Source organism: Stenotrophomonas sp. PS02297 (genome assembly GCF_029959705.1).
Taxonomy (GTDB): domain Bacteria; phylum Pseudomonadota; class Gammaproteobacteria; order Xanthomonadales; family Xanthomonadaceae; genus Stenotrophomonas; species Stenotrophomonas nitritireducens.
Window position 1 is genome coordinate 55,050 of the sequence record NZ_JASCOS010000001.1, and the last position, 55,772, is coordinate 110,821.

Annotated in this window: 55 protein-coding genes (2 of these 55 cut by a window edge); 25 read left to right on the forward strand and 30 right to left on the reverse strand. The window is 68.9% G+C overall.

Annotated elements, in window-relative coordinates; genetic code table 11:
• Positions 1-1,402, forward strand: partial view of a thiol reductant ABC exporter subunit CydC gene (gene cydC, locus QMX80_RS00280; RefSeq protein WP_282274511.1) — the 3' portion only. It extends 305 nt beyond the left edge of the window; only the last 1,402 of its 1,707 coding nucleotides appear in the window; its start codon lies off the left edge, out of view; its stop codon occupies positions 1,400-1,402.
• Positions 1,403-1,576: 174 nt separating this feature from the next.
• Here the strand turns inward: cydC and QMX80_RS00285 are convergent, their stop codons facing one another.
• The 18 genes from QMX80_RS00285 to ccmA form a co-directional block, all read right to left on the reverse strand.
• Positions 1,577-1,993, reverse strand: a complete 417-nt coding sequence (locus QMX80_RS00285; protein WP_282274512.1) for a hypothetical protein — start codon at positions 1,991-1,993, stop codon at positions 1,577-1,579.
• Positions 1,994-2,084: 91 nt separating this feature from the next.
• On the reverse strand, positions 2,085-2,924 hold the full coding sequence (locus tag QMX80_RS00290; RefSeq protein ID WP_282274513.1) for a DNA ligase: 840 nt from the start codon (positions 2,922-2,924) through the stop codon (positions 2,085-2,087).
• Positions 2,925-3,032: 108 nt separating this feature from the next.
• Positions 3,033-4,154 carry a homoserine O-acetyltransferase gene (locus tag QMX80_RS00295; protein WP_282274514.1) on the reverse strand — a complete coding sequence of 374 codons (1,122 nt, stop codon included), beginning with the start codon at positions 4,152-4,154 and terminating at the stop codon, positions 3,033-3,035.
• A gap of 123 nt (positions 4,155-4,277) precedes the next feature.
• Positions 4,278-4,490: a hypothetical protein gene (locus QMX80_RS00300; RefSeq protein WP_282274516.1), complete on the reverse strand. Its 213-nt coding sequence runs from the start codon at positions 4,488-4,490 to the stop codon at positions 4,278-4,280.
• Positions 4,491-4,630: 140 nt separating this feature from the next.
• Positions 4,631-5,656 (reverse strand): tetratricopeptide repeat protein, encoded by a 1,026-nt coding sequence (locus QMX80_RS00305; RefSeq protein ID WP_282274518.1) that lies wholly within the window; start codon positions 5,654-5,656, stop codon positions 4,631-4,633.
• Positions 5,650-6,102, reverse strand: a complete 453-nt coding sequence (locus tag QMX80_RS00310; protein ID WP_055769470.1) for a cytochrome c-type biogenesis protein — start codon at positions 6,100-6,102, stop codon at positions 5,650-5,652. The genes QMX80_RS00305 and QMX80_RS00310 overlap by 7 nt, the downstream gene beginning before the upstream one ends.
• Entirely contained in the window at positions 6,099-6,704 is a 606-nt protein-coding gene (locus QMX80_RS00315; protein ID WP_055769468.1) for a DsbE family thiol:disulfide interchange protein, read from the reverse strand. The genes QMX80_RS00310 and QMX80_RS00315 overlap by 4 nt, the downstream gene beginning before the upstream one ends.
• Positions 6,704-8,632, reverse strand: a complete 1,929-nt coding sequence (locus tag QMX80_RS00320) for a heme lyase CcmF/NrfE family subunit (RefSeq protein WP_273083927.1) — start codon at positions 8,630-8,632, stop codon at positions 6,704-6,706. The genes QMX80_RS00315 and QMX80_RS00320 overlap by 1 nt, the downstream gene beginning before the upstream one ends.
• Positions 8,633-9,100, reverse strand: a complete 468-nt coding sequence (gene ccmE / locus QMX80_RS00325; protein WP_055769465.1) for a cytochrome c maturation protein CcmE — start codon at positions 9,098-9,100, stop codon at positions 8,633-8,635.
• Positions 9,097-9,276, reverse strand: coding sequence for a heme exporter protein CcmD (gene ccmD / locus QMX80_RS00330; protein ID WP_282274519.1), 180 nt, complete (start codon positions 9,274-9,276; stop codon positions 9,097-9,099). Before ccmD ends, ccmE begins: the two co-directional genes overlap by 4 nt.
• Positions 9,273-10,013 (reverse strand): heme ABC transporter permease CcmC, encoded by a 741-nt coding sequence (gene ccmC, locus QMX80_RS00335; protein WP_235504300.1) that lies wholly within the window; start codon positions 10,011-10,013, stop codon positions 9,273-9,275. Before ccmC ends, ccmD begins: the two co-directional genes overlap by 4 nt.
• A gap of 149 nt (positions 10,014-10,162) precedes the next feature.
• Complete coding sequence (gene azu, locus QMX80_RS00340) at positions 10,163-10,618, reverse strand: azurin (protein WP_055770333.1); 456 nt, start codon at positions 10,616-10,618, stop codon at positions 10,163-10,165.
• A 127-nt stretch (positions 10,619-10,745) separates the two neighbouring features.
• Entirely contained in the window at positions 10,746-11,501 is a 756-nt protein-coding gene (locus QMX80_RS00345) for a c-type cytochrome (RefSeq protein ID WP_282274520.1), read from the reverse strand.
• A complete protein-coding gene (locus tag QMX80_RS00350; protein WP_282274521.1) occupies positions 11,498-14,023 on the reverse strand; it encodes an MtrB/PioB family outer membrane beta-barrel protein in 2,526 nt (841 codons plus the stop codon). Before QMX80_RS00350 ends, QMX80_RS00345 begins: the two co-directional genes overlap by 4 nt.
• 18 nt (positions 14,024-14,041) lie before the next feature.
• Entirely contained in the window at positions 14,042-15,085 is a 1,044-nt protein-coding gene (locus QMX80_RS00355; protein WP_282274522.1) for a DmsE family decaheme c-type cytochrome, read from the reverse strand.
• Positions 15,086-15,201: 116 nt separating this feature from the next.
• Positions 15,202-15,873, reverse strand: a complete 672-nt coding sequence (locus QMX80_RS00360; RefSeq protein WP_282274524.1) for a TetR/AcrR family transcriptional regulator — start codon at positions 15,871-15,873, stop codon at positions 15,202-15,204.
• Positions 15,874-15,919: 46 nt separating this feature from the next.
• Entirely contained in the window at positions 15,920-16,615 is a 696-nt protein-coding gene (gene ccmB, locus QMX80_RS00365; protein WP_055769452.1) for a heme exporter protein CcmB, read from the reverse strand.
• A complete protein-coding gene (gene ccmA, locus QMX80_RS00370; protein ID WP_055769451.1) occupies positions 16,612-17,265 on the reverse strand; it encodes a heme ABC exporter ATP-binding protein CcmA in 654 nt (217 codons plus the stop codon). Before ccmA ends, ccmB begins: the two co-directional genes overlap by 4 nt.
• Positions 17,266-17,435: 170 nt before the next feature.
• Here ccmA and QMX80_RS00375 point away from each other — a divergent pair, with 170 nt between their 5' ends.
• The 3 genes from QMX80_RS00375 (at position 17,436) to QMX80_RS00385 (ending at position 20,032) form a co-directional block, all read left to right on the forward strand.
• Positions 17,436-18,584, forward strand: coding sequence for a pyridoxal phosphate-dependent aminotransferase (locus QMX80_RS00375; RefSeq protein ID WP_282274527.1), 1,149 nt, complete (start codon positions 17,436-17,438; stop codon positions 18,582-18,584).
• 110 nt (positions 18,585-18,694) lie between these two features.
• A complete protein-coding gene (locus tag QMX80_RS00380) occupies positions 18,695-19,492 on the forward strand; it encodes an amidohydrolase (protein ID WP_282274528.1) in 798 nt (265 codons plus the stop codon).
• Between the two features lie 108 nt (positions 19,493-19,600).
• Entirely contained in the window at positions 19,601-20,032 is a 432-nt protein-coding gene (locus QMX80_RS00385) for a hypothetical protein (RefSeq protein WP_273083911.1), read from the forward strand.
• A gap of 41 nt (positions 20,033-20,073) precedes the next feature.
• Here the strand turns inward: QMX80_RS00385 and QMX80_RS00390 are convergent, their stop codons facing one another.
• From QMX80_RS00390 to QMX80_RS00410, 5 genes are all read right to left on the reverse strand, one after another.
• Positions 20,074-20,706 carry a hypothetical protein gene (locus QMX80_RS00390; RefSeq protein ID WP_282274529.1) on the reverse strand — a complete coding sequence of 211 codons (633 nt, stop codon included), beginning with the start codon at positions 20,704-20,706 and terminating at the stop codon, positions 20,074-20,076.
• 3 nt (positions 20,707-20,709) lie between these two features.
• Positions 20,710-21,051 (reverse strand): type II toxin-antitoxin system prevent-host-death family antitoxin, encoded by a 342-nt coding sequence (locus QMX80_RS00395; RefSeq protein ID WP_282274530.1) that lies wholly within the window; start codon positions 21,049-21,051, stop codon positions 20,710-20,712.
• Positions 21,052-21,227: 176 nt separating this feature from the next.
• On the reverse strand, positions 21,228-22,856 hold the full coding sequence (locus QMX80_RS00400) for a pseudouridine synthase (RefSeq protein WP_282274531.1): 1,629 nt from the start codon (positions 22,854-22,856) through the stop codon (positions 21,228-21,230).
• Complete coding sequence (gene scpB, locus QMX80_RS00405; protein ID WP_273083905.1) at positions 22,853-23,701, reverse strand: SMC-Scp complex subunit ScpB; 849 nt, start codon at positions 23,699-23,701, stop codon at positions 22,853-22,855. The genes QMX80_RS00400 and scpB overlap by 4 nt, the downstream gene beginning before the upstream one ends.
• A 16-nt stretch (positions 23,702-23,717) precedes the next feature.
• Positions 23,718-24,665, reverse strand: a complete 948-nt coding sequence (locus QMX80_RS00410) for a ScpA family protein (protein ID WP_055769435.1) — start codon at positions 24,663-24,665, stop codon at positions 23,718-23,720.
• Positions 24,666-25,012: 347 nt separating this feature from the next.
• Between QMX80_RS00410 and QMX80_RS00415 the strand changes: the two genes are divergently transcribed.
• From QMX80_RS00415 to QMX80_RS00455, 9 genes are all read left to right on the forward strand, one after another.
• Complete coding sequence (locus QMX80_RS00415; RefSeq protein ID WP_055769433.1) at positions 25,013-25,312, forward strand: YciI family protein; 300 nt, start codon at positions 25,013-25,015, stop codon at positions 25,310-25,312.
• Positions 25,309-25,581 carry a BolA family protein gene (locus tag QMX80_RS00420; RefSeq protein ID WP_055769431.1) on the forward strand — a complete coding sequence of 91 codons (273 nt, stop codon included), beginning with the start codon at positions 25,309-25,311 and terminating at the stop codon, positions 25,579-25,581. The genes QMX80_RS00415 and QMX80_RS00420 overlap by 4 nt, the downstream gene beginning before the upstream one ends.
• Before the next feature lie 170 nt (positions 25,582-25,751).
• Positions 25,752-26,771 (forward strand): LacI family DNA-binding transcriptional regulator, encoded by a 1,020-nt coding sequence (locus tag QMX80_RS00425; protein ID WP_282274534.1) that lies wholly within the window; start codon positions 25,752-25,754, stop codon positions 26,769-26,771.
• An 85-nt stretch (positions 26,772-26,856) separates the two neighbouring features.
• Positions 26,857-29,826 (forward strand): TonB-dependent receptor, encoded by a 2,970-nt coding sequence (locus QMX80_RS00430; RefSeq protein ID WP_282274535.1) that lies wholly within the window; start codon positions 26,857-26,859, stop codon positions 29,824-29,826.
• Positions 29,827-29,970: 144 nt separating this feature from the next.
• Complete coding sequence (locus tag QMX80_RS00435; RefSeq protein ID WP_235504312.1) at positions 29,971-31,533, forward strand: glucoamylase family protein; 1,563 nt, start codon at positions 29,971-29,973, stop codon at positions 31,531-31,533.
• 9 nt (positions 31,534-31,542) lie between these two features.
• Complete coding sequence (locus tag QMX80_RS00440) at positions 31,543-32,814, forward strand: sugar ABC transporter substrate-binding protein (protein WP_282274536.1); 1,272 nt, start codon at positions 31,543-31,545, stop codon at positions 32,812-32,814.
• Complete coding sequence (locus QMX80_RS00445; RefSeq protein WP_055769426.1) at positions 32,811-33,692, forward strand: sugar ABC transporter permease; 882 nt, start codon at positions 32,811-32,813, stop codon at positions 33,690-33,692. Before QMX80_RS00440 ends, QMX80_RS00445 begins: the two co-directional genes overlap by 4 nt.
• Positions 33,689-34,525, forward strand: coding sequence for a carbohydrate ABC transporter permease (locus QMX80_RS00450; protein ID WP_282274539.1), 837 nt, complete (start codon positions 33,689-33,691; stop codon positions 34,523-34,525). Before QMX80_RS00445 ends, QMX80_RS00450 begins: the two co-directional genes overlap by 4 nt.
• A gap of 127 nt (positions 34,526-34,652) precedes the next feature.
• The gene (locus QMX80_RS00455) at positions 34,653-37,820 is read left to right on the forward strand and encodes a discoidin domain-containing protein (protein ID WP_282274540.1); all 3,168 of its coding nucleotides are present in this window, start codon (positions 34,653-34,655) and stop codon (positions 37,818-37,820) included.
• A gap of 198 nt (positions 37,821-38,018) precedes the next feature.
• On the opposite strand, the gene QMX80_RS00460 is transcribed toward QMX80_RS00455, so the two are convergent.
• Complete coding sequence (locus QMX80_RS00460; RefSeq protein ID WP_282274541.1) at positions 38,019-40,031, reverse strand: winged helix-turn-helix domain-containing protein; 2,013 nt, start codon at positions 40,029-40,031, stop codon at positions 38,019-38,021.
• A 178-nt stretch (positions 40,032-40,209) separates the two neighbouring features.
• Between QMX80_RS00460 and QMX80_RS00465 the strand changes: the two genes are divergently transcribed.
• The 3 genes from QMX80_RS00465 (at position 40,210) to QMX80_RS00475 (ending at position 41,944) form a co-directional block, all read left to right on the forward strand.
• A complete protein-coding gene (locus QMX80_RS00465) occupies positions 40,210-41,079 on the forward strand; it encodes a DUF2306 domain-containing protein (RefSeq protein ID WP_282274542.1) in 870 nt (289 codons plus the stop codon).
• Positions 41,080-41,183: 104 nt separating this feature from the next.
• Positions 41,184-41,450: a DUF1778 domain-containing protein gene (locus tag QMX80_RS00470; RefSeq protein WP_055769418.1), complete on the forward strand. Its 267-nt coding sequence runs from the start codon at positions 41,184-41,186 to the stop codon at positions 41,448-41,450.
• The gene (locus tag QMX80_RS00475) at positions 41,450-41,944 is read left to right on the forward strand and encodes a GNAT family N-acetyltransferase (protein ID WP_282274543.1); all 495 of its coding nucleotides are present in this window, start codon (positions 41,450-41,452) and stop codon (positions 41,942-41,944) included. Before QMX80_RS00470 ends, QMX80_RS00475 begins: the two co-directional genes overlap by 1 nt.
• A gap of 85 nt (positions 41,945-42,029) precedes the next feature.
• Here the strand turns inward: QMX80_RS00475 and eda are convergent, their stop codons facing one another.
• The 5 genes from eda to zwf all read right to left on the reverse strand — a co-directional run bounded on the left by eda (position 42,030) and on the right by zwf (position 47,900).
• Positions 42,030-42,689, reverse strand: a complete 660-nt coding sequence (gene eda, locus QMX80_RS00480; RefSeq protein ID WP_055769412.1) for a bifunctional 4-hydroxy-2-oxoglutarate aldolase/2-dehydro-3-deoxy-phosphogluconate aldolase — start codon at positions 42,687-42,689, stop codon at positions 42,030-42,032.
• A gap of 43 nt (positions 42,690-42,732) precedes the next feature.
• Entirely contained in the window at positions 42,733-44,649 is a 1,917-nt protein-coding gene (gene edd / locus QMX80_RS00485; protein ID WP_055769410.1) for a phosphogluconate dehydratase, read from the reverse strand.
• Between the two features lie 94 nt (positions 44,650-44,743).
• On the reverse strand, positions 44,744-45,460 hold the full coding sequence (pgl, locus tag QMX80_RS00490; protein WP_055769408.1) for a 6-phosphogluconolactonase: 717 nt from the start codon (positions 45,458-45,460) through the stop codon (positions 44,744-44,746).
• Entirely contained in the window at positions 45,457-46,464 is a 1,008-nt protein-coding gene (gene glk / locus QMX80_RS00495; protein ID WP_282274550.1) for a glucokinase, read from the reverse strand. The genes pgl and glk overlap by 4 nt, the downstream gene beginning before the upstream one ends.
• Positions 46,461-47,900: a glucose-6-phosphate dehydrogenase gene (gene zwf, locus QMX80_RS00500; RefSeq protein ID WP_055769403.1), complete on the reverse strand. Its 1,440-nt coding sequence runs from the start codon at positions 47,898-47,900 to the stop codon at positions 46,461-46,463. The genes glk and zwf overlap by 4 nt, the downstream gene beginning before the upstream one ends.
• A 347-nt stretch (positions 47,901-48,247) precedes the next feature.
• Between zwf and ugpC the strand changes: the two genes are divergently transcribed.
• On the forward strand, positions 48,248-49,342 hold the full coding sequence (gene ugpC / locus QMX80_RS00505; RefSeq protein ID WP_282274553.1) for a sn-glycerol-3-phosphate ABC transporter ATP-binding protein UgpC: 1,095 nt from the start codon (positions 48,248-48,250) through the stop codon (positions 49,340-49,342).
• A gap of 64 nt (positions 49,343-49,406) precedes the next feature.
• Here the strand turns inward: ugpC and QMX80_RS00510 are convergent, their stop codons facing one another.
• On the reverse strand, positions 49,407-50,267 hold the full coding sequence (locus tag QMX80_RS00510) for a folate-binding protein (RefSeq protein ID WP_282274555.1): 861 nt from the start codon (positions 50,265-50,267) through the stop codon (positions 49,407-49,409).
• A gap of 39 nt (positions 50,268-50,306) precedes the next feature.
• Here QMX80_RS00510 and QMX80_RS00515 point away from each other — a divergent pair, with 39 nt between their 5' ends.
• The 8 genes from QMX80_RS00515 to QMX80_RS00550 all read left to right on the forward strand — a co-directional run.
• Positions 50,307-50,480: a DUF1674 domain-containing protein gene (locus tag QMX80_RS00515; RefSeq protein WP_082443607.1), complete on the forward strand. Its 174-nt coding sequence runs from the start codon at positions 50,307-50,309 to the stop codon at positions 50,478-50,480.
• 53 nt (positions 50,481-50,533) lie between these two features.
• Complete coding sequence (gene sdhC, locus QMX80_RS00520; protein ID WP_273083870.1) at positions 50,534-50,929, forward strand: succinate dehydrogenase, cytochrome b556 subunit; 396 nt, start codon at positions 50,534-50,536, stop codon at positions 50,927-50,929.
• On the forward strand, positions 50,926-51,309 hold the full coding sequence (sdhD, locus tag QMX80_RS00525; RefSeq protein WP_055769397.1) for a succinate dehydrogenase, hydrophobic membrane anchor protein: 384 nt from the start codon (positions 50,926-50,928) through the stop codon (positions 51,307-51,309). Before sdhC ends, sdhD begins: the two co-directional genes overlap by 4 nt.
• A gap of 3 nt (positions 51,310-51,312) precedes the next feature.
• A complete protein-coding gene (gene sdhA / locus QMX80_RS00530) occupies positions 51,313-53,103 on the forward strand; it encodes a succinate dehydrogenase flavoprotein subunit (RefSeq protein WP_055769396.1) in 1,791 nt (596 codons plus the stop codon).
• A gap of 18 nt (positions 53,104-53,121) precedes the next feature.
• Positions 53,122-53,907 carry a succinate dehydrogenase iron-sulfur subunit gene (locus QMX80_RS00535; protein ID WP_055769393.1) on the forward strand — a complete coding sequence of 262 codons (786 nt, stop codon included), beginning with the start codon at positions 53,122-53,124 and terminating at the stop codon, positions 53,905-53,907.
• A 112-nt stretch (positions 53,908-54,019) separates the two neighbouring features.
• Positions 54,020-54,274 (forward strand): succinate dehydrogenase assembly factor 2, encoded by a 255-nt coding sequence (locus QMX80_RS00540; protein ID WP_055769391.1) that lies wholly within the window; start codon positions 54,020-54,022, stop codon positions 54,272-54,274.
• Entirely contained in the window at positions 54,225-54,653 is a 429-nt protein-coding gene (locus tag QMX80_RS00545; RefSeq protein WP_282274562.1) for a hypothetical protein, read from the forward strand. The genes QMX80_RS00540 and QMX80_RS00545 overlap by 50 nt, the downstream gene beginning before the upstream one ends.
• 44 nt (positions 54,654-54,697) lie before the next feature.
• A protein-coding gene (locus tag QMX80_RS00550; RefSeq protein WP_055769387.1) for a lipoprotein-releasing ABC transporter permease subunit crosses the window boundary here: on the forward strand, positions 54,698-55,772 show its 5' portion. 167 nt of this gene lie beyond the right edge of the window; 1,075 of the gene's 1,242 nt are visible here — the first part of the coding sequence; it begins with the start codon at positions 54,698-54,700; its stop codon lies beyond the right edge, outside the window.

Consider the following 55,772-nt stretch of genomic DNA (forward strand, 5'->3'; position numbering starts at 1 on the left):
GCGCGCACTGCCGCTGGCGCCGGCGCGTCTGGGCGGCACGCGCACCGGCGAGCTGCTGGCGCGGCTGATGTCCGACATCGGCGAGGTCGACGGCCTGCTGGTGCGCGCGGTGGGGCCACTGCTGGCGCTGGCCGGCAGCGCGCTGGCGACGATCGCGGTTGCCGCCTGCATCCATTGGCCGGCGGCGGCGCTGCTGCTCCTGCTGTCGCTGCTGGTCGGCATCGGCGTGCCGGTGCTGGCCGTGCGCCATGGCGATGCCGGCGAAGCCGCGCGCGCGCTGCATCGCACGCGGCTGCGCACGCTGGCCTATGAAGGGCTGGAAGGCGCCGCGGACCTTGCCGCGCTGGGCGCGCTCGACGACTGGCGCGCGCGTGTCGAGGGTGCGGCGCGCCAGCTCGCGGGCGACGACCATCGCCGTCGCGGTCGCCTGATCGCAGGCAACGTACTGCATTCGGCCTGCGCCGGGCTGGGCCTGCTGGCGATGCTGTGGCTGGCGCTTTCCGCCTTCCAGGACGGCAGGATCGAGGCGCCGCTGGCCGCCACGCTGGTATTCCTGACCGTGGCATTGCTGGAAGTCGCCGCCGGCTGCGGCCTGGCCTGGCAGGCGCTGCAGTCGGCGCGCATATCCGCGGCGCGGCTGCGGGCCATCGTCGAACAGCCGCCGTCGGTGGTCGATCCCGCGTCTCCGCATTCCTTGCCGGAACCGCCGGCCACGCTCTCGTTCGAGCAGGTGGTGTTCGCCTGGCCCGGCGAAACCCGGCGGTTGCTCGATGGCATCGATCTGCAGCTGCGGCCGGGCGAGCGCATCGCGATCCGCGGCGACAGCGGTTGCGGCAAGACCACCCTGTCGGCCCTGCTGCTGCGGCTGTGGGATCCGCAGCAGGGCAGCGTGCGCTGGGGCGGCGTGGACCTGCGCGAGGTCGCGCAGGACGACTGGCATCGGCGTGTCGCCTGGTTGCCGCAGGGCGCGCCGGTATTCGCGGGCAGCATCGCCGACAACCTGCGCCTGGGCGACCCGCAGGCCGACGAGGCGCGACTGTGGGCGGTACTGGAACAGGTGCGGCTCGGGGAGTGGGCGCGCCACCAGGGCGGGTTGTCGGCGTGGGTCGGCGAGAACGGTGCCACGATGTCCGCGGGGCAGGCGCGCCGCCTGGCGATGGCGCGCGCCCTGCTGCGCGATGCACCGTTGATGGTGCTGGACGAGCCGACCGAAGGCCTGGACGTGGATACCGCCGACGCGTTGCTCGTCGATCTGGCGCAGGCTCTGGGTCCGCGCAGCCTGCTGATGATCACCCACGGCCACCTGCCCGAAGGCGTGGTGCATCGCCAGTACAGGCTGCAGAGCGGGCGCTTGATGCCTGAAACCGGCGAAGTGCGGAGCCAGGTCATAGGGCCATCGTGATCGAAGCCCCGCACCCGGAGGCTGTCGGGGCGCTGCCTGCCGGTCCGCTGGCTGCCCAGGGGCCGCGCGGTCCGCTGGGACCAGTCCACCTGCCTTCGTATTGCGGCAGCTGCTGACGCCTGAAGCCTGTGTCCTCCAGAGGCCGGACATATCGGGTCTTGATGCCGCGGGGCCTCACAGCGGGACAAGAAAACAGTAGGTGCCGTCGACCTTTCCGTAGGGATAGGCGGTCGATTTCTCCGGATTGGGTTCGCCGTTCCTGTCGTACCTGTCGAAGTACAGGCGAAGCAGGCCCTCCGGTGCGGCCGCGAACTCTTCCCCAGGCAGCGCAGCGGGCGTGTTCTCGAAGATGGCGGACATGATCCTGGTGCCGGCGTCCCGGGCGAACAGCCATCGAAACACCGCAAGCACCTCCGGTTCGGCTTCGTCCTCGCACAACAACTGCTGCGCCGCGGCCGCGTCGTTTCGCGAATTGGCCTCCAGCAGACTCTGTCGAAGCGCCTCCGGCGAATCCGGGGGAGCGGCCATCGCGCCGGAACATGCCAGGAGCAGCCACGTGCCGGCAGCAATGCGATGGGGGCGTTTCTTCATGGCAGGGTTCCACGCCGGCGTCCTGGGCACTATAGCCACCGATGCCGACCAGGGAGCGTCGGGTTGCTTCTGCCAGTAGAGCGCATCCGGATCACGGGCTGTCGTCATCGCGTACGCGCAGGAAGCGCGCGAACCGCGGCAGGCCGTTCGTGGTCAATCCGTTGTAGCGGTAGGTGACCAGGCTGCCGACCGGCGGCGGCGCCATGCGTTGCGCGTCCTTCAAGCCACTGCCGATACGGAAACGTGCGCCGTCGGCACGCTCCACCAGCAGCGCACCGAGCAGGCCCGCATATTTGCCCTTGCCCGGCAGATGCGCGATCACCCGCGCCTCGGCATCGTCCCAGGGCTTGAGCTTGAGCAGGCCGTCGCTGCGGCCCGCAGCGTAGTAATTGTCCTGATGGTGCAGCATCAGTCCTTCGCCGCCGGCCGCAACCGTGGCTGTCAGATGGCGATGCAGCGCCGCGGTATCGGCGATGCGCCGTTGCGGGATGAGCTCGAGGCTGGGAGCGGCGGCGCGTGCGAGCAGTACGCGCAGGGCTGCCAGGCGCTGGTCGAAGGTGCCCGCGTGCCCGGGCAGGTCGAAGACCATCAGGCGCAGGCCTCGCCAGCCGGCTTCGTCGGGCGGATGCATGCGCACGATGGCGCTGGCGTGTTCGAAGCGGCCGCGGCCGCCCCACAGCTCGCCATCCAGCGGCTGCGCGGGCCAGTTACGGGTGAATCCGGGCGGGGGCTCGATGCGATGGCCGCCACGCGTCCACAACGCCTGTCCGTCCCAACGCGCGCGCACGCCGTCGAGCTTCTCGCTTACCCAGTAGCGGGACACGTCCGGTCCGTCGCGCCATTGGCCGGCCAGCATCAACGGAGGCGCGGCCGCCGTGGCGGCCAGCGGCAACAGCAACAGGTACAGCAGCAGTGTCGGCAGGCGTCGCATGATTCCCCCGCAGGAATGGGTGCAGGGACAGCATGCGTGCACGGCAAACGCCGTTGGATCAGGCGTGGAGGGAAGTGTGCGTAGGCACCTGCACCACCACGCTGTCGGTCAACGGCCGGGCAGCGTGTCGAGGAAGCCGCGTACCGCCGGGCCGTAGCGGTCGTAATCGACCAGGAAGGCATCGTGGCCCTGCGGCGAATCCATGCCGATGAACTGCGTGTCGGCGCCGCCGGCACGCAGGCCGTCGGCGACCTGCTGCTGTTGTTCGACCGGGAACAGGATGTCGGTGTTGGCGCCGATGGCCAGCGCCCGCTGCACGCGGATCTTCGCCAGGCCGGCCATTACATCGCCCTGGCCGTATTCGGCCAGGTCGAACCAGTCCATCGCGCGGCCCAGGTACAGATAGCAGTTGGGGTCGAAGCGGCGCACGAAGCGGCGCGCATGGCCTTCCAGATAGCTTTCGACCTGGAATTCGAGGCCGAACGGGTCGTCGTCGCCCTGTTCCGAATCCAGCCTTACGCGGCCGAAACGGCCGTCCCATTCCAGTGCCGAGCGATAGGTGATGACACCCAGCTTGCGCGCCATGCGCATGCCCGACTCGGGGTAATGGGCCTCGTCGTAATCGCCGCCGTTCCATGCCGGGTCCAGGCGGATGGCCTCGCGCTGCAGCGAACGGATGGCGATGGAGAACGGCAGGGCCTGCGCACTGCCGGAAATGTTGATGTGGGTGCGCGCGATGCCGGGATGCTGGAGCAGCAGCGCCAGCGCGGTCATGCCGCCCATCGAGTTGCCGATCAGGCAGGCCAGTTGCCCGATGCCGAGCGCACGCACCACCTCGGCCGCGGCGTTGGCGATGTCCTCCACCGACAGTTCGGGGAACGACAGCCGGTAGGGCTTGCCGATGGCCGGGTCGAGGGAGGCGGGGCCGGTCGAGCCCTTGCAGCTGCCCAGCGAATTGACGCAGACCACGAACCAGCGGTCGGTGTCGATCGGCTTGCCGGGGCCGAGCATCGGCTCCCACCAGCCGGGAGCGGTGTTGTCCGGGTGGCTGGCGGCGTGGGCGTCGGGCGAGAGGCCGGTGACGATGAGGATGGCGTTGCCGGCATCGGCGGCCAGCGTGCCCCAGGTCTCGTAGGCGATGCGCGCGCCCTGAAGCTGGCCGCCGCGCTTCATCGGGAAGGGCGAGGCGAGCGCGTGGAAGCGGCTGGCTTCGGGGATGAACTCGGTCATCGGCCGATTCTACCGGCGCCATGCGGCGCTGTGCTCGCCGCCTCATGTCGTGGAGGCATCACCTCATGCCGCCCGTCCAGGGGCGGCGCATGCCTCCTTGGCATGGACAGGCGTGCGTCAGCCTCAGCGTTCCCAGGGTGGTGCCCCCCGGAGCGAGCGATGCCACGCCGATGAGCGTGAGATGGCGGATCGCCCGTGGAACGGAGCGGCTGGCGAACCGGCGAAGCCGAGCAGGAAGGTGGCCGCGCGCGACGGTACGAGCAACGCCATGGTGCCAAGGACGACCAGGTAGATGCCGGTCAGCACGACGGCGCTGCGGGCTGCCACTTCGATCACTGAAGGTCTCCACGAGTCGCACGCCTGGCGCGGGCGAAGGAAACGGCGCCGGTCTCTGCCGCGCCCCGCCGTGAGGCCTGCCTTAAGGCGGGCACGCATGGGCCTGTCGAAATGCGCGGGGCTGCCCCCGCGACACCTGCTTACGGAGAGTCGAGGACGATCTCCAGCGTTCCCTTCGTCGGCAGGGATACCTTCACCGGCGTCGACTCGACATCGCCCTCCTGGCGCATCGCGTTGCCGCTGGCCGAGAGGCGCGCGAACACTTCCACCTCGCCCAGCGCGGAGAGTTTCTGCGTCGGCATCGGGCTGTCGGCGTCGTCGAGCGTGACCGTGAGCGGTCCAGCCTGCGCCGGGTGCCGCTCGACCGCGACCGGCATCGGCGGGCCGCCGGGAACGCGGGCGATGACGAACAGGGTGTCCTTGCTGGCGGCGACGCGGGCCTGCAGCGCGGGCGCCAGCGTGACCCGCACGGTGATGGCGTGGCCGTCCGCACTGCCTGCAGCGGCAGGCGTGGCCGCGGCGGGTGTCGACGGGGGCAGGCCGGCATCGGCGCGGGCGGCATCGATCTGTTCGCGCAGCGCGGTGGCGGCATTGGGTTCCAGGCGTGGCAGCAGGTCTTCCCAGGTGCGCACGGCAGCTTCGTCCTGGCCGCGCTGGCGCTGCACGATGCCGACCAGCCAGGTGGCGCGCTGGTTGTCCGGCGCCACCTGACGTGCGTGCTGCAGCCATTGCAGGCCGGTGTCGTCGAACAGCATCTTCGGGTGCGCACGGGCGCGCGCCTGCGCCGCTTCGACCAGCAGTTCGGGCTGGTCCGGCTCGAGCTTCAGTGCGCGCTCGAACGATCCGGCGGCATCGGCCATGCGCCCAAGCTCGAGCTGCGAGCGGGCCAGCAGGACCCAGCCCTCGGCGCGCTCGGGATGCTCGTCCAGCACGGCGCGCAGTTGTTCGACCGCCTGCTCCAGGCTTTGCGGCGCCTCGGCGTCGCGCGGCTGCAGCGCCGCCGGCGTCCCCAGCCACAGGTACAGGCCCACGGTGGCCACGACCATCGACGCGACCAGGGTGCCCCAGATCGCGCGCTTGCCCGCGCGCAGCAGCGGCCACAGCATGATGCCGCCAGCGGTGGCGGCCAGCAGCGCGGCCAGCGACAGGAATACCGCCTTCACCATTCGCGTTCGTCCTGGTTGGCGTCTTCGGCGGCGGGGGCGGGCAGGACGCGTCCCCGCCGGCTCACGTGCACGTACAGAAGCGCCGCGCCGGCCAGCAGCAGGGCGCCCGGCCCCAGCCACAGCAGCAGGGTGCTGCCTTCCATGCGCGGGCGGTAGAGCACGAACTCACCATAGCGTTCGACCAGGAACTGCTTGATCTGCGCATCGCTGCGGCCTTCGCGCATGAGGTTGAGGACTTCGCGGCGCAGGTCGTGGGCGATCTGCGCGTTGGAGTCGGCCAGCGACTGGTTCTGGCACTGCACGCAGCGCAGTTCGGCGGCCAGCGCATGGAAGCGCGCCTCCTCGGCGCGGTCGCGGTACTGCAGCGGGGCGGGGTCGCCCATCGGCTGCGCCATCGCCAGCCATGGCAGGCACAGCCCCAGCAGGAGGGCGGCCAGCCGCTTCATCGGCGCGCCTTGCCGGTGGACGCGGCCTCGATCTTTTCCAGCGCCGGGATCAGCTGCCGGTCGAGCACGTCCTGGGTGATGGCGCCGCTGTACTTCCAGCGCACGATGCCGCTGCCGTCGACCAGGAAGGTTTCCGGCGCGGCGGCGATGCCCCAGTCCAGCGCGGTGCGGCCTTCCTCGTCGGCGATCACCACCATGTAGGGATTGCCCAGCTGCTCCAGCCAGCGCAGTGCGTCCTCGCGCTCGTCCTTCCAGTTGTAGCCGATCACGCGCACGCGCTTGGTTTCGGCGAAACGGGTGAGGATGGGGTGTTCGTCGCGGCAGGTCGGGCACCAGCTGCCCCACACGTTGAGCAGGTAGGGCGCGCCGAGCAGGTCGCTGCTTTTGACCTTGACGGTGGGGTCGTGCAGCACCGGCAGGGTGAACGCCGGTGCCGGTTTTCCAATCAGCGCCGACGGCAGGCTGTCGCGGTCGGGCCGGTCCGAACGGCTGACGCCATAGAGCATCAGCCCGACCAGGCCGAGGAAGAACAGCGCGCCGATGATGAGCGCGACCGGCGGCAGGCGATGGGATGGATTCTGGGCGGGAGGCGTGTCGGACATCAGGATTTCTCGGGCAGCCGGCGGAAGCGGCGGTCGACGGCGGTGACGAAGCCACCCAGGGCCATCAGCAGCGCGCCCAGCCAGATCCAGCGGACGAAGGGTTTGACCTGCACGCGGACCGCCCAGGCACCATCGCCCAGCGATTCGCCGAGCGCAACATACACATCGCCGCCCAGCGCCGGATGGATGCCGGCCTCGGTCATGGGCATGCCGCCGCTGGCGTACATGCGCTTTTCCGGATGCAGCAGGGCGACCTCGCGGTCGCCGCGGAACACGCGCACGTGGCCGCGGTCGGAGTGGTAATTGGGGCCGTCGGTGGCATCCACGCCCTCGAATTCCAGGCGGTAGCCGCCGGCTTCGACCGCCTTGCCCGGCGCCAGCGCCACTTCATGCTGGATGCTGAGCGCTTCCACCAGCAGGGCGCCGACCAGGAACACGGCGATGCCGGCGTGGGCGATCAGCATGCCCCAGGTCTCGGCGTTCGGGCGTCCACCACTACGCAGGCGCTGCCACAGCACGTACAGCGTGCCGGCACCCACCCACACCGCGGCGGCGATGCCGATGGCGGTCTTCAACTTGCCCTGCGGGGCCATGAACCAGCCGATGATGCCCAGCGCCACGGCCAGCGCCGCCCAAGGTGCCAGCAGGGCGAGCGTGCGCCGCCCCTGTTCGCGCTGCCAGCGGGTCAGCGGGCCGAACGGCAGCAGCAGCACCAGCGGCGTCATCAGCAGCAGGAACAACGTGCCGAAGTAGGGCGGTCCGACCGATACTTTGCCCAGGTCCAGCGCATCGGCCAGCAGCGGGTAGAGCGTGCCCAGCAGCACCATCGCGCAGGCGCAGGCGAGCAGCAGGTTGTTGGCCAGCAGCAGGCCCTCGCGCGAATTGAGCGCGTAGGCGCGGCGCGGGTCGGCCTGGGCGCCCATCGCCGGCGCGCGCAGCGCGTAGAGCAGCAGCGAGCCGCCGATCACCAGCGCCAGGAAGACCAGGATGAACAGGCCGCGGGCCGGATCGGCGGCGAAGGAGTGCACGCTGGTCAGCACGCCCGAGCGCACCAGGAAGGTGCCCAGCAGCGACAGCGCGAATGCGGTGATGGCCAGCAGCAGGGTCCAGCCGACGAACACGCCGCGCTTTTCCGTGGCGGCCTGCGAATGCAGCAGCGCGGCGCCGGCCAGCCATGGCATGAAGCTGGCGTTCTCCACCGGGTCCCAGAACCACCAGCCGCCCCAGCCCAGCTCGTAATAGGCCCACCAGCTGCCCAGCGCGATGCCGAGGGTGAGGAAGGCCCAGGCCACGTTGGTCCACGGGCGGGTCCAGCGCAGCCAGCGCACGTCGATGCGGCCGTCGAGCAGGGCGGCGATGGCGAAGGCGAACGGCACCGAGAAGCCGACGTAGCCCAGGTACAGCATCGGCGGGTGGATGATCAGCCCGGGGTCCTGCAGCAGCGGGTTGAGGTCGCGGCCTTCGACCGGCGCCGGCAGCAGGCGTTCGAACGGATTGGAGGTGAACAGCAGGAAAGCCAGGAAGCCGACGCTGATCAGGCCCATCACCGCCAGCACGCGCGCCACCACCACCGGCGGCAGGCGCCGCGAGAATTCGGCCACCGCCGCGGACCACAGCGCCAGCACCAGAGTCCACAGCAGCAGCGAGCCCTCGTGCGCGCCCCAGACCGCCGAATAGCGGTAGATCATCGGCAGCAGCGAGTTGGAGTTCTCGGCCACGTAGCGCAGCGAGAAGTCCTGGCGCACGAAGGCCACGGTCAGCACCACGAACGCGCCCAGCACCATGGTCAGCTGCAGCAGCGCGGCCGGGCGGGCGATGGCCACGAACGGAGCGATGCCGCGCTGCGCGCCGAGCAGCGGCAGCACGCTCTGCAGCAGCGCCGCCAGCAGGGCCAGGATCAGCAGGATCTGTCCGACTTCGGCGAGCACTCAGCGCGACTCCGCCGGCGCGGCCGCGGCCGGGACCTGGTGCTTGCCATGGGCCACGCCCATCTTGTCGGCCAGCTCCTTGGGCATGTAGGTCTCGTCGTGCTTGGCCAATACCTCCTCGGCCACGAACACGCCGCCGGCCATGCGCCCGGTGGCGACCACCGCCTGTCCCTCGCGGAACAGGTCGGGCAGGATCTTGTCGTAGGTCACCGGCAGCTGCGCGTCGCCGTCGGTCACTTCGAAGCGCGCCAGCAGCGCGCCGGGCGCACGCTGGAACGAGCCCTTGGCGACCATGCCGCCGAGGCGGAAGCGCGCGTCGGGCGCGACCTTGCCGGCCTTCACTTCGGCCGGCGTGTACAGATAGGCGATGTTGCGCTGCAGGGCGGTGGCCACCAGTACGGCGGCGATGCCGGCCACGGCGACCACCAGCAGCACGAGCAGCAGGCGGCGGCGTTGGGTGGGGCTCATCGGCTCAATTCCTCGTCGCTGGGCACGGCGCCCGCGACGTTGCGGCTGGCGCGCGCCAGCCGGTTGCGTACCTCGCGCAGCTGCCGGCGCACCTGCAGGCGCGGGACGGCGAAGTCCCAGGCCAGCACCACGAAGAACACGGCGTAGGCCAGGGCGACGTACTGGAAATAGGTCATGTCAGTTTCTCCACGCGCTCGCGCACCCAGGCCTTGCCGGCTTCGCGGCGCAGGTTGTCGGCGCGGGCGCGGGCCAGCAGCGAGCCGGCGAACCAGAACTTGGTGGCCAGCACCATCAGCCACAGCGGCAGGACCATGCTGCCGTCCATGCTCGACTCGCCGAACATGCGGATGGTCTGGCCCTGGTGCAGCGAATTCCACCACACCACCGAATAGCGGATGACCGGCAGCAGCACCACGCCGACGATGGACAGCAGGCCGGCGGCGCGCGCGGCGGCGCGGCGGTCGTCGATGGCGCCGTACAGGCCCATCACGCCCAGGTACAGGAACAGCAGGATCAGTTCGGTGGTCAGGCGCGGGTCCCAGTCCCACCAGGTCCCCCACATCGGCTTGCCCCAGAGGCTGCCGGTGAGCAGGGTGACCAGGGTGAAGGCGGCGCCGATCGGCGCGCAGGCCATGGCCAGGATCTCGCACAGCTTGATCCGCCAGATCAGCGCGATGGCGCTGTAGAAGGCCATCAGCCCGAACACGAACAGGCTCATCCAGGCCGAGGGCACGTGGATGTAAAGGATGCGGAAGCTGTCGCCCTGCTGGTAGTCGGCCGGCACCACCGCCAGCGCCTGCCACAGGCCGAAGGCGAACAGGGGAAGCGAGGCGATGTAGCACCAGGGCGACCAGCGGGCGGCGAAGGCATCGAAATAGGCGGGGGAACCCAGCCGGTGGAACCAACCTGCCAAACCTTTGAACATCCGCTTGCTCGCTAGGAAGAACGATGATGGGCTGGTCCCCAGCCATCCCGTCGCCGGGCACCGCGGCGGTCGCCTGCGGGTCCGTGAAGATTAGCCGAAGACGGCGCGGTTGGCACGGCCAGCCCGCGCCGCGGCGGTCACTTCAGGGTGAGGGTGCCCTTCATCAGCGCCGAGTGGCCGGGGAAGCTGCAGAAGAACGACAGCGGCGCGCCGGCGGCGGTGAGCTTGGCCACCGGGACGCTGAGGGTGGTGCTCTCGCCGCCGCCGACCACCTTGCTGTGGGCGATGACGCGCGCGTCGCCGGCCTTGATGTAGTCGGCGGCCAGCCCGGCCTTGATGCCGTCGGCGTCGATGCCGGACATGTCGGCGGTCTTGGCGACCACCACGTTGTGGCCCATCACGTTCTTGGCCATCTTGCCGGTGTGCTTGAGGTTGATGGTGAAGGTGGCGCAGCTCTTGGGGACGTCGATGTTGGCCATGTTGTAGCGCATGGCGTCGTTGCCCTCCAGGTTCGCCGAGCAGGTGTCGGCGGCATGGGCGGCACCGGCGGCGCCGAGGGCCAGGGTGGATGCGACGATCAGTTTGCGGAACATCTTCAAAGCTCCTGTCTGCGGGGAGGGGGCGCCGCTGCGGGCGGCTGGCCGGCCATGCTGTCGCCGGCGGGGTGGGATGGCAAGCGACGCAATGTCGCAGGGCAAGCATGCGCCGGCATCTGCATGCTCAGTCTTCACGCAGGCTGGAAAGCCAGGCCGACACGGCCTGGATGCTGTCCTCGTCCAGCCGCTTGCCGACGCCGCTCATGATGAAATCGCTGGTGGAATCCTGCAGGTCGCCATCGCGGTATTCGGCAAGCTTGTTCTGCAGGTAGGTGGCCTGCTGGCCGCGCAGTACCGGGAAGGTCGCATACGGCGTGCGCCCGTTCCGGTCGGCGACGTCGGCATCGCGCATGCCGCGGGCATCGGGGCCGTGGCAGCCCTGGCAGGGCGGGATGCCCTTGGCGCCATCGCCATGCAGGTAGAGGTCGCGGCCGCGTTCGAGCAGGGCGGCATCGACCGGTTCGGCGGGCGTGTCGCCGGCGTCGGCCCTCGCCGGGTGCAGCGGCAGGCTGGCGTAGTAGGCCGCCAGGTCGCGCATGTCCTGGTCGTCGAGCGTGCTGACCAGCGGGGTCATCGGCGAGGGATGGCGTCCCCGTTTCAGTTCGACCAGCTGCCAGTAGAAGAAGTCCGCGCGCTGGCCGCCGAGGTTGGGGAAGGGCGGTGCGGTGCCGCCGCCGTCCTCGCCGTGGCAGGCGCTGCAGACCAGGGATTTCTCCTTGCCGGCGGCGGCGTTGCCGGCGATGCGCGGGGCCGCGCGCAGGTCGAGGTAGCGGGGATGCAGCGCGGGAGCGGGCGTCTCGTCGTCCGCGCCGCTGGCGGCATGGGCGAGGCCGAGCAGGCTGCCGGCCAGGACGAGCAGGAGCAGGGTGGAACCTTTCATAGCGCCACCTCGAGCATCATCCCCAGCAGGTTGACGCGGTAGTTGGACGGGCCGCCATCGGTATAGACGCGGTGGTCGTAGACCAGCGTGTCCTCGAAGCCGAAGTAGTGCCAGTCCGAGAGGTTGCCGCGCTCCCAGGTGTCGAACACGCGCAGCCGCGTGCGCCGGCCCAGCGGCATCGACAGCCCGGCGGTGAGCGTATTGACCCGGTAGACCATCAGCGGATAGCTGCCGCTGGCCAGCGGCGCGTTGGCCGGCACGGTGAGTGCGTCGGGCGAATTCATGCGGTAGCCGGTGCGGCCGCGCGAGGACGTCCAGTTCCAGGCCAGGTCCAGGGTGGCGCGGCCGAGCCGGCGGCTGAGGTTGAGGCCGGCGTAGTGGTTGCGCTGGGTATCGTCCATCCACCAGCGGCTGGCCTCGGGATAGGTCGGGCCGCCGAGTTCCGGATCGCTGCCGACGGCGTCGTTGACGTTGGCGAACACCAGCTCGGAGCGGTCGTGGCCATACCAGGCGCTGGCGGTGGTGTCCGGGTTGGGCTGCCATTCCCACTGCACGCTGGTGGCGTAGCTGTCCAGCTTCCGCCGCCCGATCTGCGCGTCGTAATGGTTGCGGTCGCCGCGCGCGGAAACGTACACGGTCATGTCGCGGGGCAGGACGAAGGTCGCCATCAGGTCGAGCTTCTGCTGGGTGCGCGAGGCGATGTCGTACTTGCGCAGCGCCGCGACCGTATGCGGGCTCAGGCCGCCGGCCGGTTCGACGAAACCGGGCAGCGAGCTGGAGAAGGTGAACTCGTAGGGGTCGTAGTAGTAGGCGCTGCCGCCACGGTCCAGCCAGGTGTAGTTGGCGCGGAAGCTCAGCCAGTCGGCGGTGCGGTTGTTCCAGCTCAGCTTCACCGCGTTGTCGCGGGTGGTGGCGACCTCGCGGTGGGCGCGCTCGATCCAGGTGAAGGTGTAGGTGGCGCCGAGCGTGTTGCGGGTGGAGGGGCGCCAGTCCATGCCGGTGGAGATCTCGCGGGTCTCCTTGTCCAGCGGCAGGTTGCGGATGCGGGTGAGCACCGAACTGTTGGCGCCGCCGTCCCATACGCCCATTTCGCCGGGCACCACCGAGCCCTGCGAGCCGTTCTCGGCGATATAGCCCCATTGGTCGGTCAGCGGGTTGTAGGACCAGTAGGTGCCGGCGTAGTCCTCGCGCAGGTAGCGCGCGGTGCTGCGCCAGGTCAGCCCGTCCATGGGCTGCAGCACCAGGCGGGCGTCGAACTTCTGGTTGTTGATCGCCATGTCGGCGCGGTCGCGCGACAGCGCGGCGGTGGTATTCCAGTTGGCGCAGTTGGCGATGAATGGCGGCGCCAGGTTCTGGCCGAACTGCCCCTGGCAGTCCATCGGCGGCAGCAGGCGGTCGTTCTGGCGCATGGTGGTCAGCGCTGCGGCGAGGGTGAAATCGCCCTTCCATGCCGGCAGCCTGCGGCTGAAACTGGCGCCGATGCGGTGGTAGTCGTTGTCCGGCTCATAAGCGAACGAGCCCTGGTACAGCGGCGGCGAACTGGCGCCGGCCACCGAAGTCACCGCGAACGGCACTTCGTAGCTGTAGCCGCGGCTGGCATGGCGGAAGAACGAGCCGGTGTAGCTGAAGTCGCTGCGCCACAGGTTGCCGACGAAGCGGAAGCCGCCGGTGAAGTTGAGCGTGCTGTCGTCGATCGGGCGCGGGATCTCGTAGATGCCGCCATTGTTGGCGAAGGGGTAGTTGAAGAAGAACGGGCCGCCGAACGGGCGCGCGCCCTTGCGTTCTTCGTGGGTGAGGCTGGCGTAGGTGGTCCAGCGCGGGTTGAGCAGGTAATTGATGCTCACGCCCTGTTTGTCGCGCACCACCGACAGCGTGGTCAGCGGCAGCGCGGCGGAAATGGCCGCGACCTGCGCGGAGCTGCTGCCGGCTGCGGCCAGGCCCGGCTTGAGGGTGAGATGGTCGCTGCCCACACCGTCCCAGATCGAGCGCGCGTTGCCGCTGAGCACATTGGGCGAACTGCGCGCGAAGGCCTGCACCTTGTAACGCCCGGCCTGGCCGAGCACCGCGCGGTAGTACTGGTTGTCGCGCTGCAGCCGGCTCAGGCGCACGTCGGCATAGCTGCCGTCGGCGGCGCGGCGCAGGCTGAAATCGGCCTGCAGGACGAGGCCGTCGTCCGGGTCGCGGAAGCGCCGCCAGTTGGTGTTGGCGGTGTCGCCGCTGACATGCAGGTAGCCCAGCGCGACGTCGCCCGCCCACTGCCAGGCGCCGTCGCCGGCCGGCTTCAGTGCCGGCATCTGCGGATTGCAGCCATAGAGGAAGCCGGTGGGCGTGCGCTTGGGCGCCGCGGTCAGCCAGCTGGTGCCGTCCGGATCGCAGCCGCGCCAGCCGACGCGGCCGGATGGGTCAAGCCAGTTGCCGAACTGCAGGTCGATCCCGGCGCCGCTGTCCTGCGCCTGGGCCAGGCCGGCCAGCAGGGCGAGGGGCAGCAGCGACCAGCGGCAGGCGTGGGGGCGTTTCCACATGTGCATGGCGTCCTCCCGTTACTTGTGCAGGCGTGGGCCGGAGGGGTGGTTGGAGCCGTGGACCTGCGCATGGCAGGTGATGCAGCCGCGGCCCATCAGGCGTTCGTCCGGCGTCATGCCGTTGCCGAGCGACAACTCCGTCTGCAGGTCGTTGGGGTGGCGTGTATGCGAGTGGCACTGCTGGCACAGCATCGGGACCGGCGCGACCAGCAGGGCATGCTGGTTGGAGCCGTGCACCTGGTGGCAGTTGAGGCAGCTTTCGCGCACGGGGGCGTGTTCGAACAGGAACGGCCCGCGTTTCTCGGCATGGCACTGGTAGCAGGTCTCGTTGACCGTGTCGGTCTTGAGCAGGGTGGCGTTGAGCGTGCCGTGCGGATTGTGGCAGTCCACGCAGCTGATCTGGCCTTCCGGCAGCGGCATGTGCGAGCGGCGGTTGAACTGCTGGCGGATGTCCTTGTGGCAGGTGGCGCAGGTTTCGCTCACCGACTGCTTGGCGGTCAGGCCTTCGGCGGAGAACTTCTGCATCGGGTTGTGGCAGTCGCTGCACGACAGGTCGTTGCGCTGGTGGATCGAGCCCAGCCACACATCGCGCGGGCCGCCGGAGTGGCAGCCAAGGCAGCTTTCGGTCTGGTTGGCCACCGGCGTGCCGCCCTCGTGGGTGAAGGCGATGATCGAGCCCTTGGCGGTCGGGTTGGCCGCATGTATCGAACCCGGGCCGTGGCAGGCCTCGCAGGTGGCGGTGGCAGGATTGGCGGCCAGCGCCACCTGCATGCCCAGCGCGTGCGCGGTGTGGGCGAAGTTGTCGTTTTCCTTGGCGTGGCAGGCGGTGCAGACCTGCTCGCCGACCGCCTTGGCTTCCGGATGCGCCTGGTTGCGCGCGGGGACGGCATCGGCGAAGCCGGGCGGAGCGTCGAAGCCATGCCCGGAAACGGTGGAGGCGAACCGGGTCTCGGGCAGCTTGACCGCCTGCGCCGAGGCGTCGGCCTTGACCGGGGCGAGCCAGGCCGCCGAAACCAGCACCGCGGTGGCGAGCAGCATCACGAAGGCGAGATAGAACCGCACGTGCCTCTCCTTTGTCGTCCCTGCCGATGGGTGGGTGACAACAACGTAATTGCGATTACGGTGCGATTTTGGGAAAGCCTGCGTTCAGGTCAAGCTGCAGCGCAGCAGGCTGGCGTTCAGGAACGGGGGAGGGCGCCCTGCAGGAACATCCGTACCGCCGAGCGGGCGCGGGCCTGGATCTGTGGCAACTGGGTGCCGTCGACCCAGCCATTGATGGAGCGGATGATCAGCCCGCCGAACACCAGCATGTAGAAATGATCGGCGGCCAGGTCCGGGTCCTCGATGCGTAGGCGTCCGGCGCGGGTCTCGCGCGCGAAGTATTCGCTCAGCAGCCGCTCCGCCGGCTGGATGCCGTGGGCGCGGAACCAGTCGCGCAGGGCCGGCTGGCTGTTGCCTTCGGCGGTGATGATGCGGTGGCAGGCGATGCGCGCCGGGCTGAGAATCTCCTCGACCATGTGGCAGGCCGCCTCTTCCAGCGCCTGTGCCGGCGGCAGCGGCGAATCCAGCAGCTCCTCCACCTCCTTGCCGAAGTCGCGGATGCTGCGCTCCATCAGCGCATGCACCAGCCCTTCCTTGTCGCCGAAGGCGCGGTACAGGGTAGCCAGCGAACCGCCGGCGCGCTTGACGATGTCCGACAGCCGCGCGCCCTGGTAGCCCTTCTCGTTGAATACCTCGATGGCGACGTCGAGGAAGCGCTCCACGCGCAGTTCGCCACGACGCTGCAGTTCCACCGCCGGGCGCGGCGGCAGCGTGGGCTTTTCCGTGGCAGGGTGCGGTGGTCTGCGCATGCGCGGTCGCGGGGAAATCGGGCGCCAAGGATAGCGCCGGCGTCCCTCAGGAGTTTGCGATGCGGATCGCAGCGGCAGCGGTCAACGGCGCCAGCAGCAGGCTGACCACCAGGCCGGCGGCGAGCAGCAGCAGCGCGCCGCTGGCGTCGAAGCCCTGGGCCGACGCGGCCACCGCGCCGGCGCCGAATACCAGCACCGGCACGTACAGCGGCAGCACCAGCAGCGCCAGCAGGATGCCCGAGCGGCGCATGCCCACGGTCAGCGCGGCGACCACCGCGCCGAGCAGGCTGAGCAGCGGGGTGCCCAGCGCCAGCGAGGCGACCAGCACCGGCAGCTGTCCGCGCGGCAGCTGCATCAGTTCGGCCAGCAGCGGGCTGACCAGCACCAGCGGGAAGGCGGTGGTCAGCCAGTGCGAGAACACCCGCACCGCGACCAGCCATGGCAGCGGCACCGGCGAGAGCAGCCACTGTTCCAGCGAGCCGTCCTCGGCATCGCCGCGGAACAGCGTATCCAGCGACAGCAGGCCGGCCAGCAGCACCGACAGCCACAGCACGGCCGAGGCCACGCGCTGCAGCAGCTGCGGATTGCCGCCGAGGGCCAGCGCGAACAGCGCCACCACCAGCAGCGCGAACAGGATCGGCTGCGCGGCATCGCCGCGGCGGCGCCACAGCAGTTTCAGGTCGCGCGCGAGCAAGGCCTTGGCGGCGTCGATCAGGGTGGGCTGCGGACCGGGCAGGCTCATGCGGCGGCCTCCGTAGCGGCGCCGAGCGTCAGCGTGCGGTTGCGCACCGGCGGCGCCGCATAGGCGCCGTGGGTGGTGACCAGGGTGCCGCCACCGCCACGCAGGTGCGCGGAAATCATGCGGTTGACCAGGTTGATGCCGTCCAGGTCGAGGTTGGCGTAGGGCTCGTCCAGCAGCCATACCGGTGCCGGCGACAACCACAGCCGGGCCAGCGACAGGCGTTTCTTCTGCCCGGCCGACAGTTGCCGCACCAGTGTGTCCTCGTAGCCGGCCAGGCCGACGATGGCCAGCGCGTTGCCGGGCATCTGCCGCACGCGCCGGCCCTGCAGGCCGCACAGCACGTGCAGGTTCTCCAGCGTGCCCAGGTCCTGCTTGAGCGCCGGCAGGTGGCCCAGGTAGGCGATGTAGCGCGAGCGGTCGCCGCTGCCGGCGGGGCGGCCGTCGATGCGGATCGTGCCTTCGTCGGCGCGCAGCAGGCCGGCGAGCACGCGCAGCAGGGTGGTCTTGCCGGCGCCGTTGCCGCCCTGCACCAGCAGGGCTTCGCCGGCGTCCACATGCAGGTCGAGCGGGCCGAACACCGGGTCGTCGTTGCGGGTGAAGCGCAGCCCGCGCGCATCGAGCAGCGGCGGAGTGTTCATGGTCGCGGTCATCGGATCGGGCGCTTCCGTCCTTGGGTGGGAGCGCAGGCAGGCTGGCGCATCGGGCGCGACATTATAGGCATTGCCGCCGCTGCTGCCGCAGCGCGCGGGCCGGAGAGGGCGGCCGTTGCCGCCGGCATTGCGTAAACTCGGCGCTTCCCTTCCCCGACGCCGACGCATCGATGCAACCGCAGACCAAGTTGCCCAAGGTGGGCACCACCATCTTCACCGTGATGTCGCAGCTGGCCGCCGAACACGGCGCCGTCAACCTGGGCCAGGGCTTCCCGGATTTCGCCGCGCCGCAGCGCCTGATCGACGAGACCGCCAAGGCCATGCGCGAGGGCCTGAACCAGTACGCGCCGATGACCGGCGTGGCGCCGCTGCGCCAGGCCATCGCGCAGAAGGCGCTGGACTGCTACGGCGCGCAGGTGGACCCGGAAACGGAGATCACCGTCACTTCCGGCGGCACCGAGGCGATCTTCAACGCCATCCACGCGGTGGTGCGCTCCGGCGATGAAGTCATCGTGCTGGATCCGGCCTACGACTGCTACGAGCCGGCCATCGACCTGGCCGGCGCGCGCGCGGTGCATGTCGCGCTCGATCCGCAGACCTTTGCCGTGGACTGGGACAAGGTGCGCGCGGCGATCACGCCGAAAACGCGCATGCTGATGGTCAACACCCCGCACAACCCCTCCGGCGCGATGCTCTCGGCGGCGGACATGCAGGCGCTGGCCGACGTGCTGCGCGGCACCGGCATCTACCTGGTCTCCGACGAGGTGTACGAACACATCGTCTACGACGGCGCCCGCCACGAATCGGCACTGCGCTACCCGGAACTGCGCGAGCGCGCTTTCGTCATCTCCAGCTTCGGCAAGACCTACCACTGCACCGGCTGGAAGATCGGCTACGCCATCGCGCCGCCGGCGCTGAGCGCCGAGTTCCGCAAGGTGCACCAGTACAACACCTTCACCACCTACGGCCCGGCCCAGCATGGCTTTGCGGCGATGATCCGCGACGAGCCGGAGCACCACCTGGAGCTGGGCGCGTTCTACCAGGCCAAGCGCGACCGTTTCCGCGAGCAGCTGCTCACCACCCGGCTGAAGCCGCTGCCGGTGCCGGGCGGCTATTTCCAGCTGGTGGACTACTCGGCCATCAGCGACCTGCCGGACCACGAGTTCGTGAAGTGGCTGACCATCGAGAAGGGCGTCACCGCCATCCCGCTGTCGCCGTTCTACGAAACCCCGCCGGCCGGGCAGCGCCTGGTGCGGCTGTGCTTCGCCAAGAACGACGCCACGCTGGATGCGGCGATCGAACGCCTGCAGAAGCTCTGAGTGCGCTGAAACCCCACAGGAGCGGTTTCAACCGCGAACGGGCTTTCCCGGCGAAGGCTCCATCGCGGCCGGCGCCGCTCCTGCGGGAAGACATGTATCCGGGAGACATCATGCAAGACCTCCGCATTTCGCTCGTACAGGGCGACACCCGCTGGCACGACCCGGCCGGCAACCGCGAACACTACGCCGCGCTGCTGGCGCCGCTGGCCGGCGCGACCGACCTGGTGATCCTGCCGGAAACCTTCACCAGCGGTTTCTCCAATGACGCCATTTTCAAGGCTGAAGGCATGGACGGCCCGACCGTGGCCTGGATGCGCGAACAGGCGCGCCTGCTGGGTGCGGTGGTCACCGGCAGCGTGCAGCTGCGCGTGGGCGAGGATGTGTTCAACCGCCTGCTGTGGGCCACGCCCGACGGCGGGCTGCCGCACTACGACAAGCGCCACCTGTTCCGTTACGGCGGCGAGCACGAGCGCTACGCAGCCGGGCGCGAACGCCTGTGCGTGGAGTTGAAGGGTTGGCGGATCAACCCGCAGATCTGCTACGACCTGCGCTTCCCGGTGTTCTGCCGCAACCGCTTCGACGTGGAACGCGCCGGGCAGATGGATTTCGACCTGCAGATCTTCGTCGCCAACTGGCCCTCTGCGCGCGCGCACGCCTGGCGGACGCTGGCGCGCGCGCGGGCGATCGAGAACCTGTGCTACGTGGCCGTGGTCAACCGCGTCGGCGTGGACGGCAACGGCCTGCATTATTCCGGCGACAGCGCGGTGATCGACTTCCTCGGCCAGCCGCAGGTGGAAATCCGCGAGCGCGAGCAGGTGGTGACCACCACCGTCTCGGCGCAGGCGCTGGCGGCCCACCGCGAACGTTTCCCGGCGATGCTGGATGCCGACGCCTTCACCCTGGGGTGACCCGGGAAACGACGCTGAACGCCGGCCGGATGATGTCGCCGGCCGCCACCTGCCGGATGCGTCGACGCTGCTAGGCTCGGCCCGTCACCTTGTTATGGAGAGCAAACCATGAAGATCCTGGCGGGAGCCCTGCTGCTGGCGGCTGTCGTTTTTGCGCCGTCCGCGCATGCGGCCGGCAACATCGACTGCGAGCTGCGTTTCAACCTGTCCGGCTGGTCGATCTTCTACAAGACCGCCACCGGCAACGGCACCATCACCTGCGACAACGGCGCCAGCATCCCGGTGAAGATCAGCGCCAAGGGCGGCGGCCTGACGGTCGGCAAGTCCACGGTCAACGATGGCCGCGGCAAGTTCACCGGCGCCTACAGCCTCAACGACCTGATCGGCACCTACGGCGGTGCCGAGGTGCATGCTGGCGCTTCCCGTTCCAGCAATGCGCAGGTGGTGACCAAGGGCGATATCTCGCTGGCCCTGGCCGGCACCGGCCGCGGCTGGGACCTGGGCGTGGGCTTCGGCAAGTTCGTGATCGAGCGCCGTTGAGTTTCGCGGCCTGATGCCCGGCCACCGGCCGGGTATCGGGATCACTCCTCCGCCACCGGGAACGCTTTCAGCGCCGCCCACACGATCGGCTTGGCCCATTCGGGCACCTGCGCGAACTCCTCCTGCGTGGCGGGGCAGAGGATCCGCCCACGCTCCACTTCCAGTACGAGCAGGGGTTCGGCCCTGCCGTCGGCGTCGGCAGGCAGGCTGTTGTCGTAGACGTGCAGCGTGGCCAGATGCGGCAGCAGTTCGATCAGGTTCAAGCGCGAACTGTCGAAGCGCTGGCGGATCTTGCCTTCGGGAATGTCATGGCCGCCCCTGGCAACACGGGCGGCGACGCGCTGCAGGTGCAGTTCGACGCTCTCCAGCCCGCAGAACCAGATGCCGACTTCGTGCCGGGTGCAGGCTTCGCGCAGCAGGGCGGGGATGGTGTTCGCGCCCAGCGTGGTTTCGAAGGCGTAATCGAGGTCGCCAGCCAGGGCCGAGCGCAGCCGCCGGGTACCTTCCTGCCAGGCGCTGGCATTGGCTTCCTCCAGTGGCCAGCCGCCCTCGACCAGTCGCCGGGTGAATGCATCCGGGTTGAACCAGGTGGCGCCATCCTCGGCCAGCATCGTGCCCAGCAGCGAACTCTTGCCGGCGCCATTGACGCCGGCAAGGACCAGGATCTTCGCCATCGCTTATCGCGGCTCGCCCAGGGCGATCCTGCGTCCGCGCCGGGCCGGGCGGGCCATGGCCTTCGCCAGGCGGCCATCCTGCAGCGCCGACAGGTGGGCGTCGAACTCGGCCTGCAGGGCCTGCAGCGATTGCGCGCGCTGTGCCGCAGTGGAATGACCGCTGGCTTGGTCGACCAGGCGCTGGTATTCCTCGGCCGACACCACCACCGCCTGCGGATGGTTGTGGTTGGTGACCACCACCGCGCCGCTCCTGAGTACCTTGCGCATCAGCTCCGGCCAGCCCTTGGCCTTGATGTCGCTGGCGGGCGTCTTTTCCAGATCAGGCAGATTCAGGGTGAGATCCATGGCGGCTGTCCGGTGGAAGGGGTAGGGGGGAAAATATCCCAAATTTCCCATTTTGGGTAAATTTTCCGGAATTGATTCAGGTCACAGACGATGTGATCCGGAAAATGGAACGCCCGGCGCTGGGCCGGGCGTTCTGGGGCGTGTGGAGGGCAGGACGCTGCCGCTCCAGCAGCAGATCAGCCGCCGCGCGGGCCGCTGCGGCGCGGGCCACCCGGACCACGGTTGCCGCCGGCCCCTCCCGGGCCACGGTTGCCACCCGGACCGCCGGGGCCGCGATTGCCGCCCGGGCCACGGTTGCCATTCGGACCACGACCGCCCGGACGGGCGCCTTGGGCCGGCTTGGGGCTGCCATACGGGCTGAAGCCCGGGGTGGCGTGGTCGGACGGGAAGCTCGGGGCATTGCCCGGATGGCCATACGGATGCTTGCGCTGGCCCTGGCCGGCGGCCTGGCCGCCACCCTGCGCACGACCCTGGCCAGCGCCCGGCGCACGGCCCTGGCCGGGACCGCCACGACCGGCGCCGCCGGCGCCCGGGCGCGGCTTGCCGTACGGACGGGCCTGGCCTTCGCCGGCCGGTCCACGGCCGGGGCCACGATTGCCGCCCGGGCCGGCGTTGCGGTGGCCGCTGGGGCCGGTGCTCACGCCTTCAGGCACGTACCAGGTGCGGAACGCGGCGGGATTGCCTTCCGGCAGGCTGCGGTCGCCCTTGGGCTTGCGCTGCTTGAACGGCTTCTGCGACTGCTTTGCCGCCGCTTCGCCGCTGACGGTCAGGCCGCCCTTGAAGCCGCCGCCCTTGCCGCCGCGGCCACGGCCGCGGTCTTCGCGCAGGGTGTCGAAGCGGCGCAGTTCGCGGCCTTCGTCGGCGGTGTTGTGGCCGTTGACGTAGGCATTGCCGCGGCCGCCCTCGCGCACGCGCACGGTGGTCTTGGCGGCCTTGCGCTGGCCGATCACCGGCTGCAGGGTCAGCGCCGACGGCGTGCCTTCCTCCAGCTTCAGTTCGGCACGCAGCGCCTCGACCTGGGCGGCCGGCAGCTCCTGCGAGTGGCCGCGCAGCAGCGGTTGCGGCAGGCCGATCTTGCCGTAGCGGGTGCGCTTGAGGCGGCTGACCTGGCAGCCCTGCGATTCCCACAGGCGGCGCACTTCGCGGTTGCGGCCTTCCTTGACCACCACGCGGAACCAGTCGTGCGAGTCGGTGCCGCCGATGCGTTCGATCTCGTCGAACTTGGCCGGGCCGTCTTCCAGCGCCACGCCACGGGCGAGGCGGTCGACGACGTTGTCCGGCACTTTCTCCTGGCCTTCCGGGGCGCGCACGCGCACCACGTATTCGCGCTCGACCTCGAAGGACGGATGCATCATGGCATTGGCCAGTTCGCCGTCGGTGGTGAGCAGCAGCAGGCCGGTGGTGTTGATGTCCAGGCGGCCGATGGCGATCCAGCGCGCGCCCTTGAGCGGCGGCAGCGACTCGAACACGGTCGGGCGGCCCTCGGGGTCCTCGCGGGTGGTCACTTCGCCTTCGGGCTTGTTGTAGACCAGCACGCGCGAGGGATCGGTCAGGGCGCTGGCGACGAAGCTGCGGCCGTCCAGGTCGATCTTGTCGCCGCTCTTGACCGACATGCCGGTCTGCGCGGTCTCGCCGTTGACCTTGACCAGGCCGTCGGCGATGCGCTGTTCCAGCGCGCGGCGCGAGCCGAGGCCGGCCTGTGCCAGGACCTTGTGCAGGCGCTCTTCGAGCTTGGGCTGTTCGACCGTGGCTTCGCGCTTGAGCGAGAGCTTGTTCAACGACGGCTTGCGGGGGGTGTCACTCATTCTGTTTGGCTCCGGCCGGCGTTTTCTTCGTCGGCCTCAGGTTCGGGATCGGCTTCGTCAACAGCCACGGTCGTCGTCGCGACGGCGTTGTTTCCGGTGTCTTCCACTTCCGCCGCGCGCTCTCCCGGCGCGGCGTCGGGTTCGCCCGTGGGGGCGGTGTCGGGTGCGGCGTCCCCGTCGTCGGGGGCTGCCGCGGTGTCGGTATCGCCGTGGCCGGCATCATCGTCGGCTGCGGCGGTTTCGGGCGTGGCCGCGCCGGCGGCGAGCGGGGCGGCCAACTGGCCGTCGTCGCCCAGCGGCAGCTGCGGCTCCAGTTCGCCGATGTCGCGCAGTTCGGACAATGGCGGCAGTTCGTCCAGCCGCTTGAGGCCGAAGTAGTCCAGGAAGCCGCGGGTGGTGCCGAACAGCGCCGGCTTGCCGGGCACGTCGCGGTGGCCGACCACGCGGATCCATTCGCGCTCTTCCAGCGCCTGGATGATGTTGCTGCTGACCGCCACGCCGCGCACCTGCTCGATCTCGCCGCGGGTGATCGGCTGGCGGTAGGCGATCAGCGCCAGGGTTTCCAGGGTGGCGCGGGTATAGCGGGTCTTGCGTTCGGTCCACAGCCGCGAGACCCAGCCGTGCACTTCGCGGGTGATCTGGTAGCGGAAGCCGGAGGCGACCTCGACCAGCTCCACGCCGCGGTCCTGGCAACCTTCGCGCAGCAGTTCCAGCGCGCGTTCGACGCTGCCCGGCGGCGCCGGCTGATCCTCGGGGAACAGCTCCTGCAGCTGCGCCAGGGTCAGCGGCTGGCTGGAGGCCAGCAGCGCGCCTTCGACGATGCGGTTGATCAGCGGTTGATCCATGTGTCGGGAATGTGGCTCAGGCGGGGTCGGGGGTGGCGTCGTCGAATTCGCCATCGTCGAATTCGCTGGAGAACTGCAGCGGCGCGTTGGTGTTGCCGGCGGCCAGCGACTTCACGTAGATCGGCGCCAGTGGCGGGCGTTCGCCCTGGCTTGCCTCAGCGACATGATGTTCCTGCACGATGTCCAGCAGCTGTTCCTTGGCCAGTTCCAGCAGGGCCAGGAAGGTGACCAGCACGCCGAGCTTGCCTTCCTCGGCGGTGAACAGGCTTTCGAAGCGGTGGAACCTGCCGTCCTCGAGCTGCTCCAGCACGTCGCCCATGCGCTGGCGCACGCTCAGCGCCTCGCGCTTGATCGCGTGGCCGCTGAACAGTTCGGCGCGCTTGAGCACGTCGTGCAGGGCCAACAGCATTTCCTTCAGGTCCACCGGCGGCGGCACCTTCACCGTGGTCCGGTCCGGCACGAAGGCGTGCGCCGGTGTGGTGTCGCGGTCCTGGCGGGGCAGGGCATCGATGTCCTCGGCGGCCTGCTTGAAGCGTTCGTACTCCTGCAGCCGGCGCACCAGCTCGGCGCGCGGGTCGGCCTCGTCGCCTTCCTCGCTGGGCGGGCGCGGCAGCAGCATGCGCGACTTGATCTCGGCCAGCATCGCGGCCATCACCAGGTACTCGGCCGCCAGCTCGAAGCGCAGCTCCTGCATGACGTTGATGTACTCGACGTACTGGCGGGTGATCTCGGCGACCGGGATGTCCAGGATGTCCAGGTTCTGCCGGCGGATCAGATACAGCAGCAGGTCCAGCGGGCCCTCGAAGGCGTCGAGGATGACTTCCAGCGCATCCGGCGGGATGTACAGGTCCTGCGGGATCTGCAGCACCGGCTGGCCATGCACCACCGCCAGCGGCATTTCCTGCTGCTGCGGAAAGGTGGGCGGCGCTGGCGGGTTCGCGGCGGGCGCGAGTTCTGAAGTCATCAGGGCGACATCGGGTGTTGCGAGCCTTTACGTTCCGGGTTCCCGCCCGGGACAGGGTCCTGTCTTCTGGATTGCAAGCCATGCGCGCCTGTCCGGCGTGCGTGCACATCAACAACGCGACATGCCGCGCTTTCATGCGGCAACGTCATCACAGGGAGGTCGTCTACACAGTCCGGGAAGGAATCGTGGATCGGTCGGACGGCGGTGGCCTTGCCTGCCGCCGCACCGGGCCGTTACAGACCGGCTGCGTGCAATGGCGTAAAGAGTAATCGCCCCGGCCGGGCGGTGTCCAGCGCCGAGGCGCTAGACTTGCCGGCCATCATTCAGCGGACAAGGAGCGGCGAGCCGTGTGGTACGTGATAGAAGGCTACGACGGGCAGGGCGTGCTGGCCGCGCGCCAGGCGGCGCGGGCGGCGCATCTGGCGCGGCTGCAGGCGCTGCAGGAGCAGGGGCGGTTGCTGCTGGCCGGCCCCTGTCCGGCGATCGACGCCGAGGACCCCGGCGTCGCCGGCTTCAGCGGCAGCGTGGTGATCGCCAGTTTCGACGACCTCGCCGCCGCCCGCGCCTGGGCCGGCGAGGACCCCTACGTGGCCGCCGGCGTCTACCAGCGCGTGGACGTGCGCCCGTTCCGCAAGGTGCTGCCGTGAGCCGGCCGGAGCGGATCGGGGCGGCCCTGCAGGCCGCATTCTCGCCCCTGCATCTGGAGGTGGAGGACGACAGCCACCGCCATGCCGGTCATGCCGGCGCACGCGACGGGCGGGGGCATTTCAATGTGGTCATCGTCAGCGAGGCCTTCGCCGGAATGGCGCCGTTGGCCCGCCACCGGGCGGTGTACGCGGCACTTGGCGACATGATGCAGACCGATATCCACGCGTTGTCGATCAAGGCGCAGACGCCGGCTGAAGCCGGCGGCTGATCCATGGCATGAGGCCGGGGCCACGTTCGGCCCGCGGCAGGCTCTGCCCAGGCGAGCCACAGGGCGGACACGATCTGTCCCGTCGACGACATCACCTGTAACAAATTGTTTACAAATTGGCGTGAAAACGCTTACAGTCGCCGCGACCCCTGCCTGCGGAGGGCATAGCGGTGGCGAAACCGGCAATCACCATCAAGGATGTTGCCCGTGAGGCGAAGGTCTCCGTCGCCACCGTGTCGCGCGCCCTCAACGGCCACGAGAACGTCGCCGAGCCGGTGCGCCAGCAGGTGCTGGAAGTCGCCCGCCGGCTCCGCTACACCCCGCATGCGGCCGCGCGCAGCCTGAGCAGCCGCAGCACGCAGACAATCGGTCTGGTGCTGCCCGACCTGCACGGCGAATTCTTTTCCGAACTGATGCGCGGCATCGATGGCGTGGCACGCACGCACCGCTGGCACCTGCTGGTGTCCAGCTATCACGGGGACCAGGAGCAGCAGGGCGTGGCCCTGCAGGCGATGCGCGGCCGCGTGGATGGCCTGCTGGTGATGTCGCCCTATGCGGCCGATCCCGGGTTCCTGAAGGACAACCTGCCGCCGGCGCTGCCCACCGTGCTGATCAATACGCCGCTGGTGGACGGCCAGTACCCGGCCTTCGGGATCGACGACCATGCCGGCGCGATGGCCATGACCCGGCACCTGCTGGAAACCGGGCGTCGCCGCATCGCCTTCATCGCCGGCCCCGAAGCAAACCATGACGCGCGCGAGCGCCTGCGCGGCTTCGAGGAAGCGATGGCCGGATCCGCCGCAGCCGCCCAGGGCATCGTCCTGTCCGGCGGCTTCGACGAGGCGTCCGGGTACGCGGCCGGACAGGCGCTGCTGCGTGAGGCGCGGCTGCCCGACGCGGTGTTCGCCGCCAACGACATGATGGCGCTGGGCTGCCTGTACGCCTTCAACCAGGCCAGCGTGCGCGTGCCGCAGCAGGTGGCGCTGGCCGGCTTCGACGATATCCCGCTGGCACGTTTCGTTCACCCCTCGTTGACCACGATGCAGGTCAGCATCGCCGACCTCGGTGGGCGGGCGACCTCGCATCTGCTGCACATGATCGACCGCGATGACGCATCGGGAGGCGGCGGCGCGATCCTGGTACCCAGCTTGATCGTGCGCGACTCGACATCCCGACGAGAAACGTCCTGACCCGTTGTCCCTGCGCTGGAGCCCCCGGCGACAACGCACCGGAACGAACCGAATGGCAGCCGCGCTGCCGCACCCGGAGAGCAAGATGAACCATTCCGCTACCCGCAAGACGCACCCGGCCCGCAGGCTGCTCAGCTGCGCGCTGGCCAGTTGCCTCGTGCTCGGCGCTGCCCCGGCGTTCGCGCAGAGCACCGGCGCCACCATCCGTGGCCAGGTGATGGCCGATTCGGCACCGGCCGCACAGGCGCAGGTAACCGCGACCAACCTCGCCACCGGCCTGAGCCGCAGCGTGCAGAGCACGGCCAATGGCGGTTACTCGCTGGCCGGCCTGCCGCCGGGCACCTATCGCGTGGACGTCAGTGCCGGCGGCAAGAGCAGCAGCCAGAACATCACCGTGCAGGTCGGCCAGACCGCCACCGTGAACCTGGGCGTCGGCGGCGTGGCCGAAACCGCGGGCGGCGCGGCTACTACCCTGGAAGCCGTGCAGGTGACGGCGCAGGCGCCTGTCGAGACCAAGACTTCGGAAATCGCCACTTACGTGACTTCCAAGCAGATCGATGCGTTGCCACAGAACACCCGTAATTTCCTTGCTTTCGCCGACACCGCGCCCGGCGTGCAATTCATTACCGATGCCAGCGGCAATACGCGCGTGCGCTCGGGAGCGCAGAGCGCGAATGCGGTCAACGTCTTCATTGATGGCGTAGGCCAGAAGAACTACGTCACCACGGGCGGTATCAGCGGACAGGACACCAGCCGCGGAAATCCGTTCCCGCAATCGGCGATCGGCGAGTACAAGGTCATCACCCAGAATTACAAGGCCGAATACGACCAGTTGAGCAGTGCGGCGATCGTGGCGGCCACGCGCTCGGGAAGCAACGAGTTCGACGGCAGCTTTTTCTGGGATCACACCAGTACCGATTGGCGTTCGCGCAGCCGCTTCGAAAATCGCGATGGAGCGGCCAAGGCCCAGAGCAAGCAGGAGCAGTATGGCGTCTCCTTCGGTGGTCCCCTCATCAAGGACGTCGCGCATTTCTTCGTTGCGTACGAAGCAAAGGAATACCTGACCCCGCGGACCTTCAATCTTGGCCGTGGCTACAGTCCCGCGGAGCTGCCGGCGGACCTGCAGGCCCAGTACGGCAACGGGACCAGCACGTCACCGTTCAAGGAAGACCTGTACTTCGGCAAGATCGACTGGCTGTTCGGCGAGAACCACTATTTCGAGTTGACGGCAAAGTATCGCGACGAGAGCGAGACGATCCAGGTACAGGATCAGCGCCTGCCGCTGGCGGCGACCCTGAACGAGAACAACGAGAAGCGCGTCGATCTGCGCTACCAGTTCAGCAGCTACAACTGGCTCAATGATGCGCACATCACCTACGAGGATGCGTTCTGGAGCCCCCGGCCGGCCAACTTCATTCCCGGCTATTACCTGAGTGACGGCAACTGGTGGGACACCATCGTCCGCAGCGGTGGTGGCGACAACTACCAGGACAAGGGGCAGAAGGGCTGGTCGGTGCAGGACGACCTGACTTTCAACGGTTGGGACGGCCACACCGTGAAGATGGGGGTCAAGTACAAGCAGGTGGATCTGCAGACCCTGGAGCAGAACAAGTACAACCCGCAGTTCTATTACGACATCCATGAAAGCCTGGCGATACCGACCCACGTGGAGTTCGGTGCGCCGGTGCCGGGGTTCGGCAACGGCACGGTCAAGTCGAACAACAAGCAGTTCGGCCTCTACATCCAGGACGACTGGGAGGTCAATGAGCACCTGACCCTGAATCTGGGCGTGCGTTGGGATTACGAACGCACGCCGAGCTATGACGATTACGTCACGCCTGCCCAGGTCGTGTCCGCATTGCAGGCATCCAATGCGAACCTGCCCAATTCGGGCGTGAACATCAACGACTACATCAGCACCGGCGGCAATCGTTCGTCGGACAAGAACAACTGGGCGCCGCGGTTCGGCTTCTCCTACGACATCCATGGCGACCAGCGGCACGTGATATTCGGCGGTGCAGGGCGCTCGTATGACCGAAACCTGTTCGATTACCTGCAGAACGAAGTATCCAAGGCGAGCTGGGGAACCTACACGTACGACTTCAACACGCCGCTGCATCCATGCGACACCGCTACCGCGGCCACTTGCCGCGACTGGGATCCGCGCTATCTGGATCCGGAATTCCTGCGTGCGTCGTCGGTGGCCGGTTCGCGGGAAGTATTCCTGAACAACAACAAGCTGGTGGTGCCTTATTCGGACCAGTTCAGCCTGGGAATGCGCAATACCTTCGCGGTGCTGGGCAACGACTGGAATACCGAGGTGGCCTACTCGTATGTGCGCAGCCATGACGGCATCGCCTTCCTGCTGGGCAACCGCCGTGCGGATGGCAGTTTCTTCCCGACGGATCCGGCGGGCGCGACCGATCCGCCGCCGTGGGGCGCAGGGTTCGCGCCGTTCTCGAACCTGATTCTTGCCCAGAATGCCCTGGAGACGAAGAGCAAGTCGGTCTACGTGAAGCTCGAAAAACCTTACACGAGCGAATCGCGCTGGGGAGTGACCCTGGCCTACACCTACACCGATTCGGAACAGAACAGCCCGATCGACGGATGGCCGGGGGCGTTCAATGCCGAGACGGTCCGGGACTACGGCTGGTTCCCCGGCAAGGTGCCCGAAAACAGGATCGTGATGACGGGCATCTGGGATGGTCCCTGGGGCACTACGTTCTCGGGCAAGGGAACCTGGGCCGATGCGACCCCGCGCTATTACCAGAACTGCAATGTTTCCGCCTGGGCCTACTGCCACTTCGAAAGCTATACGCCAGGCGAGGATTTCAAGCAGATCGACCTGGCGATGGAAAAGGTGTGGGATACCGGCAGCAACATCCGCTTGCGCATCCGCGGCGATGTGTTGAACGTATTCAACTGGCCGAATTACGACGGCTACGAGGATTGGAGGGGCGGAGCCGGTGAGCCGCAGAATCCTGCCTGGGGCAAGCCCATTTCGATCGCGTTGCCGACCCGCACCTTCAAGCTGTCCTTCGGCCTGGACTGGTAAGGCCCCGCTCCCGGCCGCCGGCAACGGCGGCCGGGCCGCCTGCCCGCAGGCATCCCCGTCGTTCCACGGTTCCATCCAACGGAAAGCGTCTTGAGCATCCCGCGTACCACCAAGCTGTTGCTGTGCACCGCCGCCGGCCTAGCGCTGGGCCTGCTGGGCGGGTGCGGCAAGGCGCCCGAGCCGACACCGAAGGTGCTGCCCCAGGTGATCCTGATCGAACCGGACCTGCCGCCGCGGCCGATGAAGCCCGAACTGCCGCCGCTGTTCGACGACATCGAGCGGCGCACCTTCCAGTTCTTCTGGGACACCACCAACGAGCAGAACGGGTTGACGCCGGACCGCTATCCGTCGCGGCCGTTCGCCAGCATCGCCTCGGTCGGTTTCGCCCTGACCGCCTATCCGATCGGCATCGAGAACGGCTGGGTCAGCCGTACCCAGGCGGTGGACCGCACGCTCACCACGCTCCGCTTCCTGCGCGACGTGCCCACCGGCCCGCAGCGCACCGGCAAGGCCGGCTACAAGGGCTTCTACTACCACTTCCTCGACATGCAGGATGGGCGCCGTTACGACAGCTGGGTGGAGCTGTCCAGCGTGGATACGGCGCTGCTGCTGATGGGCGTGCTGTTCGCGCAGTCCTATTACGACGGCAACGATGCGCGCGAGAAGGAGATCCGGCAGATCGCCGACACGCTCTACCGGCGCGTGGACTGGCAGTGGCTGCAGCGCAACAAGCCGCTGGTGTCGATGGGCTGGTTCCCGGAAAGCGGCTTCATCCAGCACGACTGGATGGGCTACAACGAAGCGATGATGCTCTACGTGCTGGCGCTGGGCTCGCCGACGCATCCGGTCCAGCCCGATGCGTGGACGGTGTGGACGCGCACCTACGACAACGACTGGGGCGTGTTCCAGGGGCAGGAGTACCTGTCGTTCGGCCCGTTGTTCGGCCACCAGTACAGCCACGTCTGGATCGACTTCCGCGACATCCAGGACGCCTACATGCGCGAGCGCGGCATCGACTACTTCCTCAACAGCCGCCGCGCCACGCTGGCCCAGCGCGAATACGCCATCGCCAACCCGATGCAGTGGAAGGACTACGGCGAGAACGTCTGGGGCCTGACCGCCGGCGACGGTCCACAGAACACCACCCAGGAATACAAGGGCGAGCAGCGCCAGTTCCGCCATTACTCCGCGCGCGGCGCGGGCCTGCGCGAGAACTTCGACGACGGCACCATCGTGCCGTCGGCGGCGATTTCTTCGCTGCCGTTCGCGCCGGAGGTGGTGATTCCGGCCACGCAGGAAATGCACCGGCGCTATGGCGATTACCTGTATTCCAGCTACGGCTTCCTGGATTCGTTCAATCCCAGCTTCAATTACGACATCCCGCTCAAGACAGGGCGCCTGATCCCGGACCGCGGCTGGGTGGCCAGCGACTACATCGCCATCGACCAGGGGCCGATCCTGGCCGGCATCGCCAATTACCGCGACGAATTCGTCTGGAACGTGATGAAGAAGAATCCCTATGTCCGCAAGGGCCTGGAGCGCGCCGGCTTCACCGGCGGCTGGCTGTTGCCGGAAGGGGAGGAGTGGCAGCCGCTGCAGAAGGACGACAAGGCCGCCGCCGCGCGCGCGGTGGGCATCGCCGAATCGCGCGCCGCCGCTGCGCAGGAGCAGAAAGCGGCGGACAAGCCTGCGGCGCGGCCGCAGTAGGCCGGGGCGATGGCGCTGCGCGTGTCCGCATTGTTGTGCCTGCTCCTGCTGGCCGGCTGTGCGCGGCCGCCGGACGGCATCACCCTGCGCTTCTGGGCGATGGGGCGCGAGGCCGAGGTGGTCGGCGAACTGGTGCGCGAGTTCGAGGCCGAGAATCCGGGCATCCGCGTCGACGTGCAGAACATCCCGTGGACGGCGGCGCACGAAAAACTGCTGACCGCCTATGCGGCCGATGGCCTGCCGGACATCTGCCAGCTGGGCAACACCTGGATTCCCGAGTTCGCCACCCTGCGCTCGCTCACGCCGCTGCAGCCCTACGTGGCCGGCTCGCGCGAGGTCGTACCCGATGACTATTTTCCGGGCATCTGGGATACCAACGTGGTCGAGGGGCAACTGGTCGGCATTCCCTGGTACGTGGATACGCGGCTGCTGTTCTACCGCAAGGACCTGCTGCGGCAGGCCGGCTACGACCATCCGCCACGCGACTGGGCCGAGTGGGAGCGGATGAACGCGGCGTTGAAGCAGGTGATCGGCGCGAACCGCTACCCGGTGCTGATGCCGCTCAACGAATTCGAGCCGCAGCTGTCGCTGGCCCTGCAGCAGGACGATGCGCTGCTGCGCGACCACGACACCCGCGGCAATTTCGAAAGCCCCGGTTTCCGCCGCGCGCTGGGCTTCTACGCCAATATGTTCGAGCAGGGCTGGGCGCCGAAGATGTCCGAAACCCAGATATCCAATGTCTGGGACGAGTTCTTCCGCGGCTTCACCGTGTTCTACCTGTCCGGGCCCTGGAACATCCGCGAGTTCCGACAGCGCCAACCGGCGTCGCTGGAGGGCGAGTGGGGCACCGCGCCGCTGCCGGGGCCGCACGGGCCCGGGGCCGGCATCGCCGGCGGCACCAGCCTGGTGATCTTCCAGTCCTCGCAGCACAAGCAGGCGGCGTGGAAGCTGATCGAGTTCCTGTCGCGACCGGCCATGCAGCAGCGTTTCCACGCCCTCATCGGCGACCTGCCGCCACGCCGCAGCGTGTGGCAGAGCGCGGCATTGCGCGACGACCCGCTGGCGGCGGCCTTCGGCGAGCAGCTGGAGCGGGTCAAGCCCACGCCCAAGGTGCTGGAGTGGGAGCGCATCGCCCAGCAGATGCGGGTGGTGACCGAGCAGGTCGTGCGCGGCGGCCTGCCGCAGGACAAGGCAGTGCAACAACTGGACAGGCAGGTGGACGACATCCTGGCCAAGCGGCGCTGGATCGTCGAACAGCAAGGCGCGGAGGGGGCGCGATGAAGCGGCGACCGCTCGCAGGCTGGGTGTTCGCCGCACCCGCGCTGATCGTCATCGGCGTGTTCTTCGGCCTGCCGGTGCTGTCGGCGCTGGCGCTGAGCCTGACCGATTTCGACCTGTACGCGCTGGCCGACCCGCACAACCTGCGCTTCGTCGGCCTGCACAACTACCTGGACCTGCTGCGCACGCCGATGTTCTGGAAGTCGCTGGGCAACACCGCGTATTTCGTGGTGCTGGGCGTGCCGCTGTCCATCGCCCTGTCGCTGGGCGCGGCGATGCTGCTCAACGCGCCGGCGGCGCGCTTCAAGGCGCTGTTCCGCACTGCGCTGTTCGCGCCGGTGGTGACCACATTAGTGGCGGTGGCGGTGATCTGGCGCTACCTGTTCCACACCCGCTACGGGCTGGTGAACTGGGCGCTGGGGCACGCCGGCATCCATCCGGTGGACTGGCTGGGCGACCCGCACTGGGCGATGCCGACCATCATCCTGTTCGCGGTGTGGAAGAACTTCGGCTACAACATGGTGATCTTCCTGGCCGGGCTGCAGGCCATCCCCAGGGACCTGTACGAGGCCGCGCGCATCGACGGCGCCTCGCGCTGGATGCAGTTCCTGCACATCACCCTGCCGATGCTCGGGCCGGTGCTGCTGGTGGTCGGGGTGATCACCGTGTCCGGCTATTTCCAGTTGTTCGCCGAGCCCTACGTGATGACCCGCGGCGATCCGCTGCAGAGCACGGTGAGCGTGCTGTATTTCATGTTCGAGGAAGGCTTCAAGTGGTGGAACCTGGGACGCGCCTCGGCGGTGGCGTTCCTGCTGTTCCTGATCATCCTCGGCGTGACCACGCTGATGCTGCGCTTCGGCAAGCGCAGGGAGTTGGTATGAGCCGCGAGATCGGCCAGTCACGTAGCTGGGGTTGGTGGGTAAACGGCGCCCTGTTGTTGCTGGCCCTGGTCAGCCTGGCGCCGCTGGCGTGGATGGTGTCGGTGTCGTTCATGCCCAGCGGGCAGGCCTCGCAGTTCCCACCGCCGCTGCTGCCGGCGCAGGCCACCGCCGGCAACTACCGCGAACTGTTCGCACGCACCGGCATGGCCGGCAACTTCCTCAACAGCCTGGGCATGTCGGTGAGCATCACCCTGGGCTCGCTGCTGTTCAATACGCTGGCCGGCTATGCCTTCGCCAAACTGCGCTTCGCCGGCCGCGAGCGGGTGTTCCAGGGACTGCTGGCGGCGCTGGTGATCCCGGCACAGGTGGCGATGCTGCCGCTGTTCCTGCTGATGAAGCAGCTGGGACTGGTCAACACCTGGGGCGGGGTGGTGGTGCCGGCGCTGGCCAGCGTGTTCGGCATCTTCCTGGTGCGCCAGTACGCGCGCTCGATCCCCGACGAACTGCTGGAGGCCGCGCGCATCGATGGTGCCAGCGAGGCGCGCATCTTCTTCCAGATCGTGCTGCCCATGCTCAAGCCGGTGCTGGTGACGCTGGCGATCTTCACCTTCATGGGCGCATGGAACGACTTCATGTGGCCGCTGATCGTACTGACCGACCAGGAGCACTACACCCTGCCGGTGGCGCTGGCCTCGCTCTCGCGCGAACACATCATGGACGTGGAGATGATGATGGCCGGCGCGGTGATCACGGTGCTACCGGTGCTGCTGCTGTTCCTGCTGCTGCAGCGCTACTACATCCAAGGCCTGCTGCTGGGCAGCGTCAAAGGCTGACCGGCCCCCTGCAGGGGCGCACAGAGGTGCGCATCCTGCAGATGCTTTCCCCCGCAAGCACCGTCGCGGTGCTCCCGCAATCTGCGAAAATCCAGCACCGGCCGCCGACAACTCCAGATCCGTCGTGATGAAAAAGCACCTCGCCCTCCTGCTGTTTTCCATCGCCGCACTGGCCGGCAACGGGCTGGCGGCCGAGGGCGGGAGCCGGGTGCTGGCGAAGTTCGACGACATCGGCGCCTGGCAGCTGGTCACCTCGCCGCAGGTCAGCGGCTCGCTGCGGCCGGTGAGCGGCAATGGCGGCCGCGCATTGTGCCTGGACTACGACTTCCACGAGGTTTCCGGCTATGCGGGCATCCGTCGCCGGCTGGATGTCACCTGGCCGGAAAACTACCAGGTGTCGTTCGGGCTGCGCGGCGATTCGCCGGCCAACGACCTGCAGTTCAAGCTGATCGATGCCAGCGGCGACAACGTGTGGTGGGTCAACCGCGGCGGCTATGCCTTCCCGAAGAACTGGACGCGGGTGAGCTACCGCAAGCGCCACATCGAGAAGGCCTGGGGGCCGGGCCAGGACAAGATCCTGCGCCGCAGTGCCGCGGTGGAGTTCACCATCTACAGCAAGGTGGGCGGCAAGGGCACGGTCTGCTTCGACCAGCTGACGCTGCAGCCGCTGCCCAGGGAAGACACCTCGGCGTTGACCGCCTCCGTCATCGCCGACACCGCGACCGCGCTGCAGCAGCGCATCGCCGACGGCAAGCCGGACACGGTGTGGATCAGCGGCGGGGTCAAGCAGCAGACCGTCAGCCTGGACCTGGGCAAGGTGCGCGAGTTCGGCGGCGCGGTGATCCAGTGGGTGCCGGGACTGGAGGCATCGCGCTACACGGTGCAGGCTTCCAGCGACGGGCGCGACTGGCGCAGGCTGCGCGAGGTCACCGCCGGCGGTGGTGGACGCGATTGGCTGGCGCTGCCCGAGACCGAGGCGCGCTACCTGCGCTTCGACCTGATCGACGGTCCCAGCTGGCGCTATGGCATCCGTGACATCAGCCTGAAGCCGCTGGATTTCGCCGACACGCCGAACGATTTCGTGCGCTCGGTGGCGCGCGATCTGCCACGCGGCGCGCTGCCGCGTGGTTTCAGTGGCGAACAGCCGTACTGGACCCTGCTCGGCCTGGACGGCGGCCGCGAGCAGGCTCTGATGGGTGAGGACGGCACGCTGGAAGCGGTGCGGGCCGGCTTCAGCATCGAGCCGTTCGTGGTGCTGGACGGCAAGGTGCTGGGCTGGGCCGAGGTGACGACCGGCCAGCGCCTGCAGGACGGCTACCTGCCGGTTCCCTCGGTCGACTGGAAGCACGACAAGTTCGACCTGCAGGTGACCGGCTTCGTGCAGGGCCGCCCCGAACAGGCGCAGCTGGTGGCGCGTTATCGCCTGCACAACCCGGACAAGGTGGCGCACGAGTACCGGCTGGCGCTGGCGGTACGCCCGTTCCAGGTCAACCCGCCGAGCCAGTTCCTCAACACCGTCGGCGGGGTGAGCCGGATCGAGCGGCTGGCGGTCCAGGGCGGGCAGGTAGCGGTCAACGGCCAGCCGCGGGTGTTCGCCGCGACACCGCCCGACGCCGGCTTCGCCAGCGCGTTCGACAGCAAACTCGACGTCACCCACCTGGCCGACAAGACTCTGCCGGGCACGCGCGAGGTCAACGATCCGACCGGGCTGGCGTCCGGCGCGATGCTTTACACATGGAAGCTGGAGCCGGGGCAGAGCCGCGAGGTCGCGCTGGTGCTGCCGCAGACCGGCGCCTGGGCGATGCCGGCCGGCTTCGATGCCGACAAGGCGCAGCAGCAGGTCGCGGCGATGTGGCGGCAGAAGCTGGACCAGGTGCGGTTGCAGCTGCCCGACGCCGGCCAGCCGCTGGCCGACACGCTGCGCACCGCGCTGGCGCACATGCTGATCTCGCGGGTGGGGCCGAGCCTGCAGCCGGGCACGCGCTCGTATGCGCGCAGCTGGATCCGCGACGGCGCGATGATTTCCGAAGGCCTGCTGCGCCTGGGCCGCGAGGATGCGGTGCGGCAGTACCTGGACTGGTATGCGCCCTACCAGTTCGACAGTGGGATGGTGCCGTGCTGCGTGGATGCACGCGGCAGCGATCCGGTGCCGGAGAACGACAGCCATGGCGAGCTGATCCACGCCATCGCCGAGTACTGGCGGCACACCGGCGACACGGCTTTCCTGCAGCACATGTGGCCGCACGTGCTGGCGGCCTGGGGCTATATGGAAGACCTGCGGCTGGGAGAGCGCACGGAGGAAAGCCGCGCGCGCAACCCGGGCTTCTACGGGATGATGCCGGCCTCGATCAGCCACGAGGGCTACTCGGCCAAGCCGGTGCATTCGTACTGGGACGATTTCTGGGCTCTGCGCGGCTACAAGGACGCGGCCGACATGGCCGTGGCGCTGGGGCTGGAAACCGAGGCCGAAGCGATGGCCGGTTCGCGCGACCAGTTCCGCCAGGACCTGGACGACTCGCTGCGCGCGACCATGGCCGCGCACCGGATCGACTACCTGCCAGGCTCGGTGGAACTGGGCGATTTCGACGCGACCTCGACCACCATCGCGCTGGCGCCTGGAGGCGAGCAGGGCCGCCTGCCGCAACCGGCGCTGGACAACACCTTCGAGCGTTATTGGCGGCAGTTCGTCGAGCGTCGCGACGGCAAGCGGCAGTGGAAGGACTACACCCCCTACGAGTGGCGCAACGTCGGTGCGTTCGTGCGCCTGGGCTGGCGCGAACGCGCATGGGAGGCCAGCGAGTTCTTTTTCAAGGACCGCGCGCCGCCGGCCTGGAACCAGTGGGCCGAAGTGGTGTCCTCGACGCCGCGCACGCCGTTCTTCGTCGGCGACCTGCCGCATGCCTGGGTGGCCTCGGACTTCGTGCGTTCGGCGCTGGACATGTTCGCCTACGAGCGCGAGATCGACGACGCCATCGTGCTTGCCGCCGGCGTGCCGGCAACCTGGCTGGCGGGCAAGGGCATCGCCGTCGAGGGGCTGCGCACCGCGCATGGCCGCCTGCAGTACTCGCTGGTGCGCAGCGACCGGCAGCTGACCCTGAAGGTCGGCGATGGCCTGCGCCTGCCCGCCGGCGGGCTGGTGTTGCCGTGGCCCTACGAAGGCGCGCCGGGCCAGGCCAGCGTCAACGGCGAACCGGCGCCGTGGTCGGGCAACGAACTGCGGATCACGGCGCTGCCGGCGAAGGTTGAGATCGAGATCCCGGCCGAGCTGCGGCGCGGCGAGCGCGGCCGCCGCTGAGAGCCGAGTCCGCCACCGCTTCTGCGGCCGGCGGCCGTCTTCGCGCTGGCTGGGCAGCTCAAGGCTGCGCTGCCGACGCGGGCGTCCGTATCGCCGAGCCCCGGGGGCGCAGCCCTGGCCTGCGCGTGGATCGGGTTTGCGCGGGGCGTGCGGACGGGATGTGAATCTTTCCCGTGGGCGCGGCGCACCGCGCGGGGCTTACTGGCACTGGAAGTCCTGCGTTCCCAACGGCTGGCAACCGTCACCCCAATGGCCGGTCTGCCGCCAGTAGCCGGCGACGCCGGTTTCGACCAGCAGCTTCTTGAAATCGGGATGGGCGCGCAGGTCGGAGTAGGGGGCGTTCCACAGGGCGACGTAGGCTGCCGGTGCCATCGCCCCTTCGGCGAAGCCCTCCTGTGCTTCCAGGCCCGCACGCAGCGTCGCCACCGCCAGCCCGGCATCGCCCAGTGCGTCGGCCACGCTGGTCCAGACGTAGGCGCGTTCGCTGCCGCCGCCATAGCCGGGGTCGGCCAGTGCCTTGCGGACCAGGGCGAGCATGGCCGCGCGGTCGTCCAGCGCGCCGCCGAGCGCGGCGAAGAACGGCGTATCGAAATCACGGCCCTTGCCGAGCAGGCGCTGGTGGAGCCCGCGCAGTTCCTCGATCCCGCCCGGACGCCTGCCGGCGAGCTGGCGGAAGAAGGCCACGGCATCCGGTTCCAGCTGGCTGCCCTCCAGCGTCCTGCCGCGCAGGTATTCGGATTCGGCATCGGCATAGCGGCGCGCGGCGGTGTAGTCGTACTGCAGGTCGCGCGAAAGGTAGAGCGCCATCGGCTCGACGGCGCGCGCCTGCTCCACCAGGGCGATGGTGTCGTCCAGGTGGCCCATGGCATAACGCATGAACACGTAGTCCCAGACGCGCTCCTTGCTTGGCGGGCCGGACTCCGCGATCTGCCTGACCAGTACGATGGCCTCGGCCCGGCTGCCTTCGCGCCACAGCGCATTGGCGCGCTCGCGCCTGGCCACCCAGCTGTCCGGCGCGATGCGCGCGATCTGCGCACGCACCTGCTGCGCCTCGGCCCTGAGCTGTCGCGCCTGCGCACCGCCAAGCTCCTGCGCCATGGCGTTCAACGACGCCGCCAGCGCATCGCGGCACAGCACGCACTGCGGGTCCATGGCGACCATTTCCCGCGCCAGGCGCAGGCGTTCGCGGTCGTGTTCCAGGTCGAAGCGTTCGGCCATGACGATGCCGCGCCAGCGCAGGTAGCGTTCGTAGACCTCGACCTGGGTGGTGCCGCCCTGTCCGCGGTTGAACCGGGCCACGTCCAGTTTCACGCTCAGGGCGAGCGCCACGTCGCGGGAGATTTCGTCCTGCACCGCGAATACGTCGCGCAGCTCGCGCGCGTAGGTCTTCGACCAGAGATAGCGGCCGTCCGCGGCGCGGAGCAGCTGGGCGGTGACCCGCAGGCGGTCGCCCTCGCGGCGGACGCTGCCTTGCAGCAGATGGTCGACGCCGAGCTTCCTGCCGATCGCCCGCGGCGTTTCGTGCCTGCCCTTGAACGAGAAGCTCGACGTGCGCCCCACCACGCGCAGCGCAGGCGCCTGCGCCAGCTGGTCGAGGATTTGCTCGGCCAGGCCGTCGGCCAGATAGCCCTGGTCGCCGGCCCGGGACAGGTCCTCGAACGGGAGCACGGCCAGCGACACCTCGGCGGCAGGCCGGTCCGTGGCCGTCCGCCACGGTCCTGGCGGCAACAGCCATGCGAGTGCCGCGAGCACCGACAGCACTGCGGCCATGACGGTCACGGCGATGGCCGGCCGGTGCCGGTGTCCACCGGATGGCGCGGGCGCCGCCGGGACGGTGCCGGCTCCGTCGTCGCCGGGAGGCGCCGGGACTTCGGCTTCGGTGCCGGCCGCCGCGACCGGCAGGTCGAAGCGGTAACCGATGCCATGCACCGTATGCAGCCGCCGCGGGTGCGCCGCATCCTCGCCCAGCGCCTGGCGCAACAGGCTCATGATCCGGTTTAGCACGCTCTGGGTGACGTGGCGGTGGCCCCAGACGGCATCGAGGATCTCGTCCCGGGTGAACGCGCGGCCGGGCGCGCCGGCCAGCAGCGCCAGCACGGCGAATGCCTTGGGCTCCAGCGCCTGCTCCCGCCCGGCCCGCCACAGCCGGCGCCCGGCAAGGTCGATGACCACATCGTCGAAGGCGAACCGTTGCGGGGGGAATTGCGGCATATCGGCTCCGGAGGGTGAAAGCCATTCTTGTCAACAACCTGCCTGCGGCCTGCGGCGGTCAGGCGCTTCCTAAGCTTTTCCTCACGAACCTGCGCATGGCCTGAGCCGTTCCGAAAGACCTGCCGAAGCCGGGGGGGGACGCTCGCACAACACGCCATCAGCGTCGGGAGAGAGTGCCATGAATGAACACGCCAGAGTGGCCGCGGGACAGCGCCGGCCGGCGGCGCATGCGATGGACGAGCGCCTGCTGCGCTGGAGCGGTCGCCTGTTCCGTCTGGTGGCGCTTGCCGGCATGGCGGTTTTCGGCAGCTACATCCTGCTCCGCGCCAGCGGCGCGACGTTCCGGAATTTCGCGCAGTGGCGGCCCTTGCTCGAAGGCCAGCCGATGCCCGCCCTGTCGGACTGGGTCGCCAACATCGGCATCGGGATGCACTTCGCGATGGGGGCGATCCTGCTGTTCGCCTGGCCGATCCTGTTCTCGGCCACGATCCGCGCGCGTCACCGGGCCGTGCATCGCTGGACCGGGCGGGTCTATGTGAGCGCCGGGTTCCTGGCCGGCTGCGGCGGGCTGTCCTTCATCTTCGCCCACGGCGCCTATACGCCCGCGGCGTCGGTCGCGTTCGGCATCTGGGGCGGGGTGATGATGCTCAGCGCGGTCATGGCCTATGTCCATGCGCGGGGGCGGCGGTTCGACCTGCACCGGGCGTGGGTCATCCGGCTGTTCGCCATGGTGCTCGGCTCGTGGCTGTTCGATATCGAATTCCGCGCCTGGAAAGACCTTACCGGCGGCGCCGGTATCGGGCCGGGCGAGGCCAGCGGCTTTTTCGATTATGCGCTGCTCTACCTGTTCTTCGTCCCCAACCTGCTGGTCGCCGAGTTCTTCATCCGCAACAAGCACAGACGGATCGTCTTGCCGCCTGCATGGCGCTGGCCAGCGCTGGCAGGATTGGCCGCGGTCGCCGCGGTCTTCGTCTATGCGGTGGTCGTGGTGAGCGCGACCGGCACCGGCAAATACGGCAGGCACCTGTTGCAGCTTGTGACCGGTTGAAGGGACGCACCCGGCCCCGCTGCGGCACTACCGTCATTGTGTTGACAATAGATATACGCCGGCGCAGTATCTGTACATCTTTTGTGTATTGGAGGGCATGGGCCATGCGTGCCGCCGCCATCAATCTGCGGGCCTTGCCCGAACAACGTGACCTGATCGACCAGGCGGCCAGCCTGCTGGGCAAGAGCCGCTCCGATTTCATGCTGGAAACCGCCTGCCGGCGCGCGCAGGAAGTGGTGCTGGACCAGGTGTTCTTCACCTTGGACGCGGAGAAATTCGAGCAGTTCAAGGCGATGCTGGATGCGCCACCCAAGCCGAATCCTGGTCTGGAGCGGTTGCTGGCACGCAGGCCGATCTGGGAAAAGAGCTGATGCGTCTGCCCTTGGCCGAACCGGTGGCGCTGACCAGCGCGCATCGGTTGGATGATTTCGGCTGTGGTGAAAGCGAGCTTGACGACTGGTTGAAAAAGCGCGCGTTGGTCAATCAGTTGGGTGGGGCCAGCCGTAGCTTCGTCGTGGCGGATGCGGACAATGTCGTGCGCGGCTATTACGCGCTGGCGGCCGGGGCGATTTCACATGAGCTGGCGCTGGGTCGCATCAAGCGCAACATGCCTGACCCGGTGCCGGCCATCGTGCTGGGACGTCTGGCGGTGGACAGGCCGGCGCACGGGCTCGGCCTGGGAGGCGACCTGCTGATGGATGCGGTGCGGCGTGTCGTGGGTGTCTCCGCGCAGGCCGGCGTGCGCGCCCTGCTGGTGCACGCGCTGCATGAACGCGCGCAGCAGTTCTACATGCACCACGGCTTCCAGCCTTCGCCATTGCAGCCGTTGGTGCTGATGCTGCGGCTGGATGCCGGCAGCCGTTGAAAACGGCAGGACCGCCGTTCTTTCGGGAAAACCGGGCTCAGGGTGCAGTTGCCCGGGAAACTGCACCCTGACTCCGGTTTTTCCTTCAGCCGGCGCGCACCGAGCGCACGATGGCAGCCGCGGCGGCGGCGGATTTCCTGACCTCGTCCCACTGGCCGTTGCGGATCCAGGCGTCGGACACCATCCACGAACCGCCGATGCAGACCACGTTCTTCTGCCCGAGGTAGTCGGCCGCGGTGGCTTCGGTGATGCCGCCGGTGGGGCACAGCTTCAGTTCGGGAATCGGCCCGGCCACGCCCTTGATCATCGCCAGCCCGCCCACGGCGGTGGCCGGGAACAGCTTGCAGACCCGGAAGCCGCGCGCCAGCAGCGCCAGCAGTTCGGTGGGCGACGCAGCGCCCGGCACCACCGGCAACGGCGCCTTGGCCAGTGCGTCGGCCATGTGCGCCGGCGTACCCGGGGTCACCAGGAAGTCGGCGCCGACGTCGATGGCCTGGCGCATCTGCTCGACGGTCAGCACCGTGCCGGCGCCGACCACCACGTCGGGAAGCTCGCGCTTGAGCATGGACAGTGCTTCCATCGCCACCGGCGTGCGCAGGGTCAGTTCGATGGCCGGCAGGCCGCCTTCCAGCAACGCGGCGCTGACCGCGCGCGCCTGGTCTAGGGTATGGACGGTGACGACGGGCAGGATGCCGGCGGCGGTGAGTAGGTGTTCGGCGCGGTCCTGGTGCTGGGCAATGGTCATGGCGTTGTTCCGGTGGAGCGGGCCGCCGTGCGGCCCGTGGAGGTCAGGCGTCCTTGGCTTCGTGCGGGGCCGCAGCGGCGGCCGCATCGTGGCCGAGCTCGTACTCGGCATCGTATTCCCAGACGCCGCCATCGGGCCGCGCCGGTCCGCAGGAGATCGAGATGGCGCCCTGGTCGGCCGGGCCGACGATGCGGCGGTTCATCGCGAACAGGTTGCGGCCCAGGTCGTTGCCGGCCGGCGCGGTGTTGGCGGCGATGCCGCGCGCCGCCCATTCGGTGGCGTCCACCAGCACTTCCAGCGTGCCGGCCTCGCCGTCCAGGCGGACGATGTCGCCCTCGCGGACGCGGGCGATGGGGCCGCCGCGCGCGGCCTCGGGGGTGACGTGGATGGCGGCCGGGATCTTGCCCGAGGCACCGGACAGGCGGCCGTCGGTGACCAGCGCCACGCGGCGCCCCTGGTTCTGCAGCAGGCCCAGCAGCGGCGCCAGCGAGTGCAGTTCCGGCATGCCGTTCGCCCGCGGGCCCTGGTAGCGGACCACGGCGACGAAGTCCTGCGGCAGGGCGCCGGCGGCATGCAGCTTGTTCAGCGCCTGCGGCGCATCCACGACCACGGCCGGCGCTTCGATCGTGCGGTACTGCGGCTTCACCGCCGACAGCTTGATCAGCGAACTGCCGATGTTGCCCTTGAGCAGGCGCAGGCCGCCCTGGGCCTCGAACGGCTCGGCGGCCGGGCGCACCACCTCGGCATCGGCGCTCTGCGCGACGGCCGGCGCATAGACGACCTTGCCGTCGATCAGCCGCGGTTCCTGCGCGTAGGCGCGCATGCCGCCCTCGGCGATGGTCTGCAGGTCGTCATGCATCAGCCCGGCGTCCATCAGCTCGCGGAACACGAAGCCCGGACCGCCGGCAGCGGCGAAGCGGTTCACGTCGGCCTCGCCATTGGGATAGACGCGCGCCAGCAGCGGCACGGTCTGCGAGAGCTGGTCCATGTCGTCCCAGGTCAGCACGATGCCGGCCGCGCGCGCCACCGCGATCCAGTGGATGGTGTGGTTGGTCGAGCCGCCGGTGGCCATCAGCGCGACGACGGCATTGACGATGGCGCGCTCGTCGATCAGCCGGCCCAGTGGCCGGAAGTCGTCGCCCAGTGCGCAGATCTCCAGCGCGCGCGCGGTGGCGGCGCGGGTCAGCGCGTCGCGCAGCGGCAGTTCCGGGTTGACGAAGGAAGACCCCGGCAACTGCACGCCCATCGCCTCCAGCAGCACCTGGTTGGAGTTGGCGGTGCCGTAGAAGGTGCAGGTGCCCGGCGCATGGTAGGAGTCGGACTCGGCCTGCAGCAGTTCCTCGCGGGTCGCTTCGCCGGCGGCGTAGCGCTCGCGCACCTCGGCCTTCTTCTTGTTGGGAATGCCCGGGGTCATCGGCCCGGCCGGTACGAACACCGCCGGCAGGTGGCCGAACGCCAGCGCGCCGATCAGCAGGCCCGGCACGATCTTGTCGCACACGCCCAGGTGGATGGTGGCGTCGAACATGTCGTGGCTCAGCCCGATGGCGGTGGCCTGGGCGATGATGTCGCGCGAGAACAGCGACAGTTCCATGCCGCCGCGGCCCTGGGTGACGCCGTCGCACATCGCCGGTACGCCGCCGGCGACCTGTGCGGTGGCGCCGAGGTCGCGCGCGGCGTCGCGGATCAGCTGCGGGTAGTGCTCGAACGGCTGGTGCGCCGAGAGCATGTCGTTGTAGGCGGTGATGATGCCCAGATTGGGCGTCACGTCGCCGCGCAGCCGGCCCTTGTCGGTCGGGCCGCAGGCGGCGAAGGCGTGGGCCAGGTTGCCGCAGCTCAGGCGCGAACGGAACGGGCCTTCGCGCAGCGCGGCATCGATGCCCGCCAGGTAGGCCGCGCGCGACGGGGCGCTGCGCTGGACGATGCGTTCGGTGATGGCGTGGATTTTCGGATGCAGACTCATGGGCTACCAGCGATGGAGGATGGGCGGGCGGATGCCGCCTTTTGTCTGAATTCCCGCGTCCGGGACAGCGGGCATTGCGTGGGACCGGCCTCGCTCACGCGCACCAGTGCACGCGCAGCTTGGTGCCGGGCGCGTCGATGGCGGCCAGGATCGGGTAGCGGCGCACGTCGCCGGAGGCGAGTGCGGCCTCGAGCACCTCGAGCTTCTGCTTGCCGCGCAGCAGCAGCAGGCGGGTGCCGATGGAAGCCAGGCCGCGCGGGGTCAGGGTGATGCGCAGGTGCCAGTCCCTGGCGACCGGGCAGCCGCTGGCGTCCAGCGCCGCATACGGCTTGCTGCCCTGCAGGGCGCGTTCAAGATCGCGCGAACCGGGGAACAGCGAGGCGGTGTGGCCGTCGTTGCCCATGCCCAGCACCACCAGGCAGGCCGGCTGCGAATGCTCAGCCTGCAGGTTGGCGTCATGCACGCATTCGGCCAGCGATTTGCCCACGCGCACCAGCGGGTCGAAATGTGCGCCTTCGGCCTGGTTGAGGAAGCTGTGGCGCACCAGCCAGGCATTGCTGTCGCGGTCCTGCGGCGACAGCCAGCGTTCGTCGGCCAGGCCGACTTCCACGCGCGCCCATTCCAGCGGCTGCTCGGCCAGCATCTCGTACACCGGCGCCGGGGTGGTGCCGCCGGACAGCAGCATGCGCGCGCGGCCGCGCTGGGCGATCTCGTGGCCGAGGATCGTCGCCATTTCGCGGGCCACGCTTTCGGTCCACTCATCCTCGCCGGAATGGCGGACCAGGGTGAGGCGTTCGGAAAGGGTGCTCATGCGGATGCTCCAGTGGGGGCCTGCTCCAGGTCCAGCGCGTACGCGGCCGCGCCGAGCAGGCCGGGGCAGGGGTGGACGATGGCCAGCGAGGGCACCTGCGACAGCGTCGCGGTGAAGCGGCCCTTGTTCTCGAAGTGGCTGCGGAACCCGGAGTGCTGCAGTGGCCCGAGCAGCCGCGGCACCAGCCCGCCGGTCAGGAATACGCCATCCCAGGCGCCCTGCACCAGCACGGCATCGCCGGTGACGGCGCCGAAGATGTCCATGAACACCTCGATCGCGCGCAGGGCGACCGGATCGCCGGCCGCGGCGCGTTCGCTGACCTGCGGAGGCTGCAGCTCCCCCGGATCCAGGCCTGCGATCTCGCTCAGCGTGCGGTGCAGGTTGACCAGGCCGGGGCCGCAGATCAGGCGCTCGTTGGAGACGCGGCCGAACTGCTGGGTGAGGATCTCCAGGATGCGGATCTGCTCGGGCGTGGTCGGTGCGAAACTGGCATGGCCGCCTTCGGTCGCCAGCGGATAGCAGCGGCCATCGCGGACCAGCAGGCCGCCCACGCCGAGCCCGGTGCCCGGGCCGATCACGCAGTAGTTGCGTGGTGCCGACGGCGCGGCCGGCTGCCAGGTGGCGCCGCCGATCTGGACCACATCGGCCGGCCGCAGCAGGGCCACCGACATCGCCTGGGCGACGAAGTCGTTGATCAGGTGCAACCGGGACATGCCCAACTGCGCGGCGGTACGCGAGCGCGAGATCACCCAGGGATGGTTGGTGATGCGCGCCTCGTCGCCATCCACGCGTCCGGCGACGGCGAACACGCCGCTGCGCGCGGTGGCGCCGCGTTCCTGCAGATAGCAGGCGGCGGCATCGGCCAGCGACGGGAAGCGCGCCACCGGGTATTCACCGATGCTGCCCGGGTCCAGCGGCGTGGCGGCCGAGGTGTCGGCCAGCGCGAAGCGCGCATTGGTGCCGCCTATGTCGGCAACCAGTACGTGTTCCGCGGAACTGCTCACAGCTCGTTGTCCACGCGGTTGTCGGCGACGATGGCCGCTGGCAGGAACAGGTGCGCCTGGTCCGGGCCCCAGCTGCCGGCCGGGTAGGGTTCCATCGGCAGGTTGGCGGCCTTCCAGGCATCGCTGACGCTGTCGATCCAGGCCCAGGCCGCGCGCACCTCGTCGTCGCGCACGAACAGCGCGTGGTTGCCGTTGAATGCGTCCAGGAACAGGCGTTCGTAGGCGATGCGGCGGTGCAGGCCGGTCGGCACCGACAGCTCCAGTTCCAGCGGCTGCAGTTCCAGCGCGCCCCATTCCGGGCCGGCCAGCGAGCTCATCAGCCCCAGCTGGATGTTCTCCTGCGGCTGCAACTGGAAGGTCAGGCGGTTGGGCTGGGCATGGCGGCGGTCGGGACGTTCGAACAGCCAGTGCGTGACCGGCTTGAGGTTGACCTCGATGCGGGTGGTGCGCTCGGGCAGGCGCTTGCCGGTGACCAGGTGGAACGGCACGCCGGCCCAGCGCCAGTTGTCGATGTGCGCGGTGACGCCGACGAAGGTTTCGGCCTCGCTGCCTTCCGGCGGCTGGTAGGCCTGCGCCGGCTGGCCGTTGATGGTGCCGGCGGTATAGCGGCCGCGCACGCTGTCCTTGGCGGCATGGCGGGCGTCGAGCGGGCGCAGCGCGCGCAGCACCTTGACCTTCTCGTCGCGGATGCGGTCGGCCTCCAGCGAGGCCGGCGGCTCCATCGCCACCAGGCACAGCAGCTGCAGGATGTGGCTCTGCACCATGTCGCGCATCGCGCCGGAACGGGAGTAATACGAGTCGCGGCCGTCCACGCCGTCGCTCTCGGCCACCATGATGTGCACCGACTCGATGTAATTGCGGTTCCACACCGCTTCCAGCAGGGTATTGCCGAAGCGCAGCGCCATCAGGTTCTGCACTGCCGCCTTGCCCAGGTAGTGGTCGATGCGGAATACGCGGTCCTCGTCGATCAGCGCGCCGATCGACTGCAGGATTTCCTCGGCGCTGGTGCTGTCCGAGCCGATCGGCTTTTCCAGCATCAGCCGGTGCGGCGCGCTCAGTGCCCCGCCCAGGGCCAGGCCCTCGCAGGTGGAGATGTACAGGCCCGGGGGGATCGACAGGTAGCTCACGCAGCGGCGGCCGTTGAACTCGCGCACCGCGTCGGCGATCGAGGCGGGTGCGCGCAGGTCCACCGAGCGGTAGTCGATGCGCCGCAGCAGGTTGTTGATGTCGTCCTGGCTGGCCTGCGGCAGCGCCTGTTCCAGCCGCGGCCGCAGGATGTCGTGGAATTTTTCGGTGTCGTGCGGCGACAGGGCCATCGCGCGCACCCGGAAGTCCTCGGGGAGCAGGCCGTCGCCCAGCAGGCGCAGCAGGGAGGGGAAGAGATAGCGCTGGGCCAGATCGCCTGTGGCACCGAACAGGAGGAGGGTGTCGTGCATGGTCCGAGTTTCGTGGTCTGGTGACATCGTTGTCAATCGCCCTTCGCTATGTTCTGGTTGCTGTTCCGGTGAGGGTTCCGCGGCCTTCGGTCGCGCTTGTGCCGGCCCTGGACGAACGGGGCGGGGCAGGCTCGAATGGAGTGCGCCCCGGGCGCATGGAGGCGGGCCGGCATGGGCTTCCACGGGCGCTGCCGCGAACCGTTGATGGTGCCATGGGAAAACGTTTGCGTGGCAGAATGTTTCCACTGTATTCGTATTCGGGAGCGACCATCCCGGGGCGTTGGCGGCAGGCGTCGCCATCCACTTCGCCGGTCGCCGCGGTGCGATCGGAATGAATGAGGCAGACGATGGCGGACGTGCGGTTCGACGGGGTGCGCAAGGTCTACGACAACGGCCAGGTCGCCGTGCACGGGGCCAGTTTCGATATCGCCGACGGCGAGTTGATGGTCCTGGTGGGGCCGTCGGGCTGCGGCAAGTCCACCCTGCTGCGGATGGTGGCCGGGCTGGAGGAAATAAGCGCCGGCACATTGTCCATCGGCGGGCGCGTGGTCAACGACGTGGCGCCGAAAGACCGCGACATCGCCATGGTGTTCCAGAACTACGCGCTCTACCCGCACATGACCGTGGCCGAGAACCTGGCCTTCGGGCTGAAGCTGCGCGGGCACGACAAGGCCGAAATCGCGCGCCGCGTGCAGGCCGCCGCTGACATGCTGGGGCTGGACGGGATGCTCGACAAGCTGCCGCGGGCGATGTCCGGCGGCCAACGCCAGCGCGTGGCGCTGGGGCGCGCGCTGGTGCGCGAGCCGGCGGTGTTCCTGCTGGACGAGCCCTTGTCCAACCTCGATGCCAAGCTGCGCCACTCGGTGCGCACCGAGATCGCGCAGCTGCACCGCAAGCTGGGCACGACGATGATCTACGTCACCCACGACCAGGTCGAGGCGATGACCCTGGGGCAGCGCATCGTGGTGCTCAACGACGGGGTGATCCAGCAGATCGACACGCCGATGGCGCTGTACGAGCGGCCGGCCAACCTGTTCGTCGCCGGCTTCCTCGGCAGCCCGGCCATGAACACGCTCCGGGGAAGGCTGCAGGCTGCGACCGACGGGCGGTTCGAGCTGGACATGGGCGAGGGCCAGCGGATCCCGCTTGGCCGTCCCTCGATGGCGCCGGAATGGCTGGGGCGCGAGGTGGTGGTCGGCATCCGCCCGGAGCACCTGCAGCCGGGGGGCGGCGAGGCGGCGTTCGAGGCGCTCATCGAGAGCATCGAGCCGGTCGGCAACGAGATGTTCGTCAACCTGCGCCATGGCGTGCGGCCGCTGGTGATGCGGGTGCCGCCGCAGGCGCTGCCGGCGGCAGGCGAGGGGATCGGCGTGGCGGTCGTGCCCGCGGCCCTGCACTTCTTCGACGCGGCCAGCGGCCTGCGCCTGGAGCCCGGCGCGTAGCGGATCCGCTACGCGATGCCGGAAAGCCGTTCAGGCGGGAGGCTGCCGCTGGTGGGCAGCTTCATCAGCGCGCCAGTCCGTCGAGCAGGTCCAGGCGCTGGGCCTCTCCACTACCGATTTCCAGCACGCCATCGGCCAGCTCCAGTGGCAGCACGGCCAGCGCCAGCCTGCCGGCGCTGCTGGCGACGGTACCGACGCTGGTGCCGGCCTGGGTCACCGCGTCGCCGGCCGTACTGGCGATGGCCGTATGCAGCAACACCAGCGAGCGCTTGGCCTTGCCCAGGAAATGGGTGCGCGCCACGATTTCCTGGCCGGGGTAGCAGCCCTTCTTCACGCTGTAGGCCGACAGGCGATCCAGTCCGAGCTGTTGCGCCGTCCATTGTTCGCGCTGCGAGTCGTCCAGCCGCGGCAGCCCGAAGCGCAGGTCCGATTGGCGCCAGGCAAGCTCCGCCATCTCCTCGTACGGCGCGTTGCCGGCCTCTGCCAGGCGCAGCGTACGCGGGCGCGCCGCACTGCCGACGTCCAGTTCGATGGCGCCGTCCTCCAGGCGGGCGAGCGCCGCGCCGCGGGCGAGGGCGGGGGTATCGAAGGCGGCCTCGACGGCGAGCGTGCCGGCAGGCGCCAGGTTCAGCTTGCGCCTGAATACGAAGCGCCGCAGTTGTTCGGCCATCGCCTCGGCGCCGCCATCGTGGCAGATCAGCAGCAGATGCTCCGGGTCCATGCGCAGCAGCTGGAATACCGCCAGCACGCGCCCCTTGGCGGTCAGCCAGGCATTCCATTGCCAATGGCCGTCGGCCAGCGACGCCACGTCGTTGGCGAACTGGGCCTGGGCGAAAGCGAACGCGTCCGGGCCGGAAAGGCCCAGCACCTGGGGCTGGCGCAGTGTGCGCAAACCGCTGAAAAGAGGGGCGAGGTTGTCAGACACGTGAACGGGGACTAAAATTTGTGCGTTGCGAGACCGATCATGATAGGCCAAACAACCCCCACTCCCGAGGACGGAACCGAAACCCTGCCGGAACCGGAGAAGCAGCCGCTTCCCGATGCCGGATCGGTCCCGCAGGAAATCGGCGGACGCGGCGGACTCGATCCGGTGCGCTACGGCGATTGGGAGAAAAACGGTCGCTGCATCGATTTCTGAGCAGCGTCAGCCAACGCGGCAACCGCCGCCCAGCCGAGATAACGAGTCAGCGAATGGCGAACAGACCCCGCCCCCTTTCTCCGCACCTGCAGGTGTATCGCTGGCAGATCCAGATGGCCACCTCGATCCTGCATCGAGCCAGCGGCATCGTTCTGTCCGTCGGAGCCCTGATCATTGCCGGCGGCCTGCTCGCCCTGATGATGGGCCCCGAGTCCTGGAACTGCTTCACCACCCACGCCGGCGCGTGGTACGGCAAGGTGATCCTGTTCGGCTGGACCTGGTGCTTCGCCTACCACCTGTGCAACGGCATCCGCCACATCGTCCAGGACTTCGCCATCGGCTACAGCAAGCCGGCCTTCATCCGCAGCAGCTGGCTGTCGGTGATCGCCTCGCTGGTCATCACCGCGCTGGTCTGGGCCTACGTCTGCTGCTTCGGAGGCGCCGCATGAGCAATTTCCGCACCCCCCTGAAGAACGCGCGCGGCCTGGGCAGCGCCAAGTCCGGCACCATCCACTTCATCCACCAGCGCCTGACCGCCACCGCGCTGGTCGCGCTGACCCTGTGGTTCCTGTGCTTCGTGCTGAGCCTGATCGGCGCCGACTACGTCACCGCCGTCACCGCCGTGGCCAAGCCGTGGAACGCGATCGCGCTGGTCGGCTTCCTGGTCGCCATGTTCTGGCACGCGCAGCTCGGCCTGCAGGTCGTGCTCGAGGACTACATCCACAATTCGCTGATGGCGCTGGCCCTGCAGACCACGGTCAAGTTCGTCGCCGTGCTCGGCGCAATCGTCAGCATCTTCGCGGTCGCCCGCGTCGCGCTTGGGAACTGATACATGTCCGCTTACAACATCACTGAACACAAGGTCGACATGGTGGTCGTCGGCGCCGGCGGCGCCGGCCTGCGCGCGACCTTCGGCTTGGCCCAGAAGGGCCTGCAGACCGTCTGCATCACCAAGGTCTTCCCGACCCGCTCGCACACCGTGGCGGCGCAGGGCGGCATCTCCGCCGCGCTGGGCAACATGGGCGAGGACGACTGGCGCTACCACTTCTACGACACCATCAAGGGCTCGGACTGGCTGGGCGACCAGGACGCCATCGAGTACATGGTGCGCGAGGCGATCCCGGCGATCATCGAGCTGGAACACTACGGCGTGCCGTTCAGCCGCACCGAGGACGGCAAGATCTACCAGCGCCCGTTCGGCGGCATGACCACCAAGTACGGCGAAGGCCCGTCCGCGCAGCGCACCTGCGCCGCGGCCGACCGTACCGGCCACGCCATGCTGCACACGCTGTACCAGCAGTCGCTGGCGCACAACGCGCAGTTCATGATCGAGTACTTCGCGCTGGACCTGATCTTCGACGAAGAGGGCGTCTGCCGCGGCGTGCTGGCGCTGGACATGGCCGAGGGCACCCTGCACCTGTTCCGCGCCCATGGCGTGGTGCTGGCCACCGGCGGCTACGGGCGCGCCTACTTCAGCGCCACCTCGGCGCACACCTGCACCGGCGACGGCGGCGGCCTCGTGGCCCGCGCCGGCCTGCCGCTGCAGGACATGGAGTTCGTGCAGTTCCACCCGACCGGCATCTACGGCGCCGGCTGCCTGATCACCGAGGGCGTGCGCGGCGAAGGCGGCATCCTGCGCAACAGCAGCGGCGAGCGCTTCATGGAGCGCTACGCGCCGCACTACAAGGACCTGGCCTCGCGCGACGTGGTGTCGCGCTCGATGACCATCGAGATCCGCGAAGGCCGCGGCGTCGGGGAGCACAAGGACCACATCCTGCTCGACCTGACCCACCTGGGCCCGGGCGTGATCGACGAGAAGCTGCCGGGCATCGCCGAGAGCGCCCGTATCTTCGCCGGCGTCGACGTGCACAAGCAGCCGATCCCGGTCATCCCGACCGTGCACTACAACATGGGCGGCATCCCGACCAACTACCACGGCGAAGTCGTGCGCAAGGTCGGCGACAACCCCGATGCGGTGGTGCCAGGCCTGTACGCCATCGGCGAAGCGGCCTGCGTGTCGGTGCACGGCGCCAACCGCCTGGGCTCCAACTCGCTGCTCGACCTGGTGGTGTTCGGCCGCGCGGTGGCCAACCGCTGCGCCGAGACGATCAAGCCGGGCGCGCCGCACAAGACCCTGGCCTCCGACGTCTGCGACAAGGCGCTGGGCCTGCTGGACAAGCTGCGCCACGCCAACGGCGACACCCCCACCGCGGTCATCCGCGACCGCATGCAGCGCACGATGCAGGCCGACGCCGCCGTGTTCCGCACCAGCAAGTCGCTGGCCGAGGGCTGCGGGAAGATGGCCGAAGTGTTCGATTCGTTCCAGGACGTGAAGGTCTCCGACCGTTCGCTGGTCTGGAACTCGGACCTGATCGAGACCTACGAGCTGAACAACCTGCTGCTCAATGCCGTGGCCACCATCAACTCGGCCGAGCAGCGCAAGGAAAGCCGTGGCGCGCACGCCCACGAGGACTATCCGGAGCGCGACGACGCCAACTGGATGAAGCACACGCTGGTCACCGTCGACGACAAGGGCAAGTGCAGCTTCGACTACCGTCCGGTGCACATGTACACGCTCACCGACGATGTCGCCGTCGTGCCGCCGAAGCCGCGCGTCTACTGATCCGGGGAACCTACGAACATGGCTGAATTTGCACTCCCGAAGAACTCCCGGGTCACCCAGGGCAAGCACTTCCCCGTCAAGGGCGGCGGCAAGAACGTGCGCACCTTCAAGATCTACCGCTGGAGCCCGGACGACGACCAGAACCCGCGTACCGACACCTACGAGGTCGACCTCGATGCGTGCGGCCCGATGGTCCTGGACGCGCTGATCAAGATCAAGAACGAGATCGATCCGACCCTGACCTTCCGCCGTTCCTGCCGCGAAGGCATCTGCGGTTCGTGCGCGATGAACATCGACGGCACCAACACGCTGGCCTGCACCCGCGCCATCAGCGACTGCGCCAAGGCCGAAGTGCCGATCTACCCGCTGCCGCACATGGAAGTGGTCAAGGACCTGGTGCCGGACCTGACCCACTTCTACGCGCAGTACGCCTCGATCAAGCCGTGGATCCGCACCCAGACCCCGGCGCCGCCGGACCGCGAGCGCCTGCAGTCGCCGGAAGACCGCAAGAAGCTCGACGGCCTGTACGAATGCATCCTGTGCGCCTGCTGCTCGACCAGCTGCCCGAGCTACTGGTGGAACGGCGAGCGTTACCTGGGCCCGGCGATCCTGCTGCAGGCCTACCGCTGGATCATCGACTCGCGTGACGAGGACACCGGTGCGCGCCTGGACGATCTGGAAGATCCGTTCAAGCTGTACCGTTGCCACACCATCATGAACTGCGCCCGGACCTGCCCCAAGGGACTGAACCCGGCGCTGGCGATCGCCGAGATCAAGAAGCTGATGATGGCGCGCCGCGCCTGATGCGCCGGTTTTCGCGATGCCCCGCGCATCGCGGCCATGGCGGCACCGGTCCTTCGGGCCGGTGCCGTTTTCGTTTCCGCCGCGACGAGGTCGTGGCATCGGCAGGTGAGCGATGAGCCCCGAAGACGAAATCGAACTGAAGAAACTGCGCTGGCGCTGCCGGCGCGGCATGCGCGAACTGGACCAGCTGTTCGGCCGTTATCTCGACCAGCGCTGGGGGCAGGCGCCGACGGTCGAACGCGCGGTTTTCCTGCAGCTTCTGGAAACCGAAGACGACAAGCTGTGGCGCTGGTCCATGGGCTACGAGGCCTGTCCCGATGCGCAGCAGGCCACCCTGCTGGAGTACATCCGCTCCCTTCCGCTGTGAGTGGCGGCCTTCGCGCTGGCAGGCCGGCGCCCTGCTGCTGCTCGGCCTGCTGGCCGCCGTCGCGCTGCTGAACTGCGAGCTGGAAGATACGATCGCCTGGCCGGCCGCGCTGCTGGTCTCCTGCTGGGGGCTGCGCGCGGCGCGGCATGGATTGGGCCAACCGGCCCGGCAGCTGCTGGTTCCGCCGGCGCCGGCCCCGGCCAGCCTCGATGGCATGGCGGTCGACGCGCTGGAGCTGCTGGAACGCGGCCCGCTGCTGGTGCTGCGCTGGCGCAAGGGGAAGCGGCGCGGGCAACTGCTGTTCTGGCCGGACACGCTGCCACGCGCACGGCGACGTGAACTGCGACTGGCCGTGCGCGCCGGCGCCGTTTCCCGTTAGCGGGCGGGGATGGCAACATGGCGCCACTCCACCGGCACACGCGCATGTTCAGACCCTTACCCGTCGCAATCGGATTGCGTTACCTGCGGGCCAAGCGCCGCAACGGTTTCATCTCCTTCATTTCCATGGCATCGATCCTCGGCATCGCGCTCGGGGTGACGGTGCTGATCACCACGCTGGCGGTGATGAGCGGTTTCCAGAAGGAAATCCGCGACCGCCTGCTGCAGATGTCGGCCCACGCGACTGTCAGCGCCGATGGGGAGCCGATGGGCAACTGGCAGCACGCGGTGGACGTGGCCATGCGTGACCCGCGCGTGGCCGGCGCCGCGCCCTACATCGAGATCCAGGGCATGCTGGCGGGGCCGCGCGTGCAGGGAGCGATCGTGCAGGGCGTCGATCCGGCGCTGGAGCCGAAGGTGTCGGTGCTGGGCGAGAAGATGCAGAAGGGCTCGCTGGACAGCCTGCAACCGGGTGAATTCAACATCCTGCTCGGCAAGGAACTGGCGGTATGGCTGGGCGTGGACGTGGGCGACAGCGTGGTGGCGACGCTGGCCGAGATCCAGGGTACCCCGGTCGGCGCGATGGCGCGGACCAAGCGCTTCAAGGTCAGCGGCATCTTCGAGGCCGGCTCCAACGAAGTCGATCGTGGCGTGGCCTTCGTCAACATGCAGGACCTGGAGCGGGTGCTGCGGGTGGACGGGGTGACCGGCGTGCGCCTGAAGCTGCACGACATGGACCAGGCCTATACCGTGGCGCGGGACCTGGCCCTGAACCTGGAGGGCTATTACCGGGTCAGCGACTGGACCCAGGAGAACGCCAACCTCTACCACTCGCTGCGCATGGAAAAGACGGTGATGGGCATCCTGCTGTCGCTGATCGTGGCCATGGGCGCGTTCAACCTGGTGTCCTCGCAGGTGATGCTGGTCACCGACAAGCAGGCCGACATCGCCATCCTGCGCACGCTCGGGTTGACGCCGGGCGGGGTGATGCAGGTGTTCATGGTGCAGGGCAGCCTGATCGGGCTGATGGGCACGGTGGCCGGCGTGATCGGCGGCATCAGCCTGACGCTCAACCTCGAGCGCATCCTCGGCCTGATCGAGTCGGCCTTCGACATCAAGC

Coding starts and splice junctions, on each gene's coding strand:
- QMX80_RS00515 (WP_082443607.1), top strand. CDS start 50,307: ATGATAGGCCAAACAACCCCCACTCCCGAGGACGGAACCGAAACCCTG.
- QMX80_RS00410 (WP_055769435.1), bottom strand. CDS start 24,665: ATGACTTCAGAACTCGCGCCCGCCGCGAACCCGCCAGCGCCGCCCACC.
- QMX80_RS00310 (WP_055769470.1), bottom strand. CDS start 6,102: ATGAAGCGGCTGGCCGCCCTCCTGCTGGGGCTGTGCCTGCCATGGCTG.
- ccmD (WP_282274519.1), bottom strand. CDS start 9,276: ATGACCTATTTCCAGTACGTCGCCCTGGCCTACGCCGTGTTCTTCGTG.
- pgl (WP_055769408.1), bottom strand. CDS start 45,460: ATGAGCACCCTTTCCGAACGCCTCACCCTGGTCCGCCATTCCGGCGAG.
- QMX80_RS00535 (WP_055769393.1), top strand. CDS start 53,122: ATGGCTGAATTTGCACTCCCGAAGAACTCCCGGGTCACCCAGGGCAAG.
- QMX80_RS00305 (WP_282274518.1), bottom strand. CDS start 5,656: ATGGTGAAGGCGGTATTCCTGTCGCTGGCCGCGCTGCTGGCCGCCACC.
- scpB (WP_273083905.1), bottom strand. CDS start 23,701: ATGGATCAACCGCTGATCAACCGCATCGTCGAAGGCGCGCTGCTGGCC.
- QMX80_RS00390 (WP_282274529.1), bottom strand. CDS start 20,706: ATGGCGAAGATCCTGGTCCTTGCCGGCGTCAATGGCGCCGGCAAGAGT.
- QMX80_RS00360 (WP_282274524.1), bottom strand. CDS start 15,873: ATGCGCAGACCACCGCACCCTGCCACGGAAAAGCCCACGCTGCCGCCG.
- ugpC (WP_282274553.1), top strand. CDS start 48,248: ATGGCGGACGTGCGGTTCGACGGGGTGCGCAAGGTCTACGACAACGGC.
- QMX80_RS00545 (WP_282274562.1), top strand. CDS start 54,225: ATGCGCAGCAGGCCACCCTGCTGGAGTACATCCGCTCCCTTCCGCTGT.
- QMX80_RS00345 (WP_282274520.1), bottom strand. CDS start 11,501: ATGAAAGGTTCCACCCTGCTCCTGCTCGTCCTGGCCGGCAGCCTGCTC.
- QMX80_RS00315 (WP_055769468.1), bottom strand. CDS start 6,704: ATGTCCGACACGCCTCCCGCCCAGAATCCATCCCATCGCCTGCCGCCG.
- QMX80_RS00440 (WP_282274536.1), top strand. CDS start 31,543: ATGGCGCTGCGCGTGTCCGCATTGTTGTGCCTGCTCCTGCTGGCCGGC.
- azu (WP_055770333.1), bottom strand. CDS start 10,618: ATGTTCCGCAAACTGATCGTCGCATCCACCCTGGCCCTCGGCGCCGCC.
- QMX80_RS00395 (WP_282274530.1), bottom strand. CDS start 21,051: ATGGATCTCACCCTGAATCTGCCTGATCTGGAAAAGACGCCCGCCAGC.
- QMX80_RS00445 (WP_055769426.1), top strand. CDS start 32,811: ATGAAGCGGCGACCGCTCGCAGGCTGGGTGTTCGCCGCACCCGCGCTG.
- QMX80_RS00285 (WP_282274512.1), bottom strand. CDS start 1,993: ATGAAGAAACGCCCCCATCGCATTGCTGCCGGCACGTGGCTGCTCCTG.
- ccmA (WP_055769451.1), bottom strand. CDS start 17,265: ATGACCGCGACCATGAACACTCCGCCGCTGCTCGATGCGCGCGGGCTG.
- QMX80_RS00540 (WP_055769391.1), top strand. CDS start 54,020: ATGAGCCCCGAAGACGAAATCGAACTGAAGAAACTGCGCTGGCGCTGC.
- QMX80_RS00385 (WP_273083911.1), top strand. CDS start 19,601: ATGAAGATCCTGGCGGGAGCCCTGCTGCTGGCGGCTGTCGTTTTTGCG.
- ccmB (WP_055769452.1), bottom strand. CDS start 16,615: ATGAGCCTGCCCGGTCCGCAGCCCACCCTGATCGACGCCGCCAAGGCC.
- QMX80_RS00350 (WP_282274521.1), bottom strand. CDS start 14,023: ATGTGGAAACGCCCCCACGCCTGCCGCTGGTCGCTGCTGCCCCTCGCC.
- QMX80_RS00470 (WP_055769418.1), top strand. CDS start 41,184: ATGCGTGCCGCCGCCATCAATCTGCGGGCCTTGCCCGAACAACGTGAC.
- QMX80_RS00400 (WP_282274531.1), bottom strand. CDS start 22,856: ATGAGTGACACCCCCCGCAAGCCGTCGTTGAACAAGCTCTCGCTCAAG.
- QMX80_RS00430 (WP_282274535.1), top strand. CDS start 26,857: ATGAACCATTCCGCTACCCGCAAGACGCACCCGGCCCGCAGGCTGCTC.
- sdhD (WP_055769397.1), top strand. CDS start 50,926: ATGAGCAATTTCCGCACCCCCCTGAAGAACGCGCGCGGCCTGGGCAGC.
- sdhC (WP_273083870.1), top strand. CDS start 50,534: ATGGCGAACAGACCCCGCCCCCTTTCTCCGCACCTGCAGGTGTATCGC.
- QMX80_RS00290 (WP_282274513.1), bottom strand. CDS start 2,924: ATGCGACGCCTGCCGACACTGCTGCTGTACCTGTTGCTGTTGCCGCTG.
- edd (WP_055769410.1), bottom strand. CDS start 44,649: ATGAGTCTGCATCCGAAAATCCACGCCATCACCGAACGCATCGTCCAG.
- QMX80_RS00450 (WP_282274539.1), top strand. CDS start 33,689: ATGAGCCGCGAGATCGGCCAGTCACGTAGCTGGGGTTGGTGGGTAAAC.
- QMX80_RS00295 (WP_282274514.1), bottom strand. CDS start 4,154: ATGACCGAGTTCATCCCCGAAGCCAGCCGCTTCCACGCGCTCGCCTCG.
- QMX80_RS00455 (WP_282274540.1), top strand. CDS start 34,653: ATGAAAAAGCACCTCGCCCTCCTGCTGTTTTCCATCGCCGCACTGGCC.
- QMX80_RS00465 (WP_282274542.1), top strand. CDS start 40,210: ATGAATGAACACGCCAGAGTGGCCGCGGGACAGCGCCGGCCGGCGGCG.
- QMX80_RS00475 (WP_282274543.1), top strand. CDS start 41,450: ATGCGTCTGCCCTTGGCCGAACCGGTGGCGCTGACCAGCGCGCATCGG.
- QMX80_RS00380 (WP_282274528.1), top strand. CDS start 18,695: ATGCAAGACCTCCGCATTTCGCTCGTACAGGGCGACACCCGCTGGCAC.
- sdhA (WP_055769396.1), top strand. CDS start 51,313: ATGTCCGCTTACAACATCACTGAACACAAGGTCGACATGGTGGTCGTC.
- zwf (WP_055769403.1), bottom strand. CDS start 47,900: ATGCACGACACCCTCCTCCTGTTCGGTGCCACAGGCGATCTGGCCCAG.
- eda (WP_055769412.1), bottom strand. CDS start 42,689: ATGACCATTGCCCAGCACCAGGACCGCGCCGAACACCTACTCACCGCC.
- ccmE (WP_055769465.1), bottom strand. CDS start 9,100: ATGAGCCCCACCCAACGCCGCCGCCTGCTGCTCGTGCTGCTGGTGGTC.
- QMX80_RS00460 (WP_282274541.1), bottom strand. CDS start 40,031: ATGCCGCAATTCCCCCCGCAACGGTTCGCCTTCGACGATGTGGTCATC.
- QMX80_RS00375 (WP_282274527.1), top strand. CDS start 17,436: ATGCAACCGCAGACCAAGTTGCCCAAGGTGGGCACCACCATCTTCACC.